50 protein-coding genes and 1 tRNA gene (2 of these 51 cut by a window edge) are annotated in these 56,894 nt (G+C 63.0%); 32 read left to right on the forward strand and 19 right to left on the reverse strand.

Annotated elements, in window-relative coordinates; genetic code table 11:
• The 4 genes in view from HQR01_RS13120 to HQR01_RS13135 are tightly spaced (at most 14 nt apart) and all read left to right on the forward strand, a layout consistent with a single transcriptional unit that may run on beyond the window.
• Positions 1-1,093, forward strand: partial view of a TolC family protein gene (locus HQR01_RS13120; protein ID WP_234030170.1) — the 3' portion only. Its footprint begins 311 nt before the window's first position; the window shows 1,093 of its 1,404 coding nt (coding positions 312-1,404); its start codon lies beyond the left edge, outside the window; its stop codon occupies positions 1,091-1,093.
• A gap of 14 nt (positions 1,094-1,107) precedes the next feature.
• Complete coding sequence (locus HQR01_RS13125; protein WP_173215296.1) at positions 1,108-3,258, forward strand: ATP-binding cassette domain-containing protein; 2,151 nt, start codon at positions 1,108-1,110, stop codon at positions 3,256-3,258.
• Positions 3,255-4,268, forward strand: a complete 1,014-nt coding sequence (locus tag HQR01_RS13130) for a cell wall hydrolase (protein ID WP_173215298.1) — start codon at positions 3,255-3,257, stop codon at positions 4,266-4,268. Before HQR01_RS13125 ends, HQR01_RS13130 begins: the two co-directional genes overlap by 4 nt.
• Positions 4,265-5,533 carry an HlyD family type I secretion periplasmic adaptor subunit gene (locus HQR01_RS13135; RefSeq protein WP_173215300.1) on the forward strand — a complete coding sequence of 423 codons (1,269 nt, stop codon included), beginning with the start codon at positions 4,265-4,267 and terminating at the stop codon, positions 5,531-5,533. The genes HQR01_RS13130 and HQR01_RS13135 overlap by 4 nt, the downstream gene beginning before the upstream one ends.
• 12 nt (positions 5,534-5,545) lie before the next feature.
• Here HQR01_RS13135 and HQR01_RS13140 read toward each other — a convergent pair whose 3' ends face one another.
• Positions 5,546-6,538: a transglutaminase-like cysteine peptidase gene (locus tag HQR01_RS13140; RefSeq protein ID WP_173215302.1), complete on the reverse strand. Its 993-nt coding sequence runs from the start codon at positions 6,536-6,538 to the stop codon at positions 5,546-5,548.
• 357 nt (positions 6,539-6,895) lie between these two features.
• Here HQR01_RS13140 and HQR01_RS13145 point away from each other — a divergent pair, with 357 nt between their 5' ends.
• Complete coding sequence (locus HQR01_RS13145) at positions 6,896-7,552, forward strand: hypothetical protein (RefSeq protein WP_173215304.1); 657 nt, start codon at positions 6,896-6,898, stop codon at positions 7,550-7,552.
• An 84-nt stretch (positions 7,553-7,636) separates the two neighbouring features.
• Here the strand turns inward: HQR01_RS13145 and rplL are convergent, their stop codons facing one another.
• The 6 genes from rplL to HQR01_RS13175 form a co-directional block, all read right to left on the reverse strand.
• Positions 7,637-8,014 carry a 50S ribosomal protein L7/L12 gene (gene rplL / locus HQR01_RS13150; protein WP_173215306.1) on the reverse strand — a complete coding sequence of 126 codons (378 nt, stop codon included), beginning with the start codon at positions 8,012-8,014 and terminating at the stop codon, positions 7,637-7,639.
• Positions 8,015-8,094: 80 nt separating this feature from the next.
• Complete coding sequence (rplJ, locus tag HQR01_RS13155; protein ID WP_173215308.1) at positions 8,095-8,610, reverse strand: 50S ribosomal protein L10; 516 nt, start codon at positions 8,608-8,610, stop codon at positions 8,095-8,097.
• 408 nt (positions 8,611-9,018) lie between these two features.
• The gene (locus HQR01_RS13160) at positions 9,019-9,243 is read right to left on the reverse strand and encodes a hypothetical protein (RefSeq protein WP_173215310.1); all 225 of its coding nucleotides are present in this window, start codon (positions 9,241-9,243) and stop codon (positions 9,019-9,021) included.
• A 109-nt stretch (positions 9,244-9,352) separates the two neighbouring features.
• Positions 9,353-10,144: a hypothetical protein gene (locus HQR01_RS13165; protein WP_173215312.1), complete on the reverse strand. Its 792-nt coding sequence runs from the start codon at positions 10,142-10,144 to the stop codon at positions 9,353-9,355.
• On the reverse strand, positions 10,141-10,365 hold the full coding sequence (locus HQR01_RS13170; RefSeq protein WP_173215314.1) for a helix-turn-helix domain-containing protein: 225 nt from the start codon (positions 10,363-10,365) through the stop codon (positions 10,141-10,143). The genes HQR01_RS13165 and HQR01_RS13170 overlap by 4 nt, the downstream gene beginning before the upstream one ends.
• On the reverse strand, positions 10,365-10,871 hold the full coding sequence (locus HQR01_RS13175) for a DUF2975 domain-containing protein (protein WP_173215315.1): 507 nt from the start codon (positions 10,869-10,871) through the stop codon (positions 10,365-10,367). The genes HQR01_RS13170 and HQR01_RS13175 overlap by 1 nt, the downstream gene beginning before the upstream one ends.
• Positions 10,872-11,129: 258 nt before the next feature.
• Between HQR01_RS13175 and HQR01_RS13180 the strand changes: the two genes are divergently transcribed.
• The gene (locus HQR01_RS13180; protein ID WP_173215317.1) at positions 11,130-11,795 is read left to right on the forward strand and encodes a DUF4956 domain-containing protein; all 666 of its coding nucleotides are present in this window, start codon (positions 11,130-11,132) and stop codon (positions 11,793-11,795) included.
• Here the strand turns inward: HQR01_RS13180 and HQR01_RS13185 are convergent.
• A complete protein-coding gene (locus HQR01_RS13185) occupies positions 11,792-12,829 on the reverse strand; it encodes a hypothetical protein (protein WP_173215319.1) in 1,038 nt (345 codons plus the stop codon). The genes HQR01_RS13180 and HQR01_RS13185 overlap by 4 nt on opposite strands.
• On the reverse strand, positions 12,826-13,848 hold the full coding sequence (locus HQR01_RS13190; protein WP_173215321.1) for a metallophosphoesterase: 1,023 nt from the start codon (positions 13,846-13,848) through the stop codon (positions 12,826-12,828). The genes HQR01_RS13185 and HQR01_RS13190 overlap by 4 nt, the downstream gene beginning before the upstream one ends.
• 390 nt (positions 13,849-14,238) lie before the next feature.
• Here HQR01_RS13190 and rpoB point away from each other — a divergent pair, with 390 nt between their 5' ends.
• The 5 genes from rpoB (at position 14,239) to HQR01_RS13215 (ending at position 27,991) form a co-directional block, all read left to right on the forward strand.
• Positions 14,239-18,429 (forward strand): DNA-directed RNA polymerase subunit beta, encoded by a 4,191-nt coding sequence (gene rpoB, locus HQR01_RS13195; protein WP_173215323.1) that lies wholly within the window; start codon positions 14,239-14,241, stop codon positions 18,427-18,429.
• A 64-nt stretch (positions 18,430-18,493) separates the two neighbouring features.
• Positions 18,494-22,822, forward strand: coding sequence for a DNA-directed RNA polymerase subunit beta' (rpoC, locus tag HQR01_RS13200; RefSeq protein ID WP_173215325.1), 4,329 nt, complete (start codon positions 18,494-18,496; stop codon positions 22,820-22,822).
• Positions 22,823-22,958: 136 nt separating this feature from the next.
• Positions 22,959-25,295, forward strand: coding sequence for a putative bifunctional diguanylate cyclase/phosphodiesterase (locus HQR01_RS13205; protein WP_173215327.1), 2,337 nt, complete (start codon positions 22,959-22,961; stop codon positions 25,293-25,295).
• Between the two features lie 40 nt (positions 25,296-25,335).
• Entirely contained in the window at positions 25,336-26,685 is a 1,350-nt protein-coding gene (gene gltX / locus HQR01_RS13210) for a glutamate--tRNA ligase (RefSeq protein ID WP_173215329.1), read from the forward strand.
• A gap of 13 nt (positions 26,686-26,698) precedes the next feature.
• Complete coding sequence (locus HQR01_RS13215; RefSeq protein ID WP_173215331.1) at positions 26,699-27,991, forward strand: NADH:flavin oxidoreductase/NADH oxidase family protein; 1,293 nt, start codon at positions 26,699-26,701, stop codon at positions 27,989-27,991.
• On the opposite strand, the gene pyk is transcribed toward HQR01_RS13215, so the two are convergent.
• Positions 27,988-29,457 carry a pyruvate kinase gene (gene pyk / locus HQR01_RS13220; RefSeq protein WP_173215333.1) on the reverse strand — a complete coding sequence of 490 codons (1,470 nt, stop codon included), beginning with the start codon at positions 29,455-29,457 and terminating at the stop codon, positions 27,988-27,990. The genes HQR01_RS13215 and pyk overlap by 4 nt on opposite strands.
• Before the next feature lie 49 nt (positions 29,458-29,506).
• Between pyk and HQR01_RS13225 the strand changes: the two genes are divergently transcribed.
• The 3 genes from HQR01_RS13225 (at position 29,507) to HQR01_RS13235 (ending at position 30,532) form a co-directional block, all read left to right on the forward strand.
• On the forward strand, positions 29,507-29,818 hold the full coding sequence (locus HQR01_RS13225) for a DUF1244 domain-containing protein (RefSeq protein ID WP_173216413.1): 312 nt from the start codon (positions 29,507-29,509) through the stop codon (positions 29,816-29,818).
• Positions 29,819-29,922: 104 nt separating this feature from the next.
• On the forward strand, positions 29,923-30,159 hold the full coding sequence (locus tag HQR01_RS13230) for a DUF2312 domain-containing protein (RefSeq protein WP_173215335.1): 237 nt from the start codon (positions 29,923-29,925) through the stop codon (positions 30,157-30,159).
• Between the two features lie 28 nt (positions 30,160-30,187).
• A complete protein-coding gene (locus tag HQR01_RS13235; RefSeq protein WP_199800337.1) occupies positions 30,188-30,532 on the forward strand; it encodes a YbjQ family protein in 345 nt (114 codons plus the stop codon).
• Here the strand turns inward: HQR01_RS13235 and HQR01_RS13240 are convergent, their stop codons facing one another.
• Positions 30,533-31,282 carry a CPBP family intramembrane glutamic endopeptidase gene (locus HQR01_RS13240; protein ID WP_173215337.1) on the reverse strand — a complete coding sequence of 250 codons (750 nt, stop codon included), beginning with the start codon at positions 31,280-31,282 and terminating at the stop codon, positions 30,533-30,535. It lies immediately after the preceding gene.
• A gap of 65 nt (positions 31,283-31,347) precedes the next feature.
• Here HQR01_RS13240 and HQR01_RS13245 point away from each other — a divergent pair, with 65 nt between their 5' ends.
• The 6 genes from HQR01_RS13245 to HQR01_RS13270 are packed head-to-tail and all read left to right on the forward strand — an operon-like array spanning position 31,348 to position 34,856.
• The gene (locus tag HQR01_RS13245; protein WP_173215339.1) at positions 31,348-32,100 is read left to right on the forward strand and encodes a YebC/PmpR family DNA-binding transcriptional regulator; all 753 of its coding nucleotides are present in this window, start codon (positions 31,348-31,350) and stop codon (positions 32,098-32,100) included.
• A complete protein-coding gene (locus tag HQR01_RS13250) occupies positions 32,097-32,450 on the forward strand; it encodes a DUF3147 family protein (protein WP_267905505.1) in 354 nt (117 codons plus the stop codon). Before HQR01_RS13245 ends, HQR01_RS13250 begins: the two co-directional genes overlap by 4 nt.
• Positions 32,451-32,460: 10 nt before the next feature.
• Positions 32,461-32,934: a crossover junction endodeoxyribonuclease RuvC gene (gene ruvC, locus HQR01_RS13255; RefSeq protein ID WP_173215343.1), complete on the forward strand. Its 474-nt coding sequence runs from the start codon at positions 32,461-32,463 to the stop codon at positions 32,932-32,934.
• Between the two features lie 12 nt (positions 32,935-32,946).
• A complete protein-coding gene (locus HQR01_RS13260) occupies positions 32,947-33,294 on the forward strand; it encodes an arsenate reductase (RefSeq protein ID WP_173215345.1) in 348 nt (115 codons plus the stop codon).
• Between the two features lie 9 nt (positions 33,295-33,303).
• Positions 33,304-33,876: a nicotinamide riboside transporter PnuC gene (pnuC, locus tag HQR01_RS13265; RefSeq protein ID WP_173215347.1), complete on the forward strand. Its 573-nt coding sequence runs from the start codon at positions 33,304-33,306 to the stop codon at positions 33,874-33,876.
• Positions 33,873-34,856: an AAA family ATPase gene (locus tag HQR01_RS13270; RefSeq protein ID WP_234030171.1), complete on the forward strand. Its 984-nt coding sequence runs from the start codon at positions 33,873-33,875 to the stop codon at positions 34,854-34,856. Before pnuC ends, HQR01_RS13270 begins: the two co-directional genes overlap by 4 nt.
• Here HQR01_RS13270 and HQR01_RS13275 read toward each other — a convergent pair.
• Positions 34,850-35,017: a hypothetical protein gene (locus HQR01_RS13275; protein ID WP_173215349.1), complete on the reverse strand. Its 168-nt coding sequence runs from the start codon at positions 35,015-35,017 to the stop codon at positions 34,850-34,852. The two genes, HQR01_RS13270 and HQR01_RS13275, sit on opposite strands and share 7 nt — an antisense overlap.
• Between HQR01_RS13275 and HQR01_RS13280 the strand changes: the two genes are divergently transcribed.
• The gene (locus HQR01_RS13280) at positions 35,016-36,083 is read left to right on the forward strand and encodes a glycerophosphodiester phosphodiesterase (RefSeq protein WP_173215351.1); all 1,068 of its coding nucleotides are present in this window, start codon (positions 35,016-35,018) and stop codon (positions 36,081-36,083) included. The two genes, HQR01_RS13275 and HQR01_RS13280, sit on opposite strands and share 2 nt — an antisense overlap.
• Before the next feature lie 1,422 nt (positions 36,084-37,505).
• Here HQR01_RS13280 and ubiG read toward each other — a convergent pair.
• Entirely contained in the window at positions 37,506-38,264 is a 759-nt protein-coding gene (ubiG, locus tag HQR01_RS13285) for a bifunctional 2-polyprenyl-6-hydroxyphenol methylase/3-demethylubiquinol 3-O-methyltransferase UbiG (protein ID WP_173215353.1), read from the reverse strand.
• 52 nt (positions 38,265-38,316) lie between these two features.
• On the opposite strand from ubiG, the gene HQR01_RS13290 reads away from it, so the two are divergent.
• The 6 genes from HQR01_RS13290 to HQR01_RS13315 all read left to right on the forward strand — a co-directional run bounded on the left by HQR01_RS13290 (position 38,317) and on the right by HQR01_RS13315 (position 43,487).
• Positions 38,317-39,597 (forward strand): aspartate kinase, encoded by a 1,281-nt coding sequence (locus tag HQR01_RS13290; RefSeq protein ID WP_234030172.1) that lies wholly within the window; start codon positions 38,317-38,319, stop codon positions 39,595-39,597.
• Between the two features lie 9 nt (positions 39,598-39,606).
• The gene (gene purT / locus HQR01_RS13295) at positions 39,607-40,767 is read left to right on the forward strand and encodes a formate-dependent phosphoribosylglycinamide formyltransferase (RefSeq protein WP_173215355.1); all 1,161 of its coding nucleotides are present in this window, start codon (positions 39,607-39,609) and stop codon (positions 40,765-40,767) included.
• Positions 40,768-40,806: 39 nt separating this feature from the next.
• Positions 40,807-41,817, forward strand: coding sequence for an NAD(P)H-dependent flavin oxidoreductase (locus HQR01_RS13300; RefSeq protein WP_173215357.1), 1,011 nt, complete (start codon positions 40,807-40,809; stop codon positions 41,815-41,817).
• A gap of 1 nt (position 41,818) precedes the next feature.
• Entirely contained in the window at positions 41,819-42,136 is a 318-nt protein-coding gene (locus HQR01_RS13305; protein ID WP_173215359.1) for a hypothetical protein, read from the forward strand.
• A gap of 69 nt (positions 42,137-42,205) precedes the next feature.
• Positions 42,206-43,060, forward strand: coding sequence for a formyltetrahydrofolate deformylase (gene purU / locus HQR01_RS13310; RefSeq protein ID WP_173215361.1), 855 nt, complete (start codon positions 42,206-42,208; stop codon positions 43,058-43,060).
• Between the two features lie 25 nt (positions 43,061-43,085).
• A complete protein-coding gene (locus HQR01_RS13315; RefSeq protein WP_173215362.1) occupies positions 43,086-43,487 on the forward strand; it encodes a VOC family protein in 402 nt (133 codons plus the stop codon).
• Here HQR01_RS13315 and HQR01_RS13320 read toward each other — a convergent pair.
• Both HQR01_RS13320 and HQR01_RS13325 read right to left on the reverse strand, forming a co-directional pair.
• Positions 43,484-43,951 (reverse strand): protein tyrosine phosphatase family protein, encoded by a 468-nt coding sequence (locus HQR01_RS13320; protein WP_173215364.1) that lies wholly within the window; start codon positions 43,949-43,951, stop codon positions 43,484-43,486. The two genes, HQR01_RS13315 and HQR01_RS13320, sit on opposite strands and share 4 nt — an antisense overlap.
• Positions 43,948-46,053 carry a PQQ-dependent dehydrogenase, methanol/ethanol family gene (locus HQR01_RS13325; protein WP_173215366.1) on the reverse strand — a complete coding sequence of 702 codons (2,106 nt, stop codon included), beginning with the start codon at positions 46,051-46,053 and terminating at the stop codon, positions 43,948-43,950. The genes HQR01_RS13320 and HQR01_RS13325 overlap by 4 nt, the downstream gene beginning before the upstream one ends.
• Before the next feature lie 129 nt (positions 46,054-46,182).
• Between HQR01_RS13325 and HQR01_RS13330 the strand changes: the two genes are divergently transcribed.
• The 3 genes from HQR01_RS13330 to HQR01_RS13340 all read left to right on the forward strand — a co-directional run bounded on the left by HQR01_RS13330 (position 46,183) and on the right by HQR01_RS13340 (position 48,594).
• Complete coding sequence (locus HQR01_RS13330) at positions 46,183-47,049, forward strand: dienelactone hydrolase family protein (protein WP_173215368.1); 867 nt, start codon at positions 46,183-46,185, stop codon at positions 47,047-47,049.
• A 70-nt stretch (positions 47,050-47,119) separates the two neighbouring features.
• Entirely contained in the window at positions 47,120-48,127 is a 1,008-nt protein-coding gene (locus tag HQR01_RS13335; protein WP_173215371.1) for an SPFH domain-containing protein, read from the forward strand.
• Between the two features lie 2 nt (positions 48,128-48,129).
• On the forward strand, positions 48,130-48,594 hold the full coding sequence (locus tag HQR01_RS13340; RefSeq protein WP_173215373.1) for an NfeD family protein: 465 nt from the start codon (positions 48,130-48,132) through the stop codon (positions 48,592-48,594).
• A gap of 1 nt (position 48,595) precedes the next feature.
• On the opposite strand, the gene HQR01_RS13345 is transcribed toward HQR01_RS13340, so the two are convergent.
• Complete coding sequence (locus HQR01_RS13345) at positions 48,596-49,546, reverse strand: complex I NDUFA9 subunit family protein (RefSeq protein ID WP_173215375.1); 951 nt, start codon at positions 49,544-49,546, stop codon at positions 48,596-48,598.
• Between the two features lie 172 nt (positions 49,547-49,718).
• Here HQR01_RS13345 and HQR01_RS13350 point away from each other — a divergent pair.
• A tRNA-Leu gene (locus HQR01_RS13350) sits at positions 49,719-49,805 on the forward strand.
• 177 nt (positions 49,806-49,982) lie between these two features.
• The gene (locus HQR01_RS13355; protein ID WP_173215377.1) at positions 49,983-51,185 is read left to right on the forward strand and encodes a tyrosine-type recombinase/integrase; all 1,203 of its coding nucleotides are present in this window, start codon (positions 49,983-49,985) and stop codon (positions 51,183-51,185) included.
• A gap of 322 nt (positions 51,186-51,507) precedes the next feature.
• On the opposite strand, the gene HQR01_RS13360 is transcribed toward HQR01_RS13355, so the two are convergent.
• The 3 genes from HQR01_RS13360 to HQR01_RS13370 form a co-directional block, all read right to left on the reverse strand.
• Complete coding sequence (locus HQR01_RS13360; RefSeq protein WP_173215379.1) at positions 51,508-55,266, reverse strand: AAA family ATPase; 3,759 nt, start codon at positions 55,264-55,266, stop codon at positions 51,508-51,510.
• Positions 55,267-55,715: 449 nt separating this feature from the next.
• Positions 55,716-55,940, reverse strand: a complete 225-nt coding sequence (locus tag HQR01_RS13365) for a hypothetical protein (protein WP_173215381.1) — start codon at positions 55,938-55,940, stop codon at positions 55,716-55,718.
• A gap of 203 nt (positions 55,941-56,143) precedes the next feature.
• Positions 56,144-56,894 carry the 3' portion of a DUF5655 domain-containing protein gene (locus tag HQR01_RS13370; protein ID WP_234030173.1) on the reverse strand. It continues 335 nt past the right edge of the window, so 751 of the gene's 1,086 nt are visible here — the last part of the coding sequence; its start codon lies beyond the right edge, outside the window; the stop codon is at positions 56,144-56,146.

Raw genomic sequence — 56,894 nt, forward strand, 5'->3', positions numbered from 1 at the left:
AATAACCGGCGAATGGACGGCCATCGACTTCGGCCGGCGCCGCGGAGAATTGCTCCGCCAAGCGGCGCGGGTCGACGGAGCTTCGCTCCGCGTGGTCGAACGATCGGAGTTCATTGCCCTTCAGGTCGCCCGGCAGTATCTCGACCTCCTGTTGCAGCAGCGCGTTGTCGCCGCTGCGCAGGATAACGCTACCTTCCACGAATCGCTGGTCGCCGATCTCGGTCGCGGTGTCGACCAAGGGTCGATCAGCATTGCCGATCGCCAACAGGCGGAAGAACGGCTCGAGGCGGCACGGGTACAGCAGGAAGAGGCGCTGCAGGCACTGCAGAACGCCAATATCACGCTGCGTCGGCTCACCGGTCTCGACGTGTCGGGCGTGACGCTTCCGCCCAATCTCGTGGCAGCCATGCCGCCTGATGTGGCTTCGGCGGTTGGAATGGCTCGCCTGCGCAATCCGCTGGTCCGTGAGGCCCAGGCCGATGTCGACGCCGCCAATGCGCTGGTGACGTCCGCAAAGGGCGATCTCTATCCGACGATCGGACTCGAAGTGAGGGGCCGGATCGGCGAGGATATCGACGGATTCCGGGGTGAAACCAACGATGTGCAGGGCCGCGTGGTGCTGCGCTGGAACATGTTCGATGGTGGGATCAAGCACGCCCGGGTCCAGGAAACGGTCCGGCAGGCCAGCCTCTCGCGCTATGCCCTGCACGAACGGCAGCGCGAAGCGGAAGAGGATGTCCGCCTCGCCTGGCAGGCGCTCGAAACGCAGGGTCGCGTCGTGCAGGCGCTCGATCGGCAGAGCCAGGTCAGCGATGACCTGTTGCTGTCCTATCGCAGCCAGTTCAATGTCGGACGGCGTTCGCTGCTCGACGTGCTCGATGCACAGAACACGCGCTTCAATACGCAGGTCCGTCTCGAAACGGCACGCTTCTCACAATTGTTTGCTCAGTATCAGACGCTTGCTGCTACGAACACGTTCCTAGAGGCCCTGAAGCTGGCACCGGGTGCCGGTGCCGGGTCTGCCGAGAGGGAAAGGTTCGATTATGGTCCGCCCGTGCCTGCGGAACTTCAGCGTCGCGTTTACCCCCAATAGGGGGCTGGTGGTGTATGGTGTCGAAGATTGAGGGCATCACCCATGGTGCGGCACTCGATCCGTTGAGTGAGTGCGTTGCCGAACTGGCAACGCGCTTCGGCCCTTCGTTCGACCCTTCGCTACTGAATCACCTGCCGCGCAATGCGGAAGGCAAGCTGCCCTGGCACCAGGCCGGGGCAGCCCTTGAGCTGTCGCGGCTAAACTACGATCCGTTGCAGCCACGCAAGCTGCCCCGCGCAGCTGCCAACTACCCCGCGCTGGTCCATCTGGAAGGGGGCGACGCCGCGATCGTCCTCGAGACCAATGGGCAGGATCTCCTGGTTTGGCGGCCGACGACGCGGACCGAGCAGTGGGTAGCCTTCAACGAACTGCAGCAGCAGTATGCGGGATCGTTGATGCGGATCTTCGGCAACCCCGACGAGCTGCGCGCCAACGAAGCGCCGTGGCACGAGAAGACTCGATCACATTGGTTCTGGAGCGAACTGCGCAAGGAAAGGCGGGCCTTTGCACCCGTCTTCCTTGCGTCCTTCTTGATCAACATGCTGGCGATCGCGCTGCCGATCTTCACCATGAACGTCTATGATCGGGTGATCCCGAACAAGGCGGCTGAAACGCTGTGGATCCTGGGCGTCGGCGTAGTGATCGCCTTTGCCCTTGAATTTGCCTTGCGCCGGGCGCGCACCGCGGTGATCGACGAGATTACCCGGCGGCTTGATCTGCGCCTGTCACAGAAGATCTTCGGGCGCCTGCTGGCGGCCCCTCTGGCCGAGCGTCGCGGCCATACCGGCTCGCTTGCCGCGCGCGTCGCCGAATTTACTACCGTGCGCGACTTCTTTGCCTCGACCACGGTCGTGATGGCAATCGACGTGCTGTTCCTGTTCGTGTTCGTGTTCGTGATCGCCATCATCGCCGGGTGGCTGGCGCTGGTCCCGCTCGTCATCGTCATCGCCATGCTCGCGGCGGGTTATGTCCTGCAACGCCGCGTGGTAGCGGCGTCGCGCGATGCGCAGGCCGATCATGGCCTGCAGCAGACCTTGCTCGTCGAATCGCTCGGCGGGATGGAAACCCTCAAGAGCCTTGCCGGCGAAGGCGCGATGCTGTCGCGCTGGCATCGTCTGGCCGAAATCGGGACCCATTCGCAGCAGCGTCTGCGCGATGTGAGCTCCTACGCCGTGGGTCTGGCGCAGACCTTCCAGCAGGTTTCCACCGTGTCGCTGGTGATTGGCGGCTACTACCTGTTTGCGGCGGGCGATATCAGCATGGGCGCGATCATTGCCATCGTCATGCTGTCGTCGCGTTCGCTCGCGCCGGCCGGGCAGATTGCCTTCCTGCTGACCCGCGGACGCCAGGCGCAAGACACCTTGGACAGTATCGAACGCATGTTCGAGGGTGGGGATGAGCGGCGCAGCGGTAGCAGCCTCTCCACTTCGACGCTGGAACGGCCGACGATCAGGCTGGCCGGCCTGTCCTTTTCCTATGGGGAGGGCTCGCAGGAAGCGCTGGCGGACATCAACCTGACCATAACGCCGGGCGAGCGGATCGCCATTGTCGGGCGTGTCGCATCGGGCAAGTCGACGCTGGGGCGCGTGCTGTGCGGGCTCTATCCGCCCAGTTCGGGGGCGCTGGTCATCAATGGGGTGGACAGCCAGCAGTTCCGACCGGAACAGCTGCGTCGGGCCCTGCGTTTTGTCGGCCAGGATGCCGTGTTGTTCACTGGATCGATCAAGGACAATCTGTCCCTGTCGGACCCTTTGGTGGACGATGCCAAGCTGGTTTCGGCGCTGCGGATGACCGGGGCCGACCAATTCCTGTCGCGGGATTCCGGAGGGTTTGATCGCCTGGTCGGCGAGGATGGACGTCATCTCTCGGGCGGGCAGAGGGCGTTCCTTTCCTTGAGCCGCGCGCTGGTCGATCCCGCAGAGCTGTTGTTCCTCGATGAACCAACCGGCGCCATGGACAGCGAGACCGAGAAGCTCTTCGTCGAGCGCCTGGGTGCGTCCATCGGCCCCGAGCAATCATTGATCATCGCCACGCATCGACCGGCCCTGTTCGCCATCTGCAATCGCCTGATCGTGCTCGATCGCGGCCGTGTGGTCGCCGACGGTCCGGTGAACAAGATCCTGGCGGAAGCCGGTTCGACCCTGGCGCAGGGGCAAAAGCCATGATCGCGGCGCCTGTCAGACGCGGCCTGGCCTGTGCCGGCGTTCTGGTCTCCACGCTGCTGGTAGGCAGCGCGGTCGTTCTGCCGTCTTCCGATTCCGCCCGTGCCATGTCGGTGCTCGAACCCGAGCTTTCGGAGCAGATGGCGAGCATGTCGACCGGGATCGACCAGCCCCTGGCGGTTTCGGGCGATGCGGCGGAAGCGCGCAATGCGCTGATCCCCCTGAGCAAGGTGAGGCTTGAGAGCCCCGGTTACCTGCGGCGGGTAGAGATGTCGGCCACCAGCGAATCCACGGCCGAACGCTGCCTGGCGCAGGCAATCTATTACGAAGCTGCGCTCGAGCCGCTCTCGGGCCAGCGTGCCGTGGCCCAGGTAGTCCTGAATCGCGTGCGTCACCCGGCCTATCCCAACAGCGTCTGCGGCGTCGTCTATGAAGGCGCCAACAGGCCCGTATGCCAGTTCAGCTTTACCTGCGACGGGTCGCTGCTGCGCAGCCCGGTCAAATCGTATTGGGATCGGTCCCAACGTATTGCCCGGGAAATGCTCGATGGGGATTCCGTTCCTGAGGTTGGAACGGCGACGCATTACCACGCCGACTACGTCGTGCCGCGCTGGGCCTATACCTTGGGCAAGATCACCCAGATCGGTCGCCATATCTTCTATCGCTTCCCCGGCGCATATGGATCCGCCGGGACGTTCAATCAGCGCTGGTCCGGTCGGGAGTTCATCCCGACGCTCGATTTCGCCAACCTCCGGTTGAAGCTGGCCGCGCATCAGGATCTCATGGAAGGTCAGGCGGGCGACTTCGTCCCCGGAACAACCGTTGTGGCGGACGTGAAGGATCGCCACGCTGAAAGCGATGTCGGCGGCCGCCTGAATACCACCACGCAGTGGCGCCTCGAAATTCCCGATCCGGTCCAGCTGAGCGCCGGTTATCGGGCGACGCTTGCCGGCCAGACGGTCTCTGCCGCAGCGATTTCGGACAGTCAAAACGATCCCGGGACCACCCAATGACATCGCTAAAAGAGCGGTTCGAAACCCTCGACGGACCGCGCAAGGTAATCGTGATTTCGGCCATAGGCCTGGCGCTGCTGTTCATCTGGGCGGGCTTCGCTCAGGTCGAACAGATCGCCCGCGGGACGGGCAAGGTCATCCCGTCGAGCAAGGCCCAGCTGGTCCAACCGTCCGAACCCTCGATCATCGCGGAAATCCTCGTTCGTGGGGGCCAGAGCGTGAAGAAGGGCGATTTGCTGGTTCGCCTCGATGATGCGCAGTCTGCTTCCGCGCTCGGCCAGCTGGAAGAAGAGAATCGCCGCCTCGCCGTGCGGGCAGAGCGCCTCGAGAACGAAGCCTCGGGTGCCGAGCTTGGGTGTGAAGAGGGCGCGCTGTGCGAAGAGGAACAGCGCCTGCAGCAGGTACGGACTGCAACCGCCCGGGCGCGCGAGAACGCGCTGAGCTCCGCCATCGAGCAGCGGCAGCGTGACCTGCAGGAAGCGCAGGCTACCGTGAGCGCACTCGAGAACAGCGCCCGGCTGGCAAACCAGCAGGTGCAGATGCTCGAGCCGTTGGCTCGCCAGAACATCGTCCCGCAAACCGAATTGCTCCAGGCGCAGCGCGACCTGGTCGATACCCAGGGCAGGCTGGCGGCAGCGCGCCAGGCCGTCGGCCGCTCTGCGGCAGCCATTCGCGAGGCGCAGGCGGATCTGAGCCAGGCCCGCCTCGATTTCCGCCAGCAGGCCCTGGCCGAACGCAGCGAGGTCACGACAAAGCTGGCGGTGAACGAAGAGAGCATTCGCGGCGCAGCCGCCCGGCAACAGCGCAATGAACTGCGCGCGCCGGCCGACGGGGTCGTCAACGACGTCCAGATTACGACGGTGGGTGGGTTCGTGAACGCCGGTGAGAAGATCATGCAGGTCGTTCCGGTGGGCGACAAGCTGCTGGTGGAAGCCCGCATCGAACCCAGCGATCGGGCCTTCATCAAGATCGGCGATCTCGCCAACGTGAAAGTCACGGCCTACGACTTCTCGATCTACGGTGGTTTGCGCGGGCGGGTGCAGCAGGTTTCGGCCGACAGCATCTATGACGAAGCCGAGCGCAAGGCCTTCTACACCGTCGTCGTGGAAACCGATCGGTCCTACATCACCAAGAACGGGCAGCGCCTGCCGATCGTTCCGGGCATGATCTGCGATGTGGAGATCATCACGGGTCGGCACAGCATCCTGGCCTACCTCTTCAAGCCGATCAACAAGGCCTTCGACCGCGCCCTCACCGAACGCTGACCGGATCAGGCCTCAATAGCCGTGGAGGAAGCTCCGCCGGCCATTGAAGCTCAGTACCGGCTGGTAATCATAGGCCTGCGTGGCATCGAGCACGGTATCGGTCGCATTGTCGAGCATGCGAAAACCGTCAGCGGTGCGAACAATCAGGACAGCGTGATCGGCCCGCCGCACGAGATCGCGGGTGATCGTGAGATACATGTCCTCGGGGTCAACCCCGGCTGCAAGCAGCATGTGCATCTTGAGCAGTGCGATATCCTCGCAATCGCCCTTGCCCAGCTTGAGCGTGCGCCGCGGACCGGCCCAATAGTCTGCCTTCTTGAATAGGGCCAGGTCATCGGCATAGGCGATGGTGTGATTGACCCAGCGATTGACGGCTTCGAGCCGGCTTTCCAGCGCGTCATTGCCAGCCAAGATCGCCCTGGCCTCACCACCGAAACGCGGTTTCTCCTGGCTGACGCGATCCCACGATGCGTCGAAATTGGTCTTGCCGATGGCGACCTTTCGGCTCGCCAGAAACTCGCCGGGCGCAGAGACCCGTGTGGCGACAAGCGCCGCCGAGGGGCCAATGCCCGCAGTCGGCGCGCAACCGATCGATGGTGCGACGGCGGCCAGGGCTGGGGCTAGCGGCCTGACATCGGTCACTGCCAGCGCCGGAGGTGCGGAATTGGGAATTAATGGCCCAAAGGTGTCCGCACCGGCCTGCTGCGCGCGCATCGTCTCGAGCGCGCTAGCTGCGCCGCCCAGGACGGCGGACGCCTTGGTTGCACCCGTGGCTTGCGAAGCCAGGCCAGCATTGGGATCGAACGGACGCGCGGGGCAGGATTCGGTGACTAGTGTCGAGGCGAAGCTCGGCAGGAGCAGCGTGATGAGGCCGGCGGACTGCGCCGGAACCACCGGAGGGGCAATGCTGCCCGCTGACGCGGGCATCGCGAAGCATGCCAGCGGAAGGGCCGAACTGGCAACGACCCGCCGCAATCCCTTGTGGTTGAGTATCGCACGCTTCATGAGGCCCTGGATACGCAAGCAACCTCAAGGCACGGTTTCTGCTGTTGGTTAACGCGCTGTTTGGACTTTCACTGGGCCGCGGCCCCCAGGAATGCCCTCTCTGGTCAGGCCGAAGGCGAGGTTGACGCTCGGATCTGGACGAGATTTCTCCATGTTGTCTGAGGCCTGCCGCGCGCCGACATGAATCCTCGGCCTGGGGCTCGATCTGCATCGGGCAGGAGTTTGCGACCGGCGCTTCGGGCGCGGACATCCGGCCGGCAAGATCGGTTTCGGACCTATTCCTGCGCGGTCGAGCCCTTGGTCGGATGTATTCCGTCCTTCCCGGCGCGCATGCGACCGAGGTGCAAGGGAGGACATATGCTGGCGAAAAAGGAGCGGGTCGATGCGGTGGCAAGCCTCAAGGCCTTTGCCGACCGCCATTCAGGACTGCAGATCGAATCGACCGGTGCAACGGTCGTCACCTATTCAGGGGTTCTCTTCAACGTGAAGGGCAGCACGCCCGATCCGAAGATCGGCGGCCTGACCTGGAAGGCGCTGCTCGAACGCTACAGCGTCGATGGCTGGTGCTATGCCGACACGCCGCCGGCACCGGGTGGTTCAAGCCATCCCGACTTCAGCGTGGGGGGACACGTGACGCCTAACGAAGACGGCAGCGTACCGACCGGCGGGACCTGCTACCTGATGCCGCTGTGCTACTGGCACAATGGCAAGGCCAACGACGGCCAGCCCTTCGAGCACAGCGAGACGAGGATGCTGCAACTGACCGGCTATATGACCGGCGATCTTGCCGCTACCTTCATTGCGCGGATGGCTGGGGCAGCCCCGTTGGCCCTGGTGTATCTTGATGAGACGGGCCTGGCCTTTCGCAGCCTTGCCGACGAGCCCGAGGCTGTCGATGCTGCACTGGAAACCGCTGCCGCTGGCGGCGGGAAGCCAGCCCATGTCCTGCTGCGACGGCGCGGCGCGGGCGAAACGGCCACCTACACTATCGATCGAGCGCAATTCGCCGACTAGCGGGCGCTGGACGAAAAAGGGCGGCGCCTTGCGGCACCGCCCTTGCTTGATCAGCGAAAGCTGTTCGAAGCGTAAGCCGTGGGCTTACTTGAGCTCGACGGTGCCGCCGGCTGCTTCGATCTTGCCCTTGATCTCTTCGGCTTCGGCCTTGTTCACGCCTTCCTTCAGCGCCTTCGGGGCGCCTTCGACGAGAGCCTTGGCTTCGGTCAGGCCCAGGCCGGTGATGGCACGGACTTCCTTGATGACCTGGATCTTCTTGCCACCGTCGCCGGTGAGAATGACGTCGAATTCGTCCTTCTCTTCGACTGCGGCACCAGCATCGCCACCGCCAGCAGGCGCGGCAACGGCAACAGCAGCGGCGGCGCTAACGCCCCACTCTTCTTCGAGCGCCTTGGCAAGCTCAGCGGCTTCCATGACGGTCAGCTTCGACAGTTCTTCAACAAGCTTGGCGATATCGGCCATGATGTTTCACTCCAAAATTAGGCTGGGGAGCCACACGGGTCAGCCCCAATGAATAAATCGCTGTGTGCGATGAACCTGGCTTACGCCGCTTCCTTGGCGCCATAGGCACCGAAGACGCGGGCGAGCTTGCTCGCGGGGGCGTTGACGAGCTGGACAACCTTGGTTGCCGGCGCGTTGACGAGGCCCACGATCTTGCCACGCAGTTCGTCGAGGCTCGGCATCGAGGCAAGTGCCTTGACCCCAGCTTCGTCGAGCTTCGTTGCGCCCATCGAACCGCCGACGATTTCAATCTTGTCGGTGGTCTTGGCGAACTCCACCACGGCCTTGGCCGCAGCCACCGGATCCTCGGAATAGCCGAGAGCGGTGGGACCAGTCAGGTACTCATCGAGACCTGCGTAGTCGGTGTCCTTCAGGGCGAGCTTGGCGAGACGGTTCTTCGCAACCTTGTAGGACGCACCGGCATCGCGCATCTTCGCACGCAGCTCGGTCGACTGAGCGACCGAGAGCCCCAGATTGCGGGTGATGACCACCACGCCGGACTGGGCGAAGATCTCGCTGAGCTGGGCGACCGAATCGGCTTTCTGCGAACGATCCATGCCATACTCCTTCACATGTGATCGCACCGGGATGGCTCCCGAGGCGACCGGCTACGTTTGTCCGTGCCGAAAATCGACACGGGCGAGTCCGTCGATCAGGGAAGGAGTTACGCCACCCAATCGCTTGGAGTGTGACGCGAAACGACGGTGCCTTGCGACCCCGCGTGAAATCTCTGTCCCCGTCTAGGCTGGAAATTAAGAAGGCTAGATCGCCTTCACCAACTGTCTCGGACGGATGATCGGCTTGCGCTTGTGCGCTTGCCGGTCGGGCGCGCCTCTAGAGCAACTGACGGCCAAGTCAAGTCGTCGGGTTCTGCGGCACCCCCAATGCAAAGAGGCCTGCCCCTTGCGGGACAGGCCTCTCGCATATCTTACCGAACCGCGCCTTAGGCGCGATCTGGCAGAAGATTACTCAGCAGCTTCTTCAGCCGGAGCTTCTTCAGCCATTGCGTCGGTGCCTTCGGCAGCCATCGCATCGCCTTCTTCAGCCATTGCGTCGGCGCCTTCTTCGGCCATGGTTTCGGTCGCGGCGGTTTCTTCAGCCATCGCGTCGGTGGCTTCTTCAGCCTTCTCACCGCAAGCGGCGAGGGTCAGAGCGAAGGGGAGAGCGGCGACGAGAGCGATCTTCTTCATGGGTATAAATCCTTGTTCGCCTGGATTGGCGAGGCCGCAAAATAGCCATATTTTCGCCCGGGTGAAGACACAATTTGCAAAATTCGCATTTTTCTCGCCTTATTGCGACTTAGGCAGCCAGGGCTACCGGCTCCGCAGTCGGACTCGGTAGCAGGCTGACGCCCTTGCGCTGCGCGGCGTGACGGGCGGCAATGGCAGTGCTTCCGGCCATGGTCAGGGCAAGCAAGCCCACCAGTGCCGAATCGAGGATCATCGCCAGCCAGTCGAGCGGAGCGGGCAGCCACCAGATGGCGGCATAACCGAAGCCATAGTGCAGCGCCATCAAGGGAACGATGCCCGCGACGGTGAGCGCGATCGTGTACCAGAACGAACCGTGCATGATGCCTATCGAACGGATCGGTCCGACACGGACGTTGCCGAGCGCCCAAGCGACCCCCCAGGCTGTCAGGTAAATCCCAATGACCTGAAATGGGATGCCCACGATGGCGGATACGATCTGTGCCGCCTCACCCTCCAGTCCGGTAAGCTCGGCCAGCGAGGGGCCGAACATCGACCAGGCGGTTAGCGTTACGTTCAAAGCGAAGATGGTGAACCACAGGCCGACTGCCGGCCATTCGAATCGCGTCGCCTTCGCGATGTCGCGATCGAACATGATGTAGCGGGCGAACCAATAGCCTGGCAGAAGTATCGCTACGGTTTTGAGGAAGCCAATTTGCAAGCGCAGGGGGTCTTGGCCCGCGACGCTGGCGCTCGCCCGGTCGATGTACATGCCCGCGTCCAGTTCGACCACGTGCTGCACAAACTCGACCAGCATCGGGATTGCGAAGAATAGGGGGCAGGCCAGCATGAAGGCCCAGGATGAGCGATAGATATCGGCAATGTCGGATTTAAGCACTGTCATTCTCCTTCGTAGCCGAGCAGGTCACCCGGCTGGCATTCGAGTTCACGGCAGATTGCGGCGAGGGTGGAAAAGCGGATCGCCTTCGCCTTGCCCGTCTTGAGGATCGAGACGTTGGCGAGGGTCAGGCCGATGCGGTCGGCGAGTTCGGTCATGGTCATGCCCCTGCGTCGGAGCAGTTCGTCGAGGTGAACGACGATCGATGCGTCATCTTCGGCAGGCATCAGACCGTCCCTTCAAGATCGTCGCGCATCTGTGCGCCTTCACGCAGCAGCCGGGCCAGGACGAAGAGCAGAGGGACCGCAAACCAGCCCGTCAGCGAAAGCGACCAGCCAAAGTAGAGACCACTCACCGTGCTTGCCCAGACCGACAGCTGACCGAAGATGAGATCCACGACATTGATCGCAAGCAAAGCCCAGGCGATGACCGAAAGACGGTCGGCATTGGCTTCGCTGAAGCCGGCCCCCGTCTGGGTATCCCGAATCATCGCAATGACCCGGGTCAGGATCAGATGGGTTGCAATGCAGACGGGTAGCGACATGACGCAGGCCCACTTGAACCAGATAATCGCGACTTCGCTCGCCTCTTCGGACGCGATTACCTGCGCCACGATGTCGCGAGGCGTCTCCGGACGGAAGATCATCACCGCCAGCAGAAGGGCAAGAATCGCGGCCGCAGTCCAGTTCAACCAATTGGTGATGCGCAGGGCTCTCACAAGAAGGGGAAGCATCTCGAATCTCCGTTTATTGATTATCGATATGTCACGTGTGAATCTTATCGTCAATCAATAATATTGAAAATCGATAAGAAAGCGTCCGACACATGGACGGGGATCGGACACAGGGTGGGAGCGGTCCCTCTAAAATCGCGGCGCTTGAACAGCTGCAGCACGCTTCTGAGGTCGGTGCGCATAACGCCGAGCGACTGGTTTGGTACGCCAGTGGAAAGTGGCTATAGCTTGCGGGGGAACACGGGGGGCAGGGGCAACATGACACGACAACTCTTCGTTCGGCTGGCGGTATTCTATGCCATCGTCACCGGAGCAGTTTACGCTGCGGTCGCAGCCTATCCGCCATTGGCGGACTTCCTGCCGATCGGCGGTGCGCAGACCCTCCTGACCGCTCCCCCGACCAATCCTCTCGATGGGGTCAGCATCGAGGCCCGCCGCGTGGGCAATCTCGGCAGTTCGGTGGTGTGGCTGTTCATCGCGGTCGCTGGAGCCCTGATGACGACGCTACCGGTCACCTGGACCTACATGGCCAGCCGCAGCCGCACGGAATACGATCAGGCGCTGGTCGAAACGATGATTGTCCTGCCCATCGCGGTCACGTCGATCGTGGTGATGGTGCACGATTCACTGGCCTTGGCGTTCTCGCTGGCCGGGATCGTTGGCGGAGTGCGTTTCCGCAACACGCTCAAGAGCTCGGGCGACGCCATCTACATCCTGCTGGCGATCGGTATAGGGCTGGCGGCCGGGATTGGCGCACTCGAGATCGCATTGGTGATGACGGTGATGTTCAACTTCACCTTCGCCTTCCTCTGGCTTGCCGACTACGGGGCCCTTCAGGGCACCCACCGCTATCTGCGGTCCGCTGAATCTGGCGATACGGAAGACGAAATGAGCCGGAGCGATCAGTCAGGCGAGGGAGCCTAGAGGCAGGCCCCGACGAGCTTCTTCGCTACCTTGTCGCTGTCAGCGATGTCGCCGAAGAAGCCATCGAGGTATCGCCGCATGGTTTGGACGCTACGCTCGTCCAGTCCGGGGATGCGGGTGAGTTCGGCTTCGATGGCGGGGCGCGCATCGCGAAACCGTGCGATTTCCGCCGGCAGCGTACCGTTGAAAGCACAATAGCCGCGATAGACGCGATACTTGACGTTGGGGATGCGCAGTAATTCGCTCGGCACGGCATAGGGCGCGTCGACCAGTCCAGCGCTGTCGAAGTCATAGGGAACCGGCGTAAGGTCGGCGACCGCCTCCTTCGTCTCCGCGAACAGGCGCGAATTGTGGCAGCAGTCCGAAGGATCCGGCCCTGCATCCATGGCCCAATCGGTATTGCCGATCATGTACTGGAACAGGGCGTAGCGAGCCCCGTCCTCACGGTTCAGGGCGGATACGCGCACATTGCCGGTATCGACCTCCTTCATCCCGACCCGCTTCGCCGCGTCGTCCCCATCCTCGATGAAGAAGCCCATCCGGGTGGCAATGTCCTTGCCGCCGTCGCGGTAAGTGACCCGCGCGAGCCTGACCCGAAAGCTCTCCGGGGTAATCGCATTGTATAGCCGATAGGTGGCATATTCACGCAGGACGATCTGTTCGAAGCGGGAGTTGTCGTTGCAATGGGTGACCAGCTTGATCCGCTTTTGATTGTGAAACAGCGAGTCCTTGCCGGGTTTTTCGGGAAACCCGATCCGCAGCGGAGGGAAACTGCACCTGTCCTTTCGGCGCCGGGAGACGCCCCTCGCGGCAATCTCGATCGCGTGGCTTTCCCCTGCAGATGTCAGTGTGGCAGCGTGGATCTCGGTCGATTTTTCCGCGCGACGCACGACTTCTCGAACCGGACCGTCGATTATGACTTCGAGTACGGCATCGTCGCTGAACAGGGGCGTTGCCTTCTCCGCCGCCTCCTGAGCGCTGGCCGGCAATGCAAGAAGCGCGATCGACGCCGCAATGATCGAGGCTGCTCTCATGGTCGCTCTCCTGACTTGGGTGTGCCGGGAAGGGCGCGACGCGACCACTGGCCGTCCAATCCCCGCTCGTGAGCCCAGGTCTCATCCCCGACAATCTCGAGAAAGCTGGCCGGACCGCCGTAGGCTTTGGAAATGCCGGTATCGATGCGGATGAGCTGTCCGTCCCGTTCGGCGGCGATCCCGGCCAGCGAAGGCGTGTGCCCGACAACCAGGCGTGAAACGCCCATCCCGGCCAGGGCCGCGGCCAGTTCGTCCGGCGGAGCAGGGCGCAGGCCCTGATCGGGCGCGCCGACCACGTTGCCCCGGTACCAAATCGGCCCCAATTGGTCGTCGAGGACAGAGCGATCGACCTCCGCGCCCTTGGCCAGCGCGGCGGCATAGCGGGCGTTGATCGCAGCGATGGTCTCTGCGCTCGCTTCGCTGCTCATCCCGCCATGCGCGAAAAGAATGTCACCGGCCTTGAACAGGGCAGGCCGGTCAGCCGTCCAGGCACCAAGCTCGCCGCCGGGCGACCAGGCCCTGCGATGTTCGATCAGGCCAAGCGGAGTCTGTGCCATCCACGCAGCACGAACCGAATCGGGAGTGGCCTCGGGATCGCTGGCGCGCGCCTGCTCGACCAGCGATCGCGCCATCGCCTGCCACACTATCTTCCTCGTTCGCTCCGACTTGCGCGTAACGAAGGCTGCGTATTCGCCGGGATCGACATAGCGAAGATCGCCGATGACATTCATTGCCTCGTGGTTGCCCAGCAGCACGACCACCTTCCCGCCTGCCTTGGCGGCTTCCTTTTCCAGCGCCTGCAGGTGACGGATGATCTTCAGCGATTCCGGCCCCCGATCGACAATGTCGCCAAGCTGGACAAGCATCGACCGCCCCCCGGTCCAATGCTTGCCGTCGGTGCTGACGCCCGAAGCTTGGGCGATTTCGAGCCAGGCATCGTAGTCGCCATGCAGATCGCCCACTGCTACGATGCGTTGGGCCCCGCTGTCCGCCGCCGCCGACGCGCTCACAAGGAGCATTGCGGCCAGTATTCGGCACAAGACGGCCAGAAATCCCCGCATCGCCCTCCCCCCGTGGTTGCCGAAGCTGGATAGCATAGTATCGCGTCCTTGCCGCATGGTCGACTTCGTCGTTTGACAGAGGGCGGGAGACTTCCTAAATGGCCCCCGACCGCACGCTTCGAGCGAGTCCGATTCATGCGCGGGGATCGGACACAGGATGGAAGCGGCGTTTCCATAATCGCGACGCTTGAATAGCTGCAGCAGGCCACCGGAACCGGTGCGTACGACGCTGCGGCCTTTTCGCGTCCCGGTCATGGCTCTCACGCGCATGAGACACGAATTACTGGCGCTGTCCGCGCCCGAGTGCGGATCGGTGCTGGCGCACACGAGAAGAGGTACATACCCCTTATGGCTACCAAGGCGAAGGCTCCGAAGAAGACCCGGGGCACGAAGGCATCGGGTACGGCAAAGCGCCGCATCCGCAAGATCTTCGGCGACATCCATGAAGTCGTCGAGATGCCGAACCTGATCGAGGTCCAGCGCGAGAGCTACGAACAGTTCCTGCGCTCGGACAAGGCCACTGGCTACGTCTCCGGCCTCGAGAAGACCTTGCGCTCGGTGTTCCCGATCCGTGACTTCGCCGGCACCGCCGAACTCGACTTCGTCCACTACGAACTCGAGCCGCCCAAGTACGACATCGTCGAATGCCGCCAGCGCGGCATCACCTACGCCGCGCCGATGAAGGTCACGCTGCGCCTGATCGTCTTCGAAGTCGACCAGGAGACCGAGACCCGCTCCGTGCTCGATATCAAGGAGCAGGACGTCTACATGGGCGACATGCCGCTCATGACCGAGAACGGCACCTTCATCATCAACGGCACCGAGCGCGTGATCGTGTCGCAGATGCACCGTTCGCCGGGTGTGCTGTTCGACCATGACCGCGGCAAGACCCACTCTTCGGGCAAGCTGCTGTTCGCCGCGCGGATCATTCCGTACCGCGGCTCGTGGCTCGACTTCGAGTTCGACGCCAAGGACATCGTCAACGTGCGTATCGACCGCAAGCGCAAGCTGCCGGTCACCGCGCTGCTCTATGCCCTCGGCCTCGATGCCGAGGACATCCTCGACCACTTCTACAGCACCGTCACCTGGAAGCGCGCCAAGGACGGCTGGGAAATCCCCTTCGTTGCCGAACAGTGGCGCGGGCAGAAGCCGGCCTTCGCGCTGGTCGACGCCAAGACCGGCGAGGAAGTGTTCCCCGCCGGCCAGAAGATCAGCCCGCGTGCCGCCAACAAGGTGGCCAAGGACGGTCTCGCCACGCTGCTGCTGCCGACGGAGGAGATCTTCGGCCGTTACGCCAGCCGCGACATGATCGACGAGAAGACCGGCCGCATCTACATCGAAGCGGGTGACGAAGTCGCCGCCGAGAACCTCGAGGTGCTGGACAAGGCGGGCATCGATGCGCTCGAGCTGCTCGATATCGACCACATCAACACCGGCCCGTGGATCCGCAACACGCTGCAGGTCGACAAGGCCGAGAACCGCGACGAGGGCCTGGAAGCGATCTACAAGGTCATGCGTCCGGGCGAGCCGCCGACCAAGGAAACCGCCGAGGCACTGTTCGAAGGCCTGTTCTTCGATGCCGAGCGCTACGACCTGTCGGCCGTGGGCCGCGTCAAGCTCAACATGCGTCTCGAGCTCGATGCCGAGGACACCGTCACCACGCTGCGCCGGGAAGACATCCTTGCCGTGGTCAAGGAACTGGTGAACCTCAAGGACGGCAAGGGCGACGTCGACGACATCGACAACCTCGGCAACCGCCGGGTCCGTTCGGTCGGCGAACTGCTGGAGAACCAGTACCGCGTCGGCCTGCTGCGCATGGAACGCGCGGTGAAGGAGCGCATGAGCTCGGTCGACGTGTCGACCGTGATGCCGAACGACCTGATCAACGCCAAGCCCGCTGTGGCCGCGGTGCGCGAGTTCTTCGGTTCTTCGCAGCTCTCGCAGTTCATGGACCAGACCAACCCGCTGTCGGAAGTCACCCACAAGCGCCGCGTTTCGGCGCTTGGCCCGGGCGGCCTTACCCGTGAGCGCGCCGGCTTCGAAGTCCGCGACGTTCACCCGACCCATTATGGTCGCATCTGCCCGATTGAAACGCCGGAAGGCCCGAACATCGGTCTGATCAACTCGCTGTCGACCTTCGCCCGCGTCAACAAGTACGGCTTCATCGAAACGCCGTATCGCAAGGTGATCGACGGCAAGGTGACCGACGAGGTCGTCTACCTCTCGGCGATGGAAGAGCAGAAGCACACCGTCGCCCAGGCTTCGGCTGACCTCAACGAGGACGGCTCGTTCGTCGAGGAGCTGGTTTCGGCCCGCCACGACGGCGACAACCTGATGGCTCCGCGCGAGCACATCACGCTGATGGACGTTTCGCCCAAGCAGCTCGTTTCGGTTGCGGCCTCGCTCATTCCGTTCCTGGAAAACGACGACGCCAACCGCGCGCTGATGGGCTCGAACATGCAGCGCCAGGCGGTGCCGCTGGTCAAGGCCGAGGCGCCCTTCGTCGGCACCGGCATGGAAGAAACCGTGGCGCGTGACAGTGGCGCGGCGATCGCGGCCAATCGTGGCGGTATCGTCGACCAGGTCGACGCCACCCGTATCGTGATCCGCGCCATCGGCGACGTCGAACCCGGCCAGTCGGGCGTCGACATCTACCGCCTGCAGAAGTTCGAGCGTTCGAACCAGTCGACCTGCATCAACCAGCGCCCGCTGGTGAAGGTGGGCGAAGTGGTCGAAGCCGGCGACATCATCGCCGACGGTCCTTCGACCGAGCTTGGCGAACTGGCGCTCGGCCGGAACAGCCTCGTCGCGTTCATGCCGTGGAACGGCTACAACTACGAGGACTCGATCCTGATTTCCGAACGGATCGTGAAGGACGACGTCTTCACCTCGATCCACATCGACGAGTTCGAGGTCATGGCCCGCGACACCAAGCTGGGTCCGGAAGACATCACCCGCGACATTCCCAACGTCGGCGAGGAAGCGCTGCGCAACCTCGACGAAGCGGGCATCGTCTACATCGGTGCGGAAGTGCACCCGGGTGACATTCTGGTCGGCAAGATCACGCCCAAGGGCGAAAGCCCGATGACGCCGGAAGAAAAGCTCCTGCGCGCCATCTTCGGCGAAAAGGCCAGCGACGTGCGCGACACTTCGCTCCGCCTGCCGCCGGGCGTGGCCGGAACCATCGTCGATGTGCGCGTGTTCAACCGCCACGGCATCGAGATCGACGACCGTACCCGTGCGATCCAGAACGAGGAAATCGAACGCCTCCGCAAGGACGCCAACGACGAACGCGCGATCCTCAATCGGGCGACCTACAACCGCCTGCGCGACATGCTCACCGGCCAGACCGCTTCGGCGGCACCGAAGGGCATCAAGAAGGGCACCGAGATCACCGAGACCATGCTCGATGAGATCGACCGCCACGAATGGTTCAAGTTCGCGGTGGCGGACGATGGCCGCCAGGCGCAGCTCGAAGCGGTCAAGTCGCAGTACGACGAAGCCGTCAAGGTCATCGAAGAGAAGTTCGAGGACCGTAAGGAGAAGCTCGAGCGCGGTGACGAACTCGCCCCGGGCGTGCTCAAGATGGTCAAGGTCTTCGTCGCGGTGAAGCGCAAGCTGCAGCCGGGCGACAAGATGGCCGGCCGTCACGGGAACAAGGGCGTCATCAGCCGTATCCTGCCGATCGAGGACATGCCGTTCCTCGAGGACGGGACGCCGGTCGACCTCGTGCTCAACCCGCTGGGCGTGCCGTCACGCATGAACGTCGGGCAGATCTTCGAAACGCACCTCGGCATGGCGGCCCGCAATTTGGGCCACCAGATCGCCGGTGCGCTGGAAGACTGGCGTGCGGCCAACCCCAACGCGATCGAAGACTATGCCAATGCCAAGCCGCCCGAAGCGGTCGTGGAACGGCTCAAGGACGTCTACGGCGAGCAGTACCACGAGGAGATCGACTCACGTTCGACTGCCGAGATCGTGGAACTGGCGACCAATGTCAGTACCGGCGTTCCGATGGGCACCCCGGTGTTCGACGGCGCGCGCGAAGGCGACGTGACGATCCAGCTGGGCAAGGCCGGGCTCGACAGCTCGGGCCAGTCGGTCCTCTACGATGGCCGCACCGGCGAGGCGTTCGACCGCAAGGTCACCGTGGGCATCATCTACATGCTCAAGCTGCACCACCTGGTCGACGACAAGATCCACGCGCGTTCGATCGGCCCCTACTCGCTCGTCACCCAGCAGCCGCTGGGCGGTAAGGCGCAGTTCGGCGGCCAGCGCTTCGGCGAAATGGAGGTCTGGGCACTCCAGGCCTACGGCGCCGCCTACACGCTGCAGGAAATCCTGACCGTGAAGTCGGACGACGTGATCGGGCGTACCAAGGTCTACGAAGCGATCGTCAAGGGCGACGATACCTTCGAGGCGGGCATTCCGGAGAGCTTCAACGTGCTCGTCAAGGAAATGCGCAGCCTGGGCCTCAACGTCGAGCTCAAGTCGCACGGCGAAGAGGACGGCGATGGCCTCGCGATCGCGGCGGAATAACGGGGCGCGCCCTGCGCGCCCCTCAACCGCCCCAAGAGAATTCACCCGTTTAGGGAATTAAGTCATGAACGAACTGACCAAATTCACCAACCAGCTGGCCAAACCGGAGACTTTCGACGAGATCCAGATCGGCATCGCGTCGCCCGAGCGCATTCGCAGCTGGTCCTTCGGCGAGATCAAGAAGCCGGAAACGATCAACTACCGTACGTTCAAGCCCGAACGTGACGGTCTGTTCTGCGCGCGCATCTTCGGCCCGGTGAAGGACTACGAGTGCCTGTGCGGCAAGTACAAGCGCATGAAGTACAAGGGCGTCGTCTGCGAAAAGTGCGGCGTCGAAGTCACCGTGACCAAGGTCCGCCGCGAGCGCATGGGCCACATCGAGCTCGCCGCCCCGGTCGCGCACATCTGGTTCCTCAAGTCGCTGCCGTCGCGCATCGGCCTGCTGCTCGACATGCAGCTCAAGCAGCTCGAGCGCGTGCTCTATTTCGAGAGCTACATCGTCACCGAGCCCGGCCTGACCCCGCTCGAGAAGTTCCAGCTGCTGACTGAAGACGAACTGCTCGAAGCGCAGGACGAGTATGGCGAAGACGCCTTCTCGGCCTCGATCGGTGCCGAAGCAGTCAAGGTCATGCTGATGGACCTCGACCTCGAGCAGGAAAAGGAAGACCTTCTCCAAGAGCTCGCGACCACCAAGTCCGCGCTCAAGCCGAAGAAGATCATCAAGCGCCTCAAGGTCGTCGAGAGTTTCATTGAATCGGGCAACCGTCCCGAATGGATGATCCTCGAAGTGATCCCGGTCATCCCGCCCGAACTGCGCCCGCTGGTGCCGCTCGACGGTGGCCGCTTCGCGACCTCGGACCTCAACGACCTCTACCGTCGCGTGATCAACCGCAACAACCGCCTCAAGCGCCTGATGGAGCTGCGCGCGCCGGACATCATCGTCCGCAACGAAAAGCGCATGCTGCAGGAAGCGGTCGACGCGCTGTTCGACAACGGCCGTCGTGGCCGCGTGATCACCGGCGCCAACAAGCGTCCGCTCAAGTCGCTCAGCGACATGCTCAAGGGCAAGCAGGGCCGCTTCCGCCAGAACCTGCTCGGCAAGCGCGTCGACTATTCGGGCCGTTCGGTCATCGTGACCGGCCCGGAACTCAAGCTGCACCAGTGCGGCCTGCCCAAGAAGATGGCGCTCGAGCTGTTCAAGCCGTTCATCTACGCGCGCCTCGACGCCAAGGGTCTCTCGATGACCCTCAAGCAGGCGAAGAAGTGGGTCGAGAAGGAACGCAAGGAAGTCTGGGACATCCTGGATGAAGTCATCCGCGAACACCCCGTCCTGCTGAACCGCGCGCCGACGCTCCACCGTCTCGGCATCCAGGCTTTCGAGCCGGTGCTGATCGAAGGCAAGGCGATCCAGCTCCACCCGCTGGTCTGCGCCGCGTTCAACGCCGACTTCGACGGTGACCAGATGGCCGTGCACGTCCCGCTGAGCCTCGAGGCGCAGCTGGAAGCGCGCGTGCTGATGATGTCGACCAACAACATCCTCTCGCCCGCCAACGGCAAGCCGATCATCGTTCCGTCGCAGGACATGGTGCTGGGCCTCTACTACCTGTCGATGGAACGCCAGGAGAAGACCCCGGAGTTCACCGAGAACGACAAGGGCGAGAAGGTCGAGAAGCTGCAGATGTTCTCGGACATGGCCGAGGTGCACCAGGCGCTCGAGATCAAGGCAGTTACGCTGCACACCAAGATCATCGCGCGCGTGCCGCAGGCCGACGAGAGCGGCAAGGTCAGCATGGTCCGCTTCGAGACCACGCCGGGCCGCATGCTGATCGGCGAATGCCTGCCGAAGAACCACAAGGTTCCCTTCGACATCGTCAATCGCCTGCTGACCAAGAAGGATATCGCCGACGTTATCGATGAGGTCTATCGCCACACCGGCCAGAAGGACACGGTGCTGTTCGCCGACGCCATCATGGCGCTGGGCTTCCGCCACGCGTTCAAGGCCGGCATCTCCTTCGGCAAGGACGACATGATCATCCCCGAAGAGAAGATCGAACTGGTCGAGGCGACCAAGTCGCTGGTTGCCGACTATGAGCAGCAGTACCAGGACGGCCTCATCACCCAGCAGGAAAAGTACAACAAGGTGATCGACGCCTGGAGCCGTTGCGGCGACCAGGTGGCCGATGCCATGATGGACAAGATCCGCGCCAAGCCGATCGGCGACGACGGCAAGGAAGCCCAGATTAACTCGATCTACATGATGAGCCACTCTGGTGCGCGTGGTAGCCCGGCGCAGATGAAGCAGCTCGCCGGCATGCGCGGCCTGATGGCCAAGCCGTCGGGCGAGATCATCGAGAACCCGATCATCTCGAACTTCAAGGAAGGCCTGAACGTCCTCGAGTACTTCAACTCGACCCACGGCGCCCGTAAGGGTCTCGCGGATACGGCGCTCAAGACCGCGAACTCGGGTTACCTGACCCGCCGCCTCGTCGACGTGTCGCAGGACTGCGTCATCATCGAAGAGGATTGCGGCACCGAAAACGCGCTGGAAATGCGTGCGATCGTGCAGGGCGGTTCGGTCATCGCTTCGATCGGCGAACGCATCCTCGGTCGCACCACGGCCGAAGACATCGTCAACGTCGCCACTGGCGAAGTCATCGTGCCCGCCGGCACGCTGATCGACGAGCCGATGGTCAAGGCGATCGAGGAAGCCGAAGTGCAGGTTGCCAAGATCCGTTCGCCGCTGGTCTGCGAAGCCGCCCAGGGCGTCTGCGCGACCTGCTACGGTCGTGACCTTGCGCGCGGTACCCCGGTCAACATCGGCGAAGCCGTGGGCGTCATCGCGGCGCAGTCTATCGGTGAACCGGGCACGCAGCTGACCATGCGTACCTTCCACATCGGTGGTGCGGCGCAGCTCAACGAGACTAGCCACCTCGAGGCGATCTCGGACGGTAAGGTCGTCTATCGCGACATGCCGACCATCGTCGACAAGAAGGGTCGTATCCTGTCGCTTGCCCGCAACGGCGAGCTGGCGGTGATCGACGCCGAGGGTCGCGAGCGCGAGATCCACAAGGTGCCCTACGGTACCGTCCTGATGCACAAGGACGGCGAGAAGGTGAAGGAAGGCGAACGCCTGGCGGAATGGGATCCGTTCTCGCTGCCGATCATCACCGAAACCTCGGGCGTGGTGAAGTACCAGGACCTGATCGACGGTACGACCATGGAAGAACGCGTCGACGATGCCACCGGTATCGCCCAGCGCGTCGTCACCGAACTGCGTGCCTCGGGCCGCAAGCGCAAGGAAGACCTGCGCCCGCGCCTGACGCTGTTCAACGATGCCGGGGACGAAAGCGAAGCCGCGCGCTACATGCTGGCGCCGGGCACCACGCTGTCGGTCGAGGACGGCCAGCAGGTCGAAGCGGGCGACATCCTTGCCCGTGCGTCGCGCGAAGCGGCGAAGACCCGCGACATCACCGGCGGTCTGCCGCGTGTTGCCGAGCTGTTCGAAGCCCGCCTGCCCAAGGACAATGCGATCATTGCCAAGATTTCGGGCAAGATCGAATTCGTCCGCGAGTACAAGGCCAAGCGCAAGATCGCGATCGTGCCGGAAGAAGGTGATGCAGTCGAATACCTGATCCCCAAGACCAAGGTGATCGACGTGCAGGAAGGCGACTATGTGAAGAAGGGTGACACCCTGATTTCCGGCTCGCCCAATCCGCACGACATCCTCGAAGTCCTGGGCGTCGAGGCGCTCGCCGAGTACCTCGTGAACGAAATCCAGGAAGTCTATCGACTGCAGGGCGTGAAGATCAACGACAAGCACATCGAGGTGATCGTTCGCCAGATGCTGCAGAAGGTCGAGATCACCGATGGCGGCGATACCGTGCTGCTGCCGGGCGAACAGGTCGACGTCGAGGAACTCAACGAGGTCAATGCGAAGCTGCCCAAGGGCAAGCAGCCGGCCACGGGCACCCCGATCCTGCTGGGCATTACCAAGGCCTCGCTGCAGACCCGCTCCTTCATCTCGGCGGCCTCTTTCCAGGAGACCACCCGCGTGCTTACCCAGGCCGCGGTCGAGGGTAAGAAGGACACGCTGATCGGCCTGAAGGAAAACGTGATCGTGGGCCGTCTCATCCCCGCCGGTACCGGCGCGGGCATGAACCGCATGCGCATCACCGCCTCCAGCCGCGACGCCGCGCTGCGCGCGCAGTGGAAGCGGGCGCAGGAAGCGATCATCGCGGCCAACACCGCCGAGGAAGAGCATGCGGCGGAACTCGCCCAGGGCCCCGAAGCGGCGATCGGCGACGATCCGCTGGCAGCGGTCGAAGGCGAGACCCATGGAACCGATGCCGACGCCGGTGACTACTTGAACGAGGAAGCCCGGGACGGCGAATAAGCCCGACCCGTCGCTTAGCCGACAAATCGAGGCCTCGCAGAGCGATCTGCGGGGCCTCTTTACTTGTGATCCCGGTGGTGTTTCGCCCGTGATATTCCTTATTTAACCATAACGACGTAAATCGGGACGGAGTGCAATGACCGAGCCTGATTCACATAGCGACGACGTGCGTCTGCAGATCCTCGTTCGGAGGCTCCGCGCTGTGTCTCTCGGGGGACCGACGGCCATTCTGTCGAGCCTTGCCTCGACCGCCGTCCTACTGGGCATCTATCGCGATACGCTGAGTCACCCGGCTCCGGTCATCTGGGGCGTCAGTATTGCGCTGGTCCTCGCGGCACGTTTCGCCCTGCTGCGCCTGACCGACATGGAATCGACCGACATCCACTATATCGAAGCCAGCCTTCGCAAGGTTGTGCTAGTGATGGGTGCGGTCAGCCTGGTTTGGGCAATCGGCATCCCAATTTTCGCGATCCTTGGGCGCGCCAGCGCGCTGCCGGCCCTCTCGGGCATAGCCGCGGCCATGTTCGTCGGCGTCCTCCTGCTGCATCGTAGTGTCCCGCGCGCGGGCTATGCCCACATTATCCTCCTCGGCGCGGGCATGGCGGTGGCCTCCATCGCAACCTACGGCAGCCATTCCTGGCCGTTGCTCCTGCTGCTGGTGGTCTATTCGATCACCTTGTGGATCGCGGTCGGTCGGCTCGACCGACAGTTCGTCGACGGTATCGTCAACGAGATCGGCAGCGTCGAGGCAGCCGATACGGTCGCGATGCTGCTGCATGATTTCGAAGAGCAATCGAGCGACTGGCTTTGGACGGTAGCTCCGGGCGGAACGCTGCGCCGCGTAGCGCCGCGTTTTGCTGCGGCGGCAGGCAGCGATGTCGAGCGGCTCGAAGGGACGCCGCTGATCAACCTCTTCCAGCCGGGGGAAGAGCGTGATCGCCTGGCCCGCCACCTCGTCGAATGCAGCCCGTTCCGCGACCTGCTGGTCAAGCTGCGGGTCGACGGCGAGATGCGGTACTGGCGCCTGTCGGCGCGTCCGCGCGATGATGGCTGGATGCGGGGGGTCGTGCGCGACGTCACGCATGATCGGCTTATCGAGGAACGCGTCGCCTTCATGGCGCATTACGACAGCCTTACCGGGCTGGCCAACCGCTACCTGTTCAACGAACGGCTGCGCACCATGCTGGGCGAGAACGGAGAGCGCGGCAGCGACGTGGCCCTGTTCTATCTCGACCTCGATGATTTCAAGTCGGTCAACGATACGCGCGGCCATCTGGTGGGGGACCGCCTGCTGCGCGAGGTGGGCAACCGGCTGGAACAGGAAGTGCGCGATGAAGACCTTGTCGCGCGGCTGGGTGGGGACGAATTCGCCGTCCTGATCGAAACGCGTGCGGGTATGGGCATGTTGATCGAGCGCGCGCACCGTTTCCTCTCGGTGGTGCGCGAACCCTATGAGATCGAAGGCCAGCTCTATCGCGTCTCGACCAGCATCGGCGTGGCGCGCTGCAGCGACGGCGATTGCGATGCCGAAGAGCTGATGCGCCGCGCCGACCTCGCGCTGTTCGCGGCCAAGCGCAAGGGGCGCGACACGCTGGCCATGTTCGAACAGGGCCTCGACCGCGAAGCGCGCGAGCGGCGCGAACTCGAAAGCGACCTGCGCGACGCCGTCACCCGCGGCCAGTTGCGGCTGCACTACCAGCCGGTGATCAATCTCGATGACGGTGGCATCACCGGCTACGAGGCGCTGTTGCGCTGGCACCATCCGCGGCGTGGCCTGATCGGGCCGAACGACTTCCTGCCGATTGCCGAGGAGACCGGCCTGATCCTGCCGATCGGCGGCTGGGTCATCCGCCAGGCCCTGGCCGAAATCTCGCGTTGGAAGGGCGACTTCCGGATCGCCATCAACCTTTCGCCGACGCAGGTGCGCAGCCCCCACCTGATCGCGTTGGTGGCGCAGGCCCTGCACAGCAATAGCATTGCCCCGGAACGGGTCGAATTCGAAATCACCGAGCACGTCCTGATGGTCGAGAGCGAAACCGGCAACGATACGCTGGCCCGCCTGCGCGAGCTTGGTACGCGCATCGCGCTCGACGATTTCGGGACCGGTTATTCCTCGCTCGGATATCTGCGCCAGGCGCTGTTCGATCGCATCAAGATCGATCGCAAGTTTGTGGTCGGGATCGAAGATGATCTCAATGCCCAGGCTATCGTTTCGAGCATCACCCGCCTCGCCGAAGCAATGGGCATGCAGACCACGGCCGAAGGGATCGAGAATCGCAGCCAGCTGGACCTGTTGCGCAAGCTCGGTTGCCAGGAAGCCCAGGGTTTCCTGATCTGCGAACCTGCCCCGGGGGACGCGTTCGCCACGCCCGAAGCGCTCGAAGCCTCGATGACCGGCAAGGGTTCCGACGTGCTCGACTATCGCAAGGCACGCGAAGCAGCGATGAAACGACGCGAAGGCAGGCACGCCTGACGTCTCGCCAAGGGCGCCGCGCTCGGCTATCGGCGCCTTCATGCCTGTAATCACGCGTTTCGCACCATCCCCGACCGGCCGCCTCCATGTCGGCAATATCCGCACCGCGCTGCATAACTGGATGCTGGCGAGGAAGGCGGGCGGGCGCTTTCTGCTGCGGATCGACGATACCGACGCGGAACGTAGCCGTGAGGACTACGTCGACGCGATCCGCGCCGATCTCGGCTGGCTCGGTCTCGAGCCCGATGGCGAAGAGCGGCAGTCGCACAGGCTGGAGATTTACGAACGTGCCTTTGTGGCCCTGCGCGAAGCCGGGCGGGTCTATCCCTGCTACGAGACGCAGCAGGAGCTGGAGCTCAAGCGCAAGATCCAGCTCGGCCGCGGCGTACCGCCGATCTACGATCGGGCGGCACTGGCGCTGAACGACGCCGAGCGTGCGGCCAAGGAGGCCGAAGGGATCGCCCCCCATTGGCGCTTCAAGCTCGATCACGGTGAGCCGATCATGTGGGATGACGGTATCCGGGGCGCGCAGAAATTCGATCCCGCGCAGCTGTCCGACCCGGTAATCCGCCGGGCCGATGGTAGCTGGCTCTACATGCTGCCAAGCGCGATCGACGATCTCGACATGGGCGTAACCGATGTATTGCGCGGCGAGGACCATGTCAGCAACACTGCCGTTCAAATCCAGATGTTTACCGCACTTATTGCTGCACACTATGGTGCGCAGCAAATTCCGCGTTTCGCGCATGAGGCGCTGCTGGTCGGGCGTGAAGGCAAGCTCTCGAAACGGCTTGGCGCGCTCGGCTGCGACGCCTTCCGCGAACAGGGCATCGAACCGCAGGCGTTGATAGCGCTGCTGGCCCGGTTGGGCACCTCACTGCCGGTCGAACCCATTGCCGATCGCGCGGTCCTAATCGAGAGCTTCGATCTTGGCAGCTTCGGGCGTGCCCCGGCCAAGTTCGACGACGCGGAGCTGGCGCGGATCAACACTACGCTGGTACACCAGATGGATTTCGCCACTGTTGTCCATCGCCTGCCGCAGGGCATGGACGAAACCGGCTGGCACGCGATCCGCCCGAACCTGAGCCATGTCGCGGAAGCCGGTGAATGGTGGCGTTTGGTGACGGGCCCGATCGATCAGCCGGAGTTTTCCGACGAGGACCGCGCCTATTTGGACGAGGCTGCCCGGACACTCGCGTGGGGCGACGATCCGTGGCACGCGCTCACCGCCGCACTCAAGGATGCGACCGGGCGCAAGGGCAAGCAGCTGTTCCTCCCGCTGCGCCAGGCCTTGACGGGAATGGACCATGGGCCCGACATGGGCGAATTGCTGCCGCTGATCGGCGAGGACCGTGCGCGGGCACGTTTGGCGGAGGCAGCTGGTAAATAGCGGGAGGAATACGATGGGGGTAACGCTGGGATCGAGCCTCGAACTGCCCTGCGGCGCCGTGCTTCCCAACCGTATTTCCAAGGCCGCGATGACCGAAGGGCTGGCCAAGCCCGACGGACGCCCCACTCCCGAACTCGAGCGCCTCTATGGCATCTGGTCCGATGGCGGTGCCGGCATGCTGTTGTCGGGCAATATCATCGTCGACAAGGACCATCTCGAGCGGCCCGGCAATGTCGTGATCGAGCGTGAACCCGATGCCGACATGACGGCGCGGCTAGCCAGCTGGGCGCGCGCAGCCACGCGCGGCGGCAATCACTTCTGGGCGCAGATCAGCCATGGTGGGCGCCAGACGCAGAAGCTGGTCAACCCGCGGCCCAAATCCTCTTCCGACGTTCAGCTGGCACTGCCCGGCGGGCAGTTCGCCAAGCCCACGCCGTTGACGCGTGAGGAGATTGCCGATCTCGTCAACCGTTGGGCGGTGGCGGCACGCGCCTGCCAGGAAGCGGGCTTCACTGGGGTGCAGATCCATGGCGCGCATGGCTATCTGATCTCGCAATTCCTTTCGCCGCGGGTGAACCTGCGCAGCGACGATTATGGCGGCAGCCTGGAGAACCGTGCGCGCTTCCTGCTGGAGATTGTGCGCGCGGTGCGCGATGCCGTGGGGCCCGCCTTCCCGATCTCGGTCAAGCTCAACAGCGCCGACTTCCAAAAGGGCGGCTTCGATTTCGGCGACAGCCTCAGGGTCGTGCAATGGCTGGAAGCGGCATCAGTCGACCTGATCGAGATTTCTGGCGGCACCTACGAGCAGCCTCGGCTGCTGGGTATCGAGGGGCAGGAGGCGGTAGAGGCGCAGAATGTCGCCCCGTCGACCGCCGCGCGCGAGGCCTATTTCGTCGATTTCGCCAAGGCGATGCAGGCAGAGGTATCCGTCCCGCTGATGGTGACCGGCGGCTTCCGCACCCGTGCCGCGATGGAAGAGGCGTTGGCGAGCGGTGCGGCTGACGTTATCGGCATCGGTCGCCCGATGTGCGTCGATACCGACGCCCCGGCCCAGCTGCTGGCGGGCGCCGAGCGGCTTGCCCGCTACGAAGACAACCTCGACCTGCTGCCCGAATGGCTGGGCTTCCTCAAGCGCTTGCAAATGATGAAGGCGATCAATGGTTTCGCGGGCATCTACTGGTTCTACGAGCAGATCTGGCTGCTCGGCCATCACGGCCGGGTCGATCGCGACCTTTCGGTCTTCAAGGCCTTCCGGATCGTCGATGCGCGCAATCGGCGCATCATGAAGGAACGCCGCGCGCTCTAGTTGCCGTGCTTGTCGAGTTCGTCGCCGCTAATGGTGACGACATGCATCAAATTGGTCGAACCGGGGGTGCCAAAGGGCACGCCTGCCAGGGCGATCAGCTTGCTGCCCGCTTCGCCGAAGCCATGGCGCAGCGACATGCGCTTGCCCTTGGCGATCATCTCTTCGAAGCTGCCGATATCCTTGGTTGCCACCGCATGCGCGCCCCACAGCAGGCCCAGGCGGCGGGCGGTCTTCATGCTGGGGGTCAGCACCAGCATCGGCACACTTGGTCGCTCGCGCGCAACGCGGCGTGCGGTCGAACCCGAACCGGTGAAGACCGTGATCGCGCTGATCGCCACCGTATCGGCCACGGTCATGCAGGCATGCGCCAGCGCGTCGGCAGTGGTTGCGTCGGGCATCGTCTCGAGAAACCGCACGCGGGCCAGATAGGCCTCGTCGCGTTCGACCTGGCGGGCGATCTTGTGCATGATCGTGACCGCTTCTTCGGGCCATTCGCCGGCGGCGGTTTCGGCGCTGAGCATCACCGCGTCGGCCCCGTCATAGACCGCATTGGCCACGTCGGAGACTTCGGCGCGGGTCGGGGCGGGGCTTTCGATCATGCTTTCGAGCATCTGCGTCGCCACGATCACCGGCTTGCCCGCGGTGCGCGCCTTGTTGACGATCCGCTTCTGCAGCGGCGGGACTTCCTGCGGTTCGAGCTCGACGCCCAGGTCGCCGCGCGCGACCATGATGCCGTCGGACAGCTCGATGATCTCGTCCAGCCGACGTACCGCCATCGGCTTTTCGATCTTGGCGCAGAGCGCGCCTTGCCCGCCCATCAGCTTGCGTGCTTCGGCAAGGTCTTCGGGCCGCTGCACAAAGCTGAGGCCAATCCAGTCGACCCCCTGCTGCATGGCAAAGGCAAGGTCCTTGCGGTCCTTGTCGGTCAGCGCCGGGATCGGCACTTCGGCATCGGGCACGTTCACGCCCTTGCGGTCGGAAATGACCCCGCCGACCTCGGCCGAACAGAGGATCTTGTCTTTGTCGGCGCTGATCACCTTCAGGCGGATCTTGCCGTCGTTGATCAGCAGGCGCTGGCCCTTGCTAAGCAGCCCGAACAGTTCGGGGTGCGGCAGCTCGACGCGGGTCTCGTCACCCGGGGTGGGATCGCGATCGAGCGTGAAATGGCCCGAATGGCGGATCACCGCCTGCCCATCCTTGAACTTGCCCACGCGCAGCTTGGGGCCCTGCAGGTCGGCGAGGATCGCGATCGGGCGGTGGAAGTCCTTCTCCATCGCGCGGATCGCCTGGATCGTCTTCTCGTGATCGGCGTGTTCGCCGTGGCTCATGTTGACCCGGAAGGCGTCGACGCCGGCCTTGAACAGGCGGGCGAGCATTTCGGGCGAACGGCTGGCGGGGCCGACGGTGGCGAGGATCTTGACCTTGCGGCCACGGGGATCGACACGCTTGGGATCGAGCTTTTGCATGGCAGACGCCTATGGCACAGGCGTGCTGCAACTCAAGGACAACAGTTTCATGGATACGAATACAGACCCGCTCGACCAGCTCCCCGATGCCGTAGCGGCAACTGCGTTTCGCCGGCTGGTGCGACACCTGCGTCACCGCCACGACGCGCAGAACATCGATTTGATGGGGCTGGCGGGCTTCTGCCGGAACTGCCTTGCCGACTGGATCGTCGATGGCGGCTTCGATGGCGACAAGGCGACCGCGCGCGAAGTGATCCACGGCATGCCGCAGGATGAATGGAAGGCGACCCGCCAGACTCCCGCGACCCCCGAGCAGCTGGCGCGGATGGAAGCGAGCCTGGCCCGGAACGCGAAGGAATAACGCACAAGAATAGGGATTCGCACCCTTCACCCAGCGCGGCCTGCTGGCTATCGCAGCCGCTTTCGTCCTCGCGGCGATTCTCACAGAACCGGAGCTTATTCTACATGGCCGAAGCCACCGACGACCGCCTGCGCTTGCTGATCGAGCGCATCGAACGCCTCGAAGAAGAAAAGAAGGGCATCGCCGACGATATCCGCGACGTCTACGCCGAAGCCAAGGCGGTCGGCTATGACACCAAGATCATGCGCCAGATCGTCCGCCTGCGGAAGATGAAGCCCGATGACCGGCGCGAGATGGAAACCATTCTCGACACCTATAAGGCCGCACTTGGCCTCGCCTGACCGTATTCCAACTGGGGGTATCTGAACCATGGCCCAACTGCCCGAACGCCGCGTAATTCTGGTCACCACGACCCCGACGATCGAGGGGCACCCGATCCAGTCCTACCTGGGACTGGTGTCGGGCGAGGTGATCCTCGGCGCCAATGTGTTCCGTGACATGTTCGCCGGCCTGCGCGATTTCTTCGGCGGGCGTGCAGGTAGCTACGAACGGGTGCTGCAGGATGCGCGCCAGCGCGCGGTGCAGGAAATGCAGGCCGAATGTGACCGGCGCGGCGGCAACGCCGTGGTCGGGGTCGATCTCGACTATGAGGTAATCGGCAGCAAGGGCTCGATGCTGATGGTCAGCGCCAGCGGCACGGCGGTGCGGATCTGATCAGGCCGCACTGCTCGCCAGCAGCACCAGGCTGATGAAGGCACCGTTGTGCAGCAGGTGGAGCAGCATGCTCGACCACAGGCCGTAATTAACCCGGGCATAGCCCAGCACCAGCCCGATGGCGAATTGCGGCAGCACCAGCGGCGCCAGCGCCAGCAGGTTCTCTTCGGAGAAGTTGAACAGGTGCGCGCTGGCGAACAGCAATGCGCTGAGCCAGAAAGCGATCGGGAAGATGCGCGCGAACCAGCGCAACGCATTGCGTCGCCGCAGCAGGTATAGCGCCAGCGCCGTCAGCAGCAGAGTGATGGTCGCGGCAGTCAGGTAATATGCCTGGTCGCGGCCAGCGACGGCCAGGGCGGTTGCGGTACCCCCGCCCAGCAGCGCAAGGAATGCCAGCATGTGTCCCGGGCGGCCGGACAGCCAGCTGCGGAAGAGTAGTTCCTCGCCCAGCGGCGCAAAGACCACGGCGGCGAGTATCAGCCCCGGGCTCAGTTCCATCCCGGCGAGCGCGGTTTCGGGCAATTCGACCCCGGCGGCGCTGGCCAATGCGCCGGCGGCGAGCAGCATAGACATGATGAGAAGATCGAGCACCAGCAACCGCCACACGGCGGCCAGGCTGGTCAGGTTGGGCAGGGGCGCGCGCTCGGGCAGGACCGGGCGCTTGAGGAAGGATCCGAAGCGCGCCCATTCGCCGCGCAGGGTGTTTGCGTGCGCGACTTCCGTCGAGCCACTTGTCGTGATTGCGTCCATGCGGCTAAGGCGACCCCCAGATTCTCTCAACCATCTCTTCAACACAGCTACGCAAAAGCGAAACCATGGCCGGCCATTCCAAATTCAAGAACATCATGCATCGCAAGGGCGCGCAGGACAAGAAGCGCTCGGCGATGTTCTCCAAGCTGTCCCGCGAAATTACCGTCGCGGCAAAAATGGGCATGCCCGATCCCGACATGAACCCGCGCCTGCGCCTGGCGGTCAACGCGGCCAAGGCACAGTCGATGCCCAAGGACAATATCCAGCGCGCGATCGACAAGGCGGCGCAGGCTGGCGGCGAGGACTATGAAGAAGTCCGCTACGAGGGCTACGGCCCGGGCGGCGTCGCGCTGATCGTCGAGGCGCTGACCGACAATCGCAACCGCACCGCCACCAATGTGCGCACCGCCTTCTCAAAGAACGGCGGCAACCTCGGTTCGGAAGGCTCGGTGAGCCACGGTTTCGAGCGGCTCGGCCTGATCGAATATCCGGTGAGCGTGGGCGACGAGGACAAGGTCCTCGAAGCCGCGATCGAGGCGGGTGCGGACGATGTCGAAAGCGACATGGGCGAAGATGGCGGTCACTCGATCTGGACCGCGCCCGATGCGCTGCACGAGGTCGCAGGCAACCTCGAAAAGGCTCTTGGTGAGGCAGAGACCGTCAAGCTGGCGTGGAAGCCGACCATCACCGTGGCGATGGACGAGGGCGGCGCCGCCACCCTGCTGAAACTGGTCGACACGCTCGACGATGACGACGACGTCCAGACCGTGTGGGGCAATTACGAGATTGCTGACGAGATCATGGAGAAGCTGGGCTGAGCTGGAGCCTCGTCGCCAAGGCGCTGCTGGCCGGCGCCATGATCGCGGCGATCGCCGAGGTCGGGCGGAGGCTGCCGGCGATGGGCGCGCTCATCGCCAGCCTGCCGCTGGTCTCGATCCTCGGCATGATCTTCCTGTGGATGGCCCGGCCCGATGCCGAAAACATGGCGCGGCATGCCGAAGCGACCTTCTGGTACGTGCTGCCCAGCCTGCCGATGTTCCTGCTGATCCCGGTGTTGCTGCGCCACGGCATGAGTTTCTGGTTCGCGCTGGTACTGGGCTGCGCGCTGACAGTGGCGCTCTATCTCGGCATGATGCAGGTCGGTCCGCGGCTCGGGCTGCGCCTGTGATCCTGCGTCCGTGATCATCCTTGGCCTCGATCCCTCGCTCAGTTGCACCGGCTGGGGCGTGATCCGGTCCGAAGGCTCGCGCATTGTCCACCTCGCCAACGGCCAGGTGCCGACCGATGCCAAGGCGCCGATGCCCGAACGGCTGGCCGCGCTGCAGGCGGCGCTGGCCGAAGTCATCGCCGCGCACCGCCCCGATCGCGCGGCGGTGGAAGAGGTCTTCCTCAACAAGAACCCGCAATCGACGCTCAAGCTGGCGCAGGCGCGTGGTGCGGTGCTGGCGGCCTGCGGCGCGGCAGGGCTGGCGATCAACGAACATGCCGCGCGGCTGGTCAAGAAGGCGGTGGTCGGCACCGGCGGGGCTGAGAAGGCTCAGGTCCAGGCCATGCTCAAGGTGCTGCTGCCGGGGGTGAAAGTGGCAGGTGCGGACGCCGCCGACGCGCTCGCCGTGGCGATCGCCGATGCGCATCTCGCCGCGAAATTCTGACGGAGACTTCCTGTGACAATCGACTTCTACGGTATCCCCAACTGCGACACGGTCAAGAAAGCCCGCAACTGGCTGGAGGGGCAGGGCCTCGAATACACCTTCCACGACTACAAGAAGGAAGGCGCCGATCCGGTGAAGCTGGCGGCATGGATCGAGGCGCAGGGCCTCGATATCGTGCTCAACCGGCGCGGTACCACTTTCCGCAAGCTCACCGACGAACAGAAAGCCGATATCGATGCGGCCAAGGCGGTGGCGCTGATGGTCGAGCAGCCCGGCATGATCAAGCGCCCGGTGGTTGAATATCCCGGCGGCCTGCTGGTCGGTTTCGACGCCGCCGCCTGGGCCGCCGCGCTGGGGTAAGGCGGGGCGGTGAATACGCTCGAACTGATTGCGGTGGCGCTGGGGTTGGCCAATGTCGGCCTGCTCGTGCGCCGCAGTATCTGGAACTACCCCTTCGGCATGGCGATGGTCACGCTCTACGCGCTGATCTTCTTCGAGGCGAAGCTCTACGGCGAAGCGGGACTGCAGGTCTTCTTCTTCGTGGTGCAGGGCTGGGGCTGGTACCTGTGGGCGCGTGCGGGGGGCCTCGATCATGCGGTCGCGGTACGCTGGATGGGCTGGCCCGCGCGGATCGCCTCGCTGGTGCTGGTGGGCCTGGTCACGGTCGGGCTGGGCACGCTGATGTACCGGCTGACCGATGCCGCCATGCCCTTCGCCGATGCCGCGATTACCGGGGCCAGCGTGGTGGCGCAGGTCCTGCTGTCGGTGCGGCGGATCGAGAACTGGATCCTGTGGATTGTCATCGATATCGGATCGATCGCGCTCTATATCCAGCGTGACCTCCAATTGACCGCCGGGCTCTATTGCGCCTTCCTGGTGCTGGCGACGCTGGGCCTCTTCGAATGGGTACGCGCGTCGCGCCGGGGTGAGGCGCCCGCGTGACCACGCGCGGTTTCCTGCTGGGCAAGTTCATGCCGCCTCATGCGGGCCATGTCGCACTGGTCGAAGCCGCGGAAAGGCTGGTCGACGAACTGACAGTACTGGTCTGCTGGCTGCCGGACGATCCGATCCCCGGGCCGCTGCGACTCGAATGGATGCGCGGCCTGTTTCCTGCCTGCCGGGTGGTGGGCCATGGCGAAGTGGTCCCGCAGGAACCCGCCGACAGTCCGGACTTCTGGCCGATCTGGCGGCGGATCATCGCACAGGCCCATGCCGAGCCGATCGACTACGTCTTTGCGGGCGAGGACTATGGCCTCGATCTCGCCGCGCATGTCGACGGCTTCTTCGTGCCGCTGGGTGGGCGCGTGCTCAATGCCGATGACGACCTTGCTTCGCTTTCGGGCAGCGCGGTGCGTGCCGATCCCACCGCGCATTGGCCGCTGCTCCCCGAACCGGTGCGCGCGCATTACCGCCGCACGGTCTGCCTCCACGGGGCGGAAAGCACCGGCAAGTCCACCCTGGCGGCGCAATTGGCGGGCGAGCTGGGCACGCACTGGGTCCCCGAATATGGGCGGAGCCATTGCGAGGCGCATCGTGGCCCGCTTTCACGCGAGGACCTGCTGCTGATCGGCCGTGCGCAACAGGCGATGGCGCAGGCCGCCGCGCGCTGGGCCGGTGCGCTGCTGCTGCTCGATACCGATGCGCTGATGACCGCCGCCTGGTGCGAGATGCTGCTGGGCGAGCGCCCGGCGGAGCTCATGGAAATGGGCAAGGCCGACCTCTACCTGCTGCTCGAACCCGACCTGCCTTGGGTAGATGATGGTACGCGCTTCTTCGCCGATCCGGCGGACCGTGCGCGCTTTGCCAGATTGGTGGAAGGGGTGTTGCTCGATGCCGGGGTTCGCTTCGAGCGGATCGGCGGGACGGGTGACGAAAGATTGGCGGCCGCGCGTGCGGCTATCGACGGCCTGTCGTGTCAGTAACCGCTGTCAGGGCCCCAACCGTCGTTCGACTTGCTCATCACGGCGCGGGCGTTTTCGTTCGAAGCGCTTGTGATTGCCCGCTTGAGCGACGCGAAATCGTAGCCCGAGCCATATACGAGGCCCAACACGATCAGCCCGACAAGGAGGAGCTTCTTAAACATGGCTGCCAGCAATGCACCCCATCTGGTTAAAATCGCCCTAACGGGCCTGCTCTGCCTGCTCGTGGCGGTCGATCCGCTCACCGCGCAGGAGATGCTTGTGATCGCCCATCGCGGCGCCAGCGGCGAACGGCCCGAACATACACTGGCGGCCTATGAGCGCGCGATCGACCAGGGTGCCGATTATATCGAGCCCGATCTGGTGGTGACCAAGGACCTGGTGCTGGTCGCACGGCATGAGAACGAGCTGTCGGGAACCACAGATGTCGGTAGTCACGAGGAATTTGCCGACCGCAGGCGCAGCAAGACGATCGACGGGCAATTGGTCAGCGGCTGGTTCGCGGAGGACTTCACTCTGGCAGAACTACGCACACTCCGCGCGAAGGAGCGCATCCCCGGCATCCGCCCCGCCAACGCCCGTTTCGACGGCCTCTATGCCGTGCCGACCTTTGCCGAGATCCTTCAGCTGGTCCGCGCCAAGGAGGCCGAGACCGGTCGACGCATCGGCATCTATCCCGAGCTCAAGCACCCGACTTTCCTGCTGCAGGAGGCGGGTATCGACAGCATCGACCTGCTGGTGACCGCGCTGCGCCAGGCCGATCTCGACGATGCCGACGATCCGGTGTTCATCCAGTGCTTCGAAGTCGGGCCGCTCAAGCGGCTAAACGCCATGGTCGACGTGCCGCTGGTGCTGCTGGTCGCGCAGGGTGAGGGTCCTGCCGACGAGCCCGGCTTGCTGTACGAAGACATGCTGACCCCGTCAGGCCTGCCCGAGATTGCAACCTACGCTGATGCCATCGGCGCGGATTTGCGCCTGCTGTTCGGGCCCGAAGGCGTGCCATCGGGGCTGGTGGAAGACGCCCATGCCGCAGGCCTCAAGGTGCATGGCTGGACACTGCGCAAGGAAAACGCCTTCCTCCCACCAGTTCTGCGTCGCGGCACGGCGGAAAACGGCGTCGGCGATGTGCTGGGGATGGTCAATATCCTCAAGGCCCACGGGCTCGACGGCGTCTTCACCGACGATCCGGGGCGCGTGGCCGATGCGCTCGTGCAGTTGCAGGGTAACTGAGCTAGGGTGACTGCTTCGATGGGCCTGCCACCTATACCTATAGTCTAGCAATCAGTCTAACGATCCGCCCTACCCAGGCGACCATAAGCATAAATAAGAATAAGCAGGCCGCACTAAGATACGCCCTCCGGGTTAAGTAAGTTAAGTATGATTTCCAGAATTCAATAGCTTGATCAGTGAAAAACATAACAAATAAAAGAATGACACACAACGTTGATACAATAAATTCAATGATCTGTCGATCAAACATTGATAAATGCCTCAACTATATCGAAATCTATAGTTCTGTAAGCTATTTGTATGGCGTCTACAAACGAAAATGATCCAATGATAGCTGAACCATTATTCGTATGAATGAATACTATTGCCTTTGTGATCAAATCAATGCGCCAGTCTTACCGGCCGGAAGCATGTTTGCGCAGTTGCAGGGTAACTGACTGAGCCAGGGCGACTGCTTCGACGGGCCTGCCACCTATACCTACTGGCCAACAACATCGCTTACCCAGGTGACCTTAAGCACAATTAGGAGTAACCAGACCACAGGATGATACACTACAGAAATGATAAAATTAATAAATAATTTCCAGAATTTGTAAACTTGGTCAGTAAAAAATATAGAGAATAAAGCAATAGTGCAAAACAATAATACCATTAATTCAATGGTTGATAAATAAAACATTGATAAATACCTCGATATGTCGAAGTCTATAGCTTTGTGAATGATTTGTATGGTGTCTACAAAACGGAAACCCGATTATCCCCTTGACGCGAGTCAACCGAGTCACACATGCGTCAAGGGGATATTCGGGACTGAGTAAGGGTGAGTATTCCGTCGGGCCTGTCACCTATACTTGTCGATTCATGGCCGGCCTATCAATATGTCTCTGAATAACAGTGACATGAGTAACCAAAAACAAGCCGCAAAAAAAGACCCGGGCAGCCACAGATAATGGGCCAATTTCTCTGCGAGTTCAGAGAGTCGATCGAAATCAAACAGAAAGAATAAGAATGTCAAAGACAGTATTACTGTCATGAATCCAAGCATCACTATTTCTTTCGCTTATAACGTGCCATTATCGTTTAGAAATGGAGTGTCCCTGGATCTTCGCTGGAATGCCGCATTCAATGATCTCCGCATCATCGCGACGATCATAAGCCTCATCCGACAAGCCGCTCTTTCCTACCGGCCTAGTGGGCGGCCATGACTGTCCCATGCCCCTCTCTTCCACCTTGGCGGTATCGCCACCGCGACACCTTTCCGGTGACTCCTCGGCAGTCAGGGTCTGTGACCTCCGACATGCTTTGGAAGGAGACAGGTTGAAGCGAGAAATTCACTCCAACTCGTTAAATTCAAGTGAAAAAGTGGGGCTGCTGAGTTTTCCAGAACCCCCCAGTCGGTGTTCCACCCCGTTCCTTGCGCAATCAGTTCCGGCGCGCGGTGACGAGATAGTTGAGCGACAGGTCGCTCGACAGGTGCAGGCCCTTGCTCGGCGAGAAGGCGATGCCGGTCGGCTCGCCCATTTCCAGGCCGGCCTCGGCAAGCAATTCGCCCAATTCTTCAGGGGTGATGAAATCGTCCCAGTGGTGGGTTCCCTTGGGAATCAGGCCAAAGCCTTCCGCCGCGCCGATCATCAGCAGGCGCGAGGCAGGGGTGCGGTTGGGGGTCGAAAGGACCATCAGCCCCCCGGGGGCAAGCCGCGCGGCGAGCGCTGCGAGAAACGCGGGCTTGTCGGCGACATGCTCGACTACTTCCATCGCGGTGACGAGGTCGAACTGGCCGATATCGAGCGTGCCGATCTCTCCCGCCATGTAGCGGATATCGAGGCCACCGCCTTCGGCGTGGACAGCGGCGGCGGCGATGTTTTCAGGAGCGGCATCGACCCCGGTCACCTCTGCGCCCAGTCGAGCCAGCGGTTCGCACAGCAGCCCGGCACCGCAACCGACGTCGAGCGCACTCTTGCCCGCGAGCGGTTTGCGCGATGCAGCGTCGCCGCCCCAATGTCGGTCGATCGCGGCGCGCAGGAAGCCCAGCCGCACCGGATTGAGCTTGTGAAGCATGGCCGATGAGCCCTTGGGATCCCACCAGTCACGCGCCAGCTGGCCGAAATGCGCCGCCTCCTCGGGCCGGATCGTTTGGCCACCTGAAGATTTGCTTCGCGAGTGTGTTGTTGCATCGCCCATGCGCTCTGGCTAGCAGCCACCACTCGACCATTCCAGCACGGAGACGCTGACCTTGGCCCGCATCGTGATGAAATTCGGCGGTACATCGATGGCCGGGTCCGAGCGCATCCGCCGCGTGGCCAATATCGTGCGCAAGCAGCAGGCGCGCGGGCACGAGGTCGCGGTGGTCGTTTCCGCCATGGCGGGCGAGACCGATCGGCTGGTCAATTTCTGCCGCGAAGCCAATGCGCTCTACGATCCCGCAGAATATGACGTGGTCGTCGCCAGTGGCGAACAGGTCACTTCGGGCCTGCTCGCGCTCACGCTCCAGTCGCTCGGCTGCAAGGCGCGCAGCTGGCTGGGCTGGCAACTGCCGATCCACACGATCGAGGCGCATGCCAAGGCGCGCATCGATTCGATCGATGCCGATGCGCTGGTCGCCTCGATGCAACGCGGCGAGATTGCGGTGATCCCGGGCTTCCAGGGCCTTTCCGCCGATCATCGCGTAACCACGCTGGGCCGCGGCGGGTCGGACACCTCGGCAGTGGCTGTGGCGGCGGCGATCAAGGCCGACCGCTGCGACATCTATACCGACGTCGACGGCGTCTATACCACCGACCCGCGCATCGTCGCCAAGGCGAAGAAGCAGAAGGCGGTGACCTACGAGGAAATGCTCGAGCTCGCGAGCGTTGGGGCCAAGGTGCTCCAGACGCGCTCGGTCGGGCTTGCCATGAAAGAGGGCGTGCGGGTGCAGGTCCTCTCCAGCTTCGTCGGCGAGGATGCTATTCCTGCCGACGAGCTTCCGGGTACGATGATCGTCTCGGAAGAGGAAATGAACGAACTGGTGGAGAAGGGCGACATGGAACGCCAGCACGTAACCGGCATCGCGCATGACAAGAACGAGGCCAAGGTGATCCTCACCCGCGTGCCCGACAAGCCGGGCGCGGTGGCGCATATTTTCGACCCGCTGGCCAAGGCGGGGATCAACGTCGACATGATCATCCAGAACGTCGGGCGCGACAAGGGCGAGACCGACGTGACCTTCACCGTGCCGATGGCCGACTTGGCGCGCGCGCAGGCGCTGCTCGAGGACAAGCGCGACGAGATCGGCTACAACCGCCTGATCACCGACAGCAAGATCGCCAAGATCAGCGTCGTCGGTGTCGGCATGAAGAGCCATGCGGGCGTCGCCAGCACCATGTTCCAGGCGCTGGCCGACCGCGGGATCAATATCCAGGCGATCACCACTTCCGAAATCAAGGTCAGCGTGCTGATCGACGAGGATGAAACCGAACTCGCGGTGCGCGTGCTGCACACCGCCTATGGGCTCGATGCCAAGGAAGAAGCGGCCTAGGAGTCGGTGATGAGCCACACCGCGAAGATCCTGCTGTTGGGCTCGGGCGAACTCGGGCGCGAATTCGTCATATCGGCCAAGCGGTTGGGGGCCTATGTGATCGCCTGCGACGCCTATGACGATGCGCCGGCGATGCAGCTGGCCGATGCGCGCGAGGTCTTCTCGATGCTCGATGGTGAGGCCTTGCGGATCGTGGCCGAGAAGCACCGGCCCGATTATATCGTGCCCGAGATCGAAGCGATCCGCACCGAGGTATTGGCCGAACTCGAGGCCGAGGGTTTCCATGTCGTTCCCTCAGCCCGCGCGACGCAGATGACCATGAACCGCGATGCGATCCGCGACCTGGCTGCCAATGAGCTGGGCCTTGTCACCTCGCGCTATCGCTACGCCAAGAACCTCGAGGAAGTGCGTGCCGCCGCGCAGCACACCGGCTTCCCTTGTGTGATCAAGCCGGTCATGTCCTCGTCGGGCAAGGGCCAGTCGACCGTGCGCGAGGAAGCGCAGCTCGAAGGGGCGTGGGACTATGCCTGTGCCAATATGCGCGGCGACCGCCAGCGGGTGATCGTCGAGCAGTTCATCGACTTCGATTACGAGATCACCTTGCTCACGGTGCGCCACAAGGACGGGATCACCTTCTGCCCGCCGATCGGCCACCGGCAGGAACGCGGTGATTACCAGGAAAGCTGGCAGCCCACGCCAATGTCCGAAGTGGCGATCGCCAAGGCGCAGGACATGGCGCGCAAAGTGGTCGATGACCTCGGCGGCTTCGGCCTGTTCGGGGTCGAGTTCTTCGTGAAGGGCGAAGAGGTGATCTTCTCCGAGCTTTCGCCCCGTCCGCACGATACCGGCATGGTCACGCTGGTCAGCCAGAACCTCACCGAATTCGATCTGCATGCGCGCGCGGTCATGGGTCTGCCGGTGCCCGCCGAGTTACGCGCGCGACCAGCGGCGAGCGCGGTGATCCTCGCCGATCGCGATAGCGACAGCCTGTCCTATGAGGGGCTGGCCGAGGCCATGGCCGATGGGGCGGACATCCGCATTTTCGCCAAGCCGACCAGCCGCCCCTATCGCCGGATGGGCGTGGCGCTGGCGACCGCCGGGGATACCGACGAGGCGCGGCGCAAGGCGCGCGAGGCGGCGCACAAGGTGCATATCGTCTATCACAGCTGACGCTTGCCGAGGCGGCCCGCTGATCGTAAGCGCCACCGAATGTCCAATTATCCCAAGACCGAACGGCTGATGGCGCGCGGTGCCGCCTTCCTCGGCAGCCAAACCGCGATCCTGTGTGGGGCGATGAGCTGGGTCTCAGAGCGTAACCTCGTTTCCGCGATTTCCAACGCCGGTGGCTTCGGCGTGATCGCCTGCGGCGCGATGACTCCCGAGCTGCTCGACACCGAGATCGCTGCGACCAGAGCGCTGACCGACAAGCCCTTCGGCGTGAATCTCATCACCATGCACCCGCAGCTGTTCGATCTCATCGAGGTCTGCGGCAAGCATGGGGTCAGCCACGTCGTGCTGGCCGGGGGCATTCCGCCCAAGGGTAGCGTCGAAGCGATCAAGGGGCATGGCGCCAAGGTCATCTGCTTCGCGCCCACGCTGGCGCTGGCGAAGAAGCTGCTGCGCTCAGGTGCCGACGCGCTGGTGATCGAAGGCATGGAAGCCGGCGGCCACATCGGCCCCGTTTCGACCAGCGTGCTCGCGCAGGAAATGCTGCCCGAACTGGCTGACGAGCATTTGATCTTCGTGGCTGGCGGGATCGGTCGCGGCCAGGCGGTCGCCGGCTATCTCGAAATGGGCGCGGCAGGCGTCCAGCTGGGCACGCGCTTCGCCTGCGCGAGCGAGAGCATCGCCCACCCGGACTTCAAGAAGGCCTTCTTCCGCGCATCGGCACGGGATGCGGTGGCGAGCGTGCAGGTCGACCCGCGCCTGCCGGTGATCCCGGTGCGCGCACTCAAGAACAAGGGCACCGAGGAATTCACCCGGAAACAGATCGAGGTCGCCGGCGTTCTCGATCGTGAGGAGATCGGGATGGACGAGGCGCAGCTGCAGATCGAACACTATTGGGCCGGTGCGTTGCGCCGCGCGGTGATCGACGGCGACGTCGAGAACGGCAGCCTCATGGCTGGCCAGTCGGTCGGCATGCTCAAGGAAGAAGAGCCGGTCGCGACCATCATCGCCAAGCTGATGGCGCAAAGCGAGGAGGCGCTCGCGCGGCGCTGAGATGGACATCAGGCGGCTCGACCTCGATGTCGCGATCTATCGCGATCGGGTGCAGGTCACCGACCGATCAACCGACTCCTTCGTCGACCAGCGGGCCGAGTACCCCTTTTCGTCCGAGCACTCGCTGGTGGCCAACCCGCGCAACCTGGAGGACACGCTGGTGCGGGCGATCCGCCAGCTGCTCAAGGGCGGGTTCATGCTCAACAAGCCAAGCGCACGGGTCATCGGCAGCGAACTGCCGCTTTCGCCCAGCCAGCGTGTGATAGTGGAGACGGCGCTGCGCGAAGCGGGGATCCGCGACATCACCTTCAAGCTGTAAGCGCGCATTGGCGGGGCACTAGGGCGAATGCGGTTGCCCTGGGCCTGATGGCGCGGCACAGCGCTGCCCATGTCCGAAGCCCTCGTCCTGACCCTCTCCTGCGCCGATCGCCCCGGGATCACTGCGCGCGTAAGCTCTTTCCTGTTCGAACGTGGCGGCAACATCCTCGAAGCGCAGCAGTTCAACGATCGCACGTCGGACGCCTTCTTCATGCGGGTCGAATTCGATCCGGGCTCCGTTTCACGCGAACAGATTCGCCGGGAATTCGCGCCATTGGCGGGTGAGCTCGGGATGGACTGGAAACTGGCGCTGCGCGATCGCCCACGCCGGGTCCTCATCATGGTCAGCAAGTTCGACCATTGCCTTGCCGACCTACTCTATCGCTGGCGTATCGGCGAATTGTCGATGGATCCGGTGGCGATCGTGTCCAATCATCCGCGCGAGGCCATCGAGCACACCCATCTGGGTGAAATTCCGTTCCATCACCTGCCGATCACCCGCGAAAGCAAGGCAGCGCAGGAAGCGCAGGTCCGCGCGATTGCCGAGCAGACCAATGCCGAACTGGTGGTGCTGGCCCGCTACATGCAGATCCTGTCGGACGAACAGGCGGCGCATTTCGCGGGCCGCTGCATCAATATCCATCACAGCTTCCTGCCCGGCTTCAAGGGCGCCAAGCCTTATCACCAGGCGCATGAGCGCGGGGTCAAGATGATCGGTGCGACTGCGCACTATGTCACTGCCGACCTCGACGAAGGCCCGATCATCCACCAGGCCGCCGAACCAATCAGCCATGCCGACACGCCTGACGAGCTGGTCCGCAAGGGTCGCGAGATCGAAAACCGGGTCTTGGCCGAGGCGGTGCGCCTGCATCTCGAGGAACGCGTTCTTTTGAATGGCAAGCGGACCGTGGTATTCCGCGGCTAAGCGAATAGCGGATTGGGGATGGCAAATGATCGTCGAGCGGCTGGACCATGTGAATATCATCACCGATCGGCTGGCCGAGACGGCGCGCTTCTATGCCGAGCTGCTCGATCTTGAGGAGCGCGACGCGCCACCGCCGCTGAAGCCCGAGCAGGTGCGATGGATGCACGACCAGTCTGGCCAGGCAATCCTGCATCTCAATTCGGTCGATTGCCCACGTGCCTTCGATCGCGCGGTCGCGCCGGGTGCGGAGACCGGGGCGATCCACCACGTTGCCCTGCGCTGCGGCGATTTCGACGAGGTCAAGGCGCGGCTCGACGCGCGGGGCGCGGATTATGCGATCAACGATCTGTCGGCGATCGGGCTACGCCAGATCTTCACCGCGGACCCCAACAACGTCCTGCTCGAACTGAACTTCTTCGCCGCCTAGCCGGGTTGGCCAAGCAGGGCCTTCCACGGTGCCGTGCCCGGTTCGTCGCTGGATAGCGGGTCCCACACTTCGGCCATCCGCGCCCTTGCTTCGGCTTCAGGTACGCCAGCCTGGCGGTCGAGTAGGTAGAGGAAGGCGGTCACTCGGTAATTCATGATGCAGTGGACGTGCACCGGGCCGTCAACTTGATCGAGTACCCGGTGCAAGGCCGCGACATGTTCGTGGGTCGGAGCATCGAACGGCACCGGGATATGCGTGTAGCCGATGCCCTGCTTGGCCAGTGCGGTGCCTTCGTCGGGCAGGGCTTCGGGGTGATTGTCGAGCGCGAGGTTGACGACGTGGCGTACGCCAATCGCCGCCAGCCGTGCGGGATCGCCGGGCTCAAGCCGTCCCGAAGTGGTGATCCCGTCGGCTCGGCGCCGCCAGTTGCGGATGTCCGCTGGATCATCCGCAACTGCGCTCACTTGCCCTCCAGCGCCTTGTCCTCATTGGCCCGCTTGAGCACGTAGGTCCGCATCGCCTCGATCTGCTCGCGGCTGAACTGGTCCTTCCATGCGACCATGCCGTTTTCCGCCAGCAGTCCGTCGTGGACGACCTTCTGCCACAGGTCCTTCTGGCCCAGCGTGGCCGAATGCCGCAGGTCGGGGTTGAGGCTCCCTGCGACCGCGGAGATGCCGTGGCAGACGCTGCAGCTGTTGCTGTAGAGCTTTTCACCCAGGGCGATCTGCTCGGGCGTGCCTGCCGGGGCCGGCGGGTCGAGCACCAGGGCCGGGGTCGGTTTGAGCGGCGGCAATGAGCCTTTCGCACCCAGCTTGAAGACCAGCAGGCGGCTGACGTTGGGCGTAATCCCGCCGCCAAGCTTGCCTGCGGACACGTCCCACACGCCACCCCAACCGACCAGCACGGCGACGTACTGCGCGCCGTCGATGGCATAGGTCATCGGCGCGGCGAGCACGCCGGTCTGGGTCGGGAACGACCAGAGTTGCTTGCCGGTATCGGCGGTATAGGCGCGGAATTCGCCGGTCGACGTGCCCTGGAACACCAGGTTCCCTGCGGTCGCCAGCGTTCCGCCATTGGTCGGGCTCGATTGCGGGACCTTCCAACGTATTTCGCCGGCCACCGGATCGAAGGCGACCAATGCGCCGTTGAGCGCCGCCTTGGTCGCATCGCGCACGGCCTTGTCCGCCGGGATATTGCCGCCGCTTACGTCGATGCCGAGCTGGAAGCCGGTCGTGCCGGGCTCCCAATCGGGATCATGCGCGTAATATTGCGGGGTGTTGTTGGTCGGGATGTAGACCAGCCCGGTGGTGGGGCTGTAGCTCATCGGCGTCCAGCTGTGCGCGCCGACCGCGCCCGGCACGCCGACGAAGGGCTTGCCGGTCAATTCGTACTTGGCTTCCGGATTGACATTGGGCTTGCCCGTCACCGGATCGAGTCCGCTGGCCCAATTGATCCCATCGACAAAGGGCTTGCCCGAGATGAACTTGCCGGTCGCAGCGTCGAGCACGTAGAAGAAGCCATTCTTCGGCGCGTGCATCACCACACGACGTGTCTTGCCGCCGATGTTGAGGTCGGTGACGGTGATCTGCTGGTTAGAGTCGAAGTCCCAGCGATCTTCGGGCGTTTCCTGGAAGTGCCAGGCATATTCGCCGGTGTCGGGTTTCACCGCCACGATCGATGCCGTGTAAAGGCTGTCGCCCGCGCCATCGGTGTTGCGATAGGCCGGGTTCCACGGCTCGGCATTGGCGGTGCCGAAATAGACGAGGTCGGTCTTGGGATCATAGGTGATCGAATCCCACACCGTGCCGCCGCCGCCGAGTTTCCAGAAATCACCGCTCCAGGTCTTGACCGCAGCATCGAGATGCTTGCCTTCCTGCGGCTTCGAAGGGTCGCCGGGCACGGTGTAGAAGCGCCACAATTCGTCGCCGGTCTGCGCGTCGAAGGCAGCCAGGTAACCGCGGGTGAAATACTCCGCGCCCGCCGATCCGATCAGCACGCGACCCTTGACGATGCGCGGGGCCCCGGTGATCGCCATGTGCGAGCCTTCGGGTATGGTCAGCTTGGACCAGGCGACCTTGCCGGTCTTCTGGTCGAGCGCGACCAGCCGCCCGTCGAGCGTCGCGACGTAAACCTTGTCGCCATAGAGCGCGACGCCGCGGTTGACCGCGTCGCAACACACCTCGACCAGCTTGGAACGCGGCACCTCGGGGTCGTATGCCCATTTGAGCGCACCGGTCTTCGCGTCATAGGCCTTCACCATGCTCCACGCGGTGGAGATGTAGAGCGTGCCGTCATGCATCAGCGGGGTTGCTTCCTGCCCGCGCGCGGTGTCGAGATCGGCCGACCAGGCGAGGCCCAGCTCTCCGACATTGGCGTCGGTAATCTGGTTCAGCGGGGAAAAGCGCTGCTCGTCATAGTCGCCGCCATAGGTCAGCCACTCTTCGCCGTTCCCGGCAGCCAGCATGGCATCCGTGACGCCGTCGGTGGCAAGCGTCGGCTCCTTGGGACCCATGTTGCAACCGGCCAGCGCCAAGGCGGCAAACGCCGCAAATCCCAATCCGCGCATATTCCCTCTCTCCCCGGCGACATATTTCCGTCGCTCCTATGCAACCTATCCTGCCGTGCAGACGAAAGCTTGTCCATCTCGCATTGACGGATAGGATGTGGGGGCGAGGGGTGGCAGGAGAACGATAGTATGTGTGACGAACAACAGCTTGCACGCTGGGCCAAGGATGGACTTACGCGGCGGCATTTCGGCGTCGGCGCGCTGGCGGGCGTTGCCGTGGCCTGCGCACCTTCCGAAAGCACGGCTGGCGAATCGACCGATGGCAGTATTGCCGAGCGCAAGGTGACCTTCGCCACGCCCGACGGGACCATGGATGGCGAGTTCTACCACCTCGCCACGGGCAAGCATCCCAGCGTAATCTTCTGGCCCGATATCGGCGGGATTCGTCCGGCCAAGCGGGCCATGGCCAAGCGGCTGGCGCAAGCCGGCTTTGCCGTGCTGCTCGCCAATCCCTATTACCGCGACGTGGCCGGGCAGCAGTTCGAGGATTTCGCCGATTTCGCCGGCAATGGCGGCTGGGACAAGGTCACTCCCTGGCGTTCGAAGTTCACGCTCGACACCATCCAGACCGACGCGCGCGCCTGCGCCGACTGGCTGCTGGGACAGGACGCGGTCGATGCCGCACGCGGGATCGGCACGCAGGGCTATTGCATGACCGGATCCTTCGCGGTGGTTGCACCCTCGGCGCATGATGCGATCCGTGCGGGCGGAAGCTTCCACGGTGGCGGGCTCGTCCGCGCGCAGGGGCCCAGCCCGCACAAGGTCCTGCGTGCCGATGCGCATTACCTGATCGCGATCGGCCAGAACGACGATGCCAGGGCGCCGGGCGACAAGGACGCGCTGCGGGAGGCGGCCGATGCCGCGGGTACCACGGCAGAGATCGAGGTCTACCCGGCGGATCATGGCTGGTGCGTGCTCGACAGTCCGAGTTATGACGAGATTCAGGCCGAACGCGCCTGGTCGCGGCTCCTCGCGCTCTACAGGGCGGCGCTTTGACAACAGCGGTTTAGCTTGCGGGCCGCCTCTCGCACGCTACGATGGCGTGGATAGAGGAGGCCTGTTTGCAATGATCGAAATTCTGCTGGGCATGCTGGTGCTGCTCACGCTCATCTTCCTGATGATGGGCGTGCGCGTGGTGAAGCAGGGCTACGTCTACACGATCGAACGCTTCGGCAAGTTCACCGTCTCGGCCGATCCGGGCCTGCACCTGATCATCCCCTTCATCGACCGCGTCGGGCGCAAGGTGAATATGATGGAACAGGTGCTCGACATCCCGGGCCAGGAAATCATCACGGCGGATAACGCCATGGTGGGCGTCGACGCGGTGGTGTTTTTCCAGGTGCTCGACGCGGGCAAGGCGGCCTATGAGGTCTCGAACCTCTACCAGGCGATCATGGCGCTCACGACCACCAACCTGCGGACGGTGATGGGCTCGATGGATCTCGACGAGACGCTGTCGAAGCGCGACGAGATCAATGCCCGCCTGCTCAGCGTGGTCGACCATGCGACATCGCCGTGGGGGGTCAAGATCACCCGTGTCGAGATCAAGGATATCCGCCCGCCGCACGATATTTCCGAAGCCATGGCGCGGCAGATGAAGGCCGAACGCCTCAAGCGGGCCGAGATCCTCGAGGCCGAGGGTGACCGTGCCTCGAACATCCTGCGTGCCGAAGGCGACAAGCAATCCGCCATCCTCAAGGCCGAAGGCAAGCGTGAAGCCGCCTTCCGCGATGCCGAGGCACGCGAGCGCGCAGCCGAAGCCGAGGCCAAGGCGACCGAACTCGTCTCCAACGCCATCGCCTCTTCGGGGAGCCAGGCGATCAACTACTTCGTCGCGCAGGAATATACCAAGGCGGTCGCGCGCTTTGCCGATAGCCCCAACGCCAAGACTATCCTGTTCCCGGTGGAGGCGACGCAGCTGATTGGCTCGCTCGGCGGGATCGGCGAACTGGTCCGCGGTACTTTCGGCGATGCGCCCGGCACGGTCGATACCGGCACCCCGATCCAGCAACCGCGCGAACCGGCCCCGGTCCGTCGGCCTACCGTTCCGCGCAGCAGCGGCCCGGTCAAATAGCGATGGACGGGGTTGAACCCTATTGGATCTGGTTGCTCGTCGGCCTGGTGCTGGCGGGGCTGGAGATGGTGGTGCCTGGGGTCTACCTCATCTGGCTCGCCCTCGCGGCCTTCGTCGTCGCCGGGATGACCTTCATTTCGGCACCGGCGCTGGCAATGCAGGTCATCGCTTTCGTCTCGCTGGCGCTGATCTTCGCCTTTTCGGCCAAGCGCTGGCTGGGCGAGCGCCCGATCATCTCCTCCGACCCCTTGCTCAACAATCGCGTCGGCCGCCTGATCGGCGAAACCGCGGTGGTCACTGCTGCCATCGAAGGCGGTTCGGGGCGGGTGCGCGTCGGCGATAGCGAATGGATCGCGCGCGGACCCGATGTCGCCGCGGGCGAGCGGGTTCGCATCGCCGGGAGCAAAGGTTCCGAACTGCTGGTCGAACCGATCGCCCTGCTCGGCGAAGGCGGCGCGGAAAGCTAGCTCAGGCGCTCAGCCGGTCGGCGAAGCGGCCGTGCTTGCGATAGCGCACCATCCACTTGTCGAGGAACAGGCCGAGCGGCTTGGCGGTGATGCCCAGCTTGTCGAGGCCGGGCAGCTTGCCCGACGCGACATTGCCCGCCTTGAGCAGCGCCCACTGCTCCGATGACATCGGCGTCAGCGGCAGCGCAGCGAACAGCGCCGAAAGCGGATCGGGCACGGCGAGGAAAGTGCGCTTGCGGCCCTGCGCAGCGGCGATGCGGTGGTTGATGTCCATCATCGTCAGTACTTCGGGGCCGGCCAGCTCATAGGTTTTGCCGCCATGCGTGGCGCTGTCCTCAAGCGTGCGCGCTACCGCCTCGGCGACGTCATCGACGTAGACCGGCTGCATCTTCGCATCGGGCCCGAACACCGGCAGCACCGGCAGCGTCGCGATCAGCCCGGCGAACATGTTGAGGAAGCTGTCATCCTTGCCGAAGAGGACCGAGGGCCGCAGGATCGTCGCCTTGGGGAAAGCCGCGAGCACGCGCCGTTCGCCTTCCTGCTTGGCTGCGGCATAGGCGACCGGGTTTTCGGGGTCGCCCGCACCGCTGATCGCGCTGACATGGACGAAGGCCTGCGCGCCCTGCGCCTTGGCGATTTCGGCCATCCAGCCCGGTGCCTCGCCCATCAGGCGGTGGAGGTCGCCCGCGAAATTGCCGACCAGATTGACCACCGCGTCGGCCCCGTGGAGGCAGCGCTCGAGGCTTTGCCGGTCGGTCGCGTTGCAGCGGGCGAACTGGATCTGCCCGAGATTGGCGAGCGGCTTGAGCTTGAATGCGCGTTCCGGGTTGCGGCTGGCGATGCGCAGGCGAGCACCCCGCTCTAGCAGGGCCTGCGCCACATATTGCCCGATGAAGCCGCTGCCGCCCATCAGCACCACCAGCTTGCCGTTCAATGCACTGCCATTTGCCATCGAGTTCGCCCGTATCCTTGCGCGTGGAATCGTCGCTGCGCCCCTAGCGCCAACGGCTTGTCACCCGCAAGCGTTCCGGGCGCACCGATTGCGGTTGACAAGAATCGCGCCACTTCGCTAGGGGCGCGCTCCTACCCGGCCCGGACGAGAATGCTCCGCGGCTAGCATGTGTGCCCAGATGGCGGAATTGGTAGACGCACCGTCTTCAGGTGGCGGCGCTCGCAAGGGCGTGGAGGTTCGAGTCCTCTTCTGGGCACCATTTGTTCTCATCAGAACGTTCCAAAACATTGCAGAAATGGCGGAATTCTGCCATTCTTGGCCTCTAGCGCAGAAAGCGAGGTCTTGTTTTGTTCCGCTTTGTTCCAACGTCTCTGGGGGCCTCGGCTGGGGGCTCCAGCTCAAAAGGCCCCAACTTTCAAAAAAGTGAGGCCCCCAAATGAGCCTCAATGTGCAGGAAATCAAAGGCTTCCGGGCTGCCGACAAGTCGTACAAGAAATACGACTCGCGGGGGTTACTGCTTCTGGTGAAGCCGAACGGCTCCAAGCTCTGGTATTTCAAGTACCGCTTTGGCGGGAAGGAAAAGAAGCTACCCATCGGCGCGTTCCCAGAGGTCAGCTTGTCGCAGGCGCGCCAGCTTCGCGACCGGGCACGGCTCAAGGTTTCCGATGGCATCGATCCGATGCTGGAGCGGAAGCGCAAGAAGGCCAGGATCAAGCTAGGTGCGGAGAACACCTTCGAGGTTATCGCCAACAAGTACATCGACGAGAAGATGGTGCCCGAAGGCAGGGCGGAAGCCACGCTGCGCAAGGCGCGCTGGTTCCTCGAACTGCTCAAGCCTGCAATCGGCAATATGTCAATCAACGACGTCGACCCACAATTGATGCTGGCAGCGCTCAAAAAACTCGAAGCCAAAGGCAATCTCGAAACCGCGAAGAAGTGCCGCTCCTTCGCAAGCCGGGTGTTCCGGTACGGGGCTGCGCTTGGCCAGTGCCAAACCGATCCAACGTCGATCTTGCAGGGCGCATTGGTCACACCAAGGGCGCGGCACTACGCGGCGATCCTTGAGCCTGAGAAGTTGGGCGGGCTGCTTCGCGCTATCGATGACTTCGAATGCTACCCCGCCACGAAGTTCGCGTTGAAGATCGCACCCCATGTCTTTGTGCGACCCGGTGAGCTTCGCCATGGCGAGTGGAATGAGATCGATTGGGACAAGGCCACCTGGACAATTCCGGAAGGCAAGATGAAGGCGCGCCGGACCCATGTTGTGCCTCTATCGCGCCAGGTAATGGACCTGTTTCGAGAGCTAAAATCGATTACCGGTAGCAAGGGCTACATTTTCCCGGCGTTCCATACGGGCCAGCGCCCAATGAGCGAGAATACGATCAATGCGGCATTCCGTCGCATGGGTTTCACCAAAGACGAAGTGACAGCGCATGGCCTGCGCTCAACGGCCTCGACCATGCTCAACGAGAGCGGGCTCTGGCATCCCGACGCCATCGAGCGCGCTCTCGCCCATGGCGACAGCAACGCTATTCGCGGCGTCTACAATCGGGGGAACTACTGGGATGAACGCGTAAAGATGGCGCAATGGTGGAGCGATTATCTTGATGAGCTTCGACTCTGCCAAGCGAGCCGCTGACCGTAATGTGATACAGGGGCTAATTTGCGCCCCGATTTCGGCCTTTCCGCCTAGTTCGGCAACAGCCCGAAAACTGCCTTTCGTTCATGCAGCTCTGAGTAGCAGCTCGAATGGTAGGCATTGGGACTTTGCAGTCAGGCAGCTTTGCGTTGCGCCCAGCGAGGAAGCAGATCTAGCTGAGACTGCAGTAGAACCGGCAATAGTGTTGCGGAAATTTTAGTGTTGCGGAAATTTTTTCGCAGATCGGGCCCTTTCAACGCATTCTGGACGTTCGATCTGCCCGCCCCCTTCAGGCTCCTTTGTCTGACCGAGCGAGCGGGGATCAGGCTTCGATCAGGCGCAGGACGATTTGCTCGATCGTTTGTGAATCAAGGCCCTGCTGCGGTCCGTCTTCGGTGATTATGAGGCGACCATCCGGATGATTGTCCGAATAGGTGGTAAACCCGTTTTCCTTGTACAGGTCCTGCTTACGGGCCCAGCGCTTTCGGTACTGCTCGTCAGAGAGCATGCCGCAATGTTCCCAATACCAGCTCTTACCGTTCGCCTCGATCAAGAAGTCTGCCCAGCGGCCCCTGCCGTCATCGAACGGCAGCCGCGGTTCGACCTGATATGAAAGCCGCCCTTCCTTCTCAAATCCAAAAAGAATGTTCGCGATTGCGAGCTCGTTCTTCGAGCTGACCATCTCGCCGCGCAGCGTACGATGGATGAGCCTTTCTTCCAGAAAGGTTCTCTGTGACCCGCTCAGGCTTCGCGGCAGTTCGGGAGGTAGCCTGACGGGCTCAGGCCGAGTCGTGCGCAGCAGGTTCGTGAACCGCGCTGCAATGTCGGAATAGACATACTGCCGGAGCGACAGGAAGGTGTCGAACGGCCCCTGATGCAGAATCCAGATGCGCTTCTTCTGCCGCGTCAGCGCCGTGTAAAGCATCTCGCGCGAGACGAGGCGGCTGTGTGCGGGCAGGACAAGAATGACGCTGCCAAACTCGCTGCCTTGCGCCTTGTGCACCGTGATGGCGTAGGCGAGTTCGAGATAGGGGCTGCCATCTTCCGAGAACGCCGATCGCTTGAAGGAAAAGCTTCTGTCCGCCCGGCCCGAGAGTTCGAGATGCGTATAGCCCGGCTGGCTCTTCCCGAACCTCATCTGCCCAGTGATCATACCGATTTCACCGTTCGCAATGTATTCCGGATCGCCACTTCCTCCGGGATTATAGATGTAGGGCTTGCGCCGGTGATTGCGCACGCAGATCACTTTGTCGCCATAGACGATCTGTTCCGCCCCGCGCGGCTCCGTAAAACGCATCCAGTCCCTGTAGCGCGGCACGCGCGCCGAGCCGACAGCGGTTTCCAACCGCTTATGGCGCAGCCGTTCCTTGATCCGGCGGTTGATGAAGGTCGAGCCGCCGGGCGTGTTGCGATTGACGCTGAGGATTTGCCAGCCTTCCGCCTTGTCAGCGCATCCCTTGTTGAAGTTCAGATAGCCCTTGCCGTTGCGCTCTGCGCCAAGAGATTCTTCGAGTTTGTCGATCAGCTCGTCCGGTTTTGCGCCCAGCTCTTCGGCGATGACGCTCTCGATCAGGCCAGACAGATCAGTAACCGTATCCCAGCGTCTATACGTTACGGTCTCATCGTCCTCGCCTTGAAGCGCCTTCATGATGATTTCATCTTCGCCCGGCGGCAATTGTCGGCCTGAGAAGATTGCCGCGAGCTGCACGTCCGAACGCGCCAGTGCCGGGGTTGGATCTTCGCTGTCGGTGTCTGCCTGCCGGCGCGGTGTCGTCAACTCACCTACGCCCTGGCTGTCATGCGAGCGCTTCAGATATTCGATGATGTCCACAAACGGACAGCCCGCGCCGATCGGGGGAAGCTGATACGGATCCCCGACCAGGATCAGGCGGCAGTTTTGCGGTATCGCCTCAATGATCGCCGCGAGCATGTCTTCGGTCAGCATCGAAGATTCATCGATGATGCAGGTAGTGGCTTCGACTTTCGGGGCTTCGGGATCGATGAAATATCGCCCCGTGTCCGGGTCGTAACGGTGCGGGAGCAGGAACTGCGCGACCGTCTGCACATTGCCCTGCTGTCCGGTTTCCTTGCCAAGTCGCACGCGCGCCTTACCCGTCGGTGCGAGCAACCGGACCCTGCTGCCGACGATATCCGTAAGGCCAAGCAGGAGTTGCAGCACGCTCGTTTTTCCGGTTCCGGCGGGGCCGATCAGGACACTGATACGGCTCGCGCCAAGACGTGAAAGTGCGGCGGCCTTTTCATCCCGCGCCCGGCTTTCGTCCAGATCGGTTGCCGGAAAGGCTTTGAACTTGTCATCCACCAGCTTGCGCCAATCGATTTGCACCGCGGCATCCTTCGCCTTGAGCCGCTCGTCTACAGCCTTGCTGATGATTTTCCCGCTCGTGAAATACCTGTCCAGCTGGAGAGTAAGCTTTTCGTCTTCGCCTTGCACATCGACCTTCGGGGCAAAGTCATCCCGGCAAAGATCGACAATGTCGGCGTCGAGCGGCAATGGATGCACGGTTGTCAGTGCCGCCGCAGCCTCGCCGAGTTGCGCGATCGGCAAAAGCGTATGGCCCTGATCCGTGCTGTCTTCGAGGATCCTGATCGATGCCGCGCGAAGCCTGAACTCATTGTCGTATTCGGCGAGACTCTTGCTGCATGACGCCGGAAGGGGATGAGCGCTGGCGACTTCCTTGCCGGGGTAAATGCCCCGATCCACCGTTCCGAATGAAATCGCGTCGGGGGCCGTGCGGTCATCCTCATAAAGAAGGAACGGGTTCTTGAGCGTTTCATCGGCGCCCAACCGGAGAGCCCGAACGGCTTGATCCTTGGTTAGTTCAAGGCGCGATAAGAGCCTGAGCCGATCCATTTCCGGAATCTTGTCCCGCAGCTTGGCCCAGCGCTTCTTCATCATGCCGGTAATGTCAGGAGCCCCAACAGGCGCGCTTCGCTTGTCCGTCATGATGGCGTCGATCGCGGGCCACGGGTCCATATTCTCTTCGAGCTCGTCGGCGAGCGCCATCGCGAACAACGTGCCGTTAAAGCCGTCGTGCAGCGCTGACAGCACGACACCAAGTCCCGGTGCCGGGCCTTGCATCGCCCAAAGCCTTCCGAGCCGCTCATCGATCCAGGCGATGTACCGGTCCCACGGCCCGCTGAGGATTTCAGAAGTACGTTCGAGCGCGCCGCGCGCCGCAATCAGAGACGCCGCCGCCGCGCCATGCCAGACATGTTCGCTGCCATAGGAGAATTGTGCCCTGGCATCATCGGGCACGAACGCAACGAAGTCAGCGGCATCGCGATCCTGCCGCTTCTCAAGTTCGGCAAGCACGGCCTGATAAGGCATCACGAAGCCTCCGGTAACGCCGCCGCCCTGTTTGGCAGGACGCAGCGAATGCTGGAGGGGGCGCTCCCAAACCATCGCCCGTAATGGCGACTCATGGCCTTCTTTGTAGGGATATTCGGTCAAATCGTGCTTTTTGTGCAGTAGCGCGGCACCAAGCAGGACGCGGCGCTCATCATCGCACAGTGGCGTGCGCGTCGCATAGAAGAGCACGAGGCTTTCATTTTCGATCAGCGGTGCTGCGAAGGCGTTCAGTAACGCTTCCTGATTGTCAAAACCCTGAATCCAGCTAGTATCTTCCAGCCAGTTCGGTGAGGAGGGTTCTCTTTCCCGCGATGCATCAAGCTCAAGATTTTCCGCAATCTCAAAACCGCTGTCTTTCAGCATCCAGCGGTAGGGTATCGAGACCGCGCCCCAAGCCGGTACGCGGACTGTTTGCTTGAGGATGTGGGTGTGATCCGGACTCCACTTCGAGTAGGCCATCACACTGTCGAAGCTGTGCGCATTCGCACTCATGAAGCTCGCGCTTGAGCGCAGGCACGGCGGTCTCTCGTCCGGCGCCAGGTCGTCGAACGCCTCGTCGTGCAAACGCGCTTCGAGGACATCGTCCCGATTTTCGGCGATCAGTTTGAGGGCAAGGCAGGAGCTGTTTGCGTTCGGGTCGTGGCAAACATAACCGTCCCAGGCCCGGTCATGCCAGGGAACACGGATCGACAAATTCCTTGTGATGCCCATTGCTGCTTCCTTGGCCCTCCCGTTCTTGAGCACCGAGCATAGACTGGCAGTTCCGCTTGAGGAAACGAAGACTTCCATTCCTAGAATTTGAGCTACCATTTCATTGTTTTATGCCACTGACACCACCGCATTTCGCCAACGTTGAAACATTGTCAGTATGCTTTTGAGAGAGCGGGTTGACGATTGAATGAATTAAATCGTGAGATAAAGCAATGAAACAGCAACTCAATTACTTGAATGAGCTATAGTAAATTACGGTATAATACTCTTCGATACTGTTAAGAGGCATCCTCGACGACCCCGCCGACCGGTCATGAACGGTTTGGATTGGATCGTGGGTTGCCGTGTGGCAAACACAGACTGCGAGCGGCAGCTATGGCCAGCTCGCTCCTCGAAATTCGGAAGGCAGGAAGTGGCCCAATTTTTATCATCCGCCCGAAGGCCGGGCGCTAAGCGCCCGGCTCCTTCTTCTCGTCGTCCAGCGGCGTGCGCAGGACGATCCGGCCATTGATTGGCACCACTTCCAGCTGAAGCGATAGGCCTTTGCGGTCACGGTGGAACCATGCTGCTCCGATCCGGGTCCAGAAACCCTTGTCGCCCTTGTTGGCGACGTGCCAAGCGAGGAAGTCCGGCGGATTGGTCTCCTGCGCGGGTGCGGTATTGCTGCGTGCCATGATGATTTCCTTTCGTGTCTGGTGGCTCGTTGCACCAAACGGGAAGGCCGGACGGCCAAGGGCAGGATTCATGTCCAACACGGGTGAGCGGAGCGAACTGGCGCGGGCCGGGCATTGAAGACTGACCGCGTGCGGGCAGTAAGGGTGCTCAAAACGAGACCGAAACGACGCGGAGGAAATCCATCGCTTGCGGCATAGCGTGATCAGGACACCTCGTAGGACTTTTCCAGCAGCGGCTTGGCCTTCTCGAAATCGGCGGAACTCTGGATCGTGATCTCAAGATCGCCAGTGCCGAAATGACCGATACCGCGCACGTCACGCGTGAAGCCCTGCTCAAGCACGACAGAGTCGGGATCAACCTTGACATAGACCAGCAGCTTCTTGGCCTGGTTGCGGAACTCAAGGCTGGCGAAGTTCTTGATGCGCCGAAAGGCCACATAATATGCGGTCGTCTTGGTTTCGACGTCGTCGCCAAGTGCCAGCATGAAGTCTGACATCAGGTGGTAGAGGTCGGTCAAAGCCTGGGGAGCCTCCGCCATCTGATCCTCGATAGTTTTGTAGTTTGGCTTGGCGCCAGTTGGCGAAGCGGGCACAGCGACTGAAGTCGGCCCCTTCGCGCTAGCCGACGTAAGTTGTTCCAGTAGCAAAAGGTCTCCTTCGAATTTTCGGTAGCGGATGAGCGAAATATTGCGGTTCATCTGCTTGACCGCGTGCTCGTCATACTTCCCGAAATCTCCGGCAATGCAGATCAGGCGCGGCCCGGACCAATCGACGGCTTTGGCTGCGTCTTTGCCGAGCTTCTCCAGCACAAGCCATTCAAAGTCCTTGCGGTGTCCCATCAGCCAGTCGAGGTAGAACAGGCCCTGGTTGATCACGTTTTCGTTTGATGAACGCTTGTACTCGATCACCACCGGGCTGTTGTTCTCGTCGATCCCGAGACTGTCCATCCGACCG

Source organism: Erythrobacter mangrovi, from assembly GCF_013260645.1.
Taxonomy (GTDB): Bacteria; Pseudomonadota; Alphaproteobacteria; order Sphingomonadales; family Sphingomonadaceae; genus Qipengyuania; species Qipengyuania mangrovi.

What these genes read in the sequence shown, in the direction of transcription:
- rplL (WP_173215306.1), bottom strand. Translation starts at nt 8,014, where the DNA reads ATGGCCGATATCGCCAAGCTTGTTGAAGAACTGTCGAAGCTGACCGTC.
- HQR01_RS13340 (WP_173215373.1), top strand. Translation starts at nt 48,130, where the DNA reads ATGGACGGGGTTGAACCCTATTGGATCTGGTTGCTCGTCGGCCTGGTG.
- HQR01_RS13180 (WP_173215317.1), top strand. Translation starts at nt 11,130, where the DNA reads ATGACACGACAACTCTTCGTTCGGCTGGCGGTATTCTATGCCATCGTC.
- HQR01_RS13330 (WP_173215368.1), top strand. Translation starts at nt 46,183, where the DNA reads ATGTGTGACGAACAACAGCTTGCACGCTGGGCCAAGGATGGACTTACG.
- HQR01_RS13125 (WP_173215296.1), top strand. Translation starts at nt 1,108, where the DNA reads ATGGTGTCGAAGATTGAGGGCATCACCCATGGTGCGGCACTCGATCCG.
- purT (WP_173215355.1), top strand. Translation starts at nt 39,607, where the DNA reads ATGAGCCACACCGCGAAGATCCTGCTGTTGGGCTCGGGCGAACTCGGG.
- HQR01_RS13235 (WP_199800337.1), top strand. Translation starts at nt 30,188, where the DNA reads ATGGCCCAACTGCCCGAACGCCGCGTAATTCTGGTCACCACGACCCCG.
- HQR01_RS13360 (WP_173215379.1), bottom strand. Translation starts at nt 55,266, where the DNA reads ATGGGCATCACAAGGAATTTGTCGATCCGTGTTCCCTGGCATGACCGG.
- HQR01_RS13240 (WP_173215337.1), bottom strand. Translation starts at nt 31,282, where the DNA reads ATGGACGCAATCACGACAAGTGGCTCGACGGAAGTCGCGCACGCAAAC.
- HQR01_RS13300 (WP_173215357.1), top strand. Translation starts at nt 40,807, where the DNA reads ATGTCCAATTATCCCAAGACCGAACGGCTGATGGCGCGCGGTGCCGCC.
- HQR01_RS13355 (WP_173215377.1), top strand. Translation starts at nt 49,983, where the DNA reads ATGAGCCTCAATGTGCAGGAAATCAAAGGCTTCCGGGCTGCCGACAAG.
- HQR01_RS13245 (WP_173215339.1), top strand. Translation starts at nt 31,348, where the DNA reads ATGGCCGGCCATTCCAAATTCAAGAACATCATGCATCGCAAGGGCGCG.
- HQR01_RS13365 (WP_173215381.1), bottom strand. Translation starts at nt 55,940, where the DNA reads ATGGCACGCAGCAATACCGCACCCGCGCAGGAGACCAATCCGCCGGAC.
- HQR01_RS13145 (WP_173215304.1), top strand. Translation starts at nt 6,896, where the DNA reads ATGCTGGCGAAAAAGGAGCGGGTCGATGCGGTGGCAAGCCTCAAGGCC.
- HQR01_RS13205 (WP_173215327.1), top strand. Translation starts at nt 22,959, where the DNA reads ATGACCGAGCCTGATTCACATAGCGACGACGTGCGTCTGCAGATCCTC.
- HQR01_RS13335 (WP_173215371.1), top strand. Translation starts at nt 47,120, where the DNA reads ATGATCGAAATTCTGCTGGGCATGCTGGTGCTGCTCACGCTCATCTTC.
- HQR01_RS13135 (WP_173215300.1), top strand. Translation starts at nt 4,265, where the DNA reads ATGACATCGCTAAAAGAGCGGTTCGAAACCCTCGACGGACCGCGCAAG.
- HQR01_RS13325 (WP_173215366.1), bottom strand. Translation starts at nt 46,053, where the DNA reads ATGCGCGGATTGGGATTTGCGGCGTTTGCCGCCTTGGCGCTGGCCGGT.
- ubiG (WP_173215353.1), bottom strand. Translation starts at nt 38,264, where the DNA reads ATGGGCGATGCAACAACACACTCGCGAAGCAAATCTTCAGGTGGCCAA.
- HQR01_RS13170 (WP_173215314.1), bottom strand. Translation starts at nt 10,365, where the DNA reads ATGCCTGCCGAAGATGACGCATCGATCGTCGTTCACCTCGACGAACTG.
- pyk (WP_173215333.1), bottom strand. Translation starts at nt 29,457, where the DNA reads ATGCAAAAGCTCGATCCCAAGCGTGTCGATCCCCGTGGCCGCAAGGTC.
- HQR01_RS13175 (WP_173215315.1), bottom strand. Translation starts at nt 10,871, where the DNA reads ATGCTTCCCCTTCTTGTGAGAGCCCTGCGCATCACCAATTGGTTGAAC.
- HQR01_RS13165 (WP_173215312.1), bottom strand. Translation starts at nt 10,144, where the DNA reads ATGACAGTGCTTAAATCCGACATTGCCGATATCTATCGCTCATCCTGG.
- gltX (WP_173215329.1), top strand. Translation starts at nt 25,336, where the DNA reads ATGCCTGTAATCACGCGTTTCGCACCATCCCCGACCGGCCGCCTCCAT.
- HQR01_RS13230 (WP_173215335.1), top strand. Translation starts at nt 29,923, where the DNA reads ATGGCCGAAGCCACCGACGACCGCCTGCGCTTGCTGATCGAGCGCATC.
- rpoB (WP_173215323.1), top strand. Translation starts at nt 14,239, where the DNA reads ATGGCTACCAAGGCGAAGGCTCCGAAGAAGACCCGGGGCACGAAGGCA.
- HQR01_RS13190 (WP_173215321.1), bottom strand. Translation starts at nt 13,848, where the DNA reads ATGCTCCTTGTGAGCGCGTCGGCGGCGGCGGACAGCGGGGCCCAACGC.
- rpoC (WP_173215325.1), top strand. Translation starts at nt 18,494, where the DNA reads ATGAACGAACTGACCAAATTCACCAACCAGCTGGCCAAACCGGAGACT.
- rplJ (WP_173215308.1), bottom strand. Translation starts at nt 8,610, where the DNA reads ATGGATCGTTCGCAGAAAGCCGATTCGGTCGCCCAGCTCAGCGAGATC.
- HQR01_RS13345 (WP_173215375.1), bottom strand. Translation starts at nt 49,546, where the DNA reads ATGGCAAATGGCAGTGCATTGAACGGCAAGCTGGTGGTGCTGATGGGC.
- purU (WP_173215361.1), top strand. Translation starts at nt 42,206, where the DNA reads ATGTCCGAAGCCCTCGTCCTGACCCTCTCCTGCGCCGATCGCCCCGGG.
- HQR01_RS13315 (WP_173215362.1), top strand. Translation starts at nt 43,086, where the DNA reads ATGATCGTCGAGCGGCTGGACCATGTGAATATCATCACCGATCGGCTG.
- HQR01_RS13215 (WP_173215331.1), top strand. Translation starts at nt 26,699, where the DNA reads ATGGGGGTAACGCTGGGATCGAGCCTCGAACTGCCCTGCGGCGCCGTG.
- HQR01_RS13130 (WP_173215298.1), top strand. Translation starts at nt 3,255, where the DNA reads ATGATCGCGGCGCCTGTCAGACGCGGCCTGGCCTGTGCCGGCGTTCTG.
- HQR01_RS13280 (WP_173215351.1), top strand. Translation starts at nt 35,016, where the DNA reads ATGGCTGCCAGCAATGCACCCCATCTGGTTAAAATCGCCCTAACGGGC.
- HQR01_RS13275 (WP_173215349.1), bottom strand. Translation starts at nt 35,017, where the DNA reads ATGTTTAAGAAGCTCCTCCTTGTCGGGCTGATCGTGTTGGGCCTCGTA.
- HQR01_RS13140 (WP_173215302.1), bottom strand. Translation starts at nt 6,538, where the DNA reads ATGAAGCGTGCGATACTCAACCACAAGGGATTGCGGCGGGTCGTTGCC.
- HQR01_RS13225 (WP_173216413.1), top strand. Translation starts at nt 29,507, where the DNA reads ATGGATACGAATACAGACCCGCTCGACCAGCTCCCCGATGCCGTAGCG.
- HQR01_RS13160 (WP_173215310.1), bottom strand. Translation starts at nt 9,243, where the DNA reads ATGAAGAAGATCGCTCTCGTCGCCGCTCTCCCCTTCGCTCTGACCCTC.
- HQR01_RS13185 (WP_173215319.1), bottom strand. Translation starts at nt 12,829, where the DNA reads ATGAGAGCAGCCTCGATCATTGCGGCGTCGATCGCGCTTCTTGCATTG.
- HQR01_RS13305 (WP_173215359.1), top strand. Translation starts at nt 41,819, where the DNA reads ATGGACATCAGGCGGCTCGACCTCGATGTCGCGATCTATCGCGATCGG.